46 protein-coding genes and 1 pseudogene (1 of these 47 cut by a window edge) are annotated in these 56,969 nt (G+C 75.4%); 23 read left to right on the top strand and 24 right to left on the bottom strand.

Features of this window, described 5'->3' with window-relative positions; translation table 11 throughout:
• Together ACIF6F_RS05615 and ACIF6F_RS05620 are read right to left on the bottom strand one after the other, a co-directional pair.
• Positions 1-660: the 5' portion of a class I SAM-dependent methyltransferase gene (locus ACIF6F_RS05615; protein ID WP_399941613.1), read on the bottom strand. 171 nt of this gene lie to the left of the window's left edge; the window shows 660 of its 831 coding nt (coding positions 1-660); it begins with the start codon at positions 658-660; its stop codon lies off the left edge, out of view.
• Positions 657-1,709: a PHP domain-containing protein gene (locus ACIF6F_RS05620; RefSeq protein ID WP_399941615.1), complete on the bottom strand. Its 1,053-nt coding sequence runs from the start codon at positions 1,707-1,709 to the stop codon at positions 657-659. Before ACIF6F_RS05620 ends, ACIF6F_RS05615 begins: the two co-directional genes overlap by 4 nt.
• 134 nt (positions 1,710-1,843) lie before the next feature.
• Between ACIF6F_RS05620 and ACIF6F_RS05625 the strand changes: the two genes are divergently transcribed.
• The 3 genes from ACIF6F_RS05625 (at position 1,844) to ACIF6F_RS05635 (ending at position 7,147) form a co-directional block, all read left to right on the top strand.
• Positions 1,844-2,278: an ester cyclase gene (locus ACIF6F_RS05625; RefSeq protein WP_399941618.1), complete on the top strand. Its 435-nt coding sequence runs from the start codon at positions 1,844-1,846 to the stop codon at positions 2,276-2,278.
• A gap of 90 nt (positions 2,279-2,368) precedes the next feature.
• The gene (locus ACIF6F_RS05630) at positions 2,369-3,628 is read left to right on the top strand and encodes a CapA family protein (RefSeq protein WP_399941621.1); all 1,260 of its coding nucleotides are present in this window, start codon (positions 2,369-2,371) and stop codon (positions 3,626-3,628) included.
• An 87-nt stretch (positions 3,629-3,715) separates the two neighbouring features.
• Complete coding sequence (locus ACIF6F_RS05635; protein WP_399941623.1) at positions 3,716-7,147, top strand: endo-alpha-N-acetylgalactosaminidase family protein; 3,432 nt, start codon at positions 3,716-3,718, stop codon at positions 7,145-7,147.
• On the opposite strand, the gene ACIF6F_RS05640 is transcribed toward ACIF6F_RS05635, so the two are convergent.
• On the bottom strand, positions 7,144-7,905 hold the full coding sequence (locus ACIF6F_RS05640) for a helix-turn-helix domain-containing protein (protein ID WP_399942181.1): 762 nt from the start codon (positions 7,903-7,905) through the stop codon (positions 7,144-7,146). The two genes, ACIF6F_RS05635 and ACIF6F_RS05640, sit on opposite strands and share 4 nt — an antisense overlap.
• Before the next feature lie 203 nt (positions 7,906-8,108).
• Here ACIF6F_RS05640 and ACIF6F_RS05645 point away from each other — a divergent pair, with 203 nt between their 5' ends.
• The 3 genes from ACIF6F_RS05645 to ACIF6F_RS05655 all read left to right on the top strand — a co-directional run bounded on the left by ACIF6F_RS05645 (position 8,109) and on the right by ACIF6F_RS05655 (position 10,752).
• The gene (locus ACIF6F_RS05645; RefSeq protein WP_399942184.1) at positions 8,109-9,317 is read left to right on the top strand and encodes a cytochrome P450; all 1,209 of its coding nucleotides are present in this window, start codon (positions 8,109-8,111) and stop codon (positions 9,315-9,317) included.
• Positions 9,318-9,389: 72 nt separating this feature from the next.
• A complete protein-coding gene (locus tag ACIF6F_RS05650; RefSeq protein ID WP_399941626.1) occupies positions 9,390-9,953 on the top strand; it encodes a hypothetical protein in 564 nt (187 codons plus the stop codon).
• A gap of 1 nt (position 9,954) precedes the next feature.
• The gene (locus ACIF6F_RS05655) at positions 9,955-10,752 is read left to right on the top strand and encodes a hypothetical protein (RefSeq protein WP_399941628.1); all 798 of its coding nucleotides are present in this window, start codon (positions 9,955-9,957) and stop codon (positions 10,750-10,752) included.
• 138 nt (positions 10,753-10,890) lie between these two features.
• Here the strand turns inward: ACIF6F_RS05655 and ACIF6F_RS05660 are convergent, their stop codons facing one another.
• Complete coding sequence (locus ACIF6F_RS05660) at positions 10,891-13,215, bottom strand: immune inhibitor A domain-containing protein (protein ID WP_399941631.1); 2,325 nt, start codon at positions 13,213-13,215, stop codon at positions 10,891-10,893.
• 186 nt (positions 13,216-13,401) lie between these two features.
• Between ACIF6F_RS05660 and ACIF6F_RS05665 the strand changes: the two genes are divergently transcribed.
• Entirely contained in the window at positions 13,402-13,557 is a 156-nt protein-coding gene (locus tag ACIF6F_RS05665) for a hydrophobic protein (RefSeq protein ID WP_399941634.1), read from the top strand.
• Between the two features lie 100 nt (positions 13,558-13,657).
• Here the strand turns inward: ACIF6F_RS05665 and ACIF6F_RS05670 are convergent, their stop codons facing one another.
• Positions 13,658-14,206, bottom strand: a complete 549-nt coding sequence (locus ACIF6F_RS05670) for a DUF6328 family protein (RefSeq protein WP_399941637.1) — start codon at positions 14,204-14,206, stop codon at positions 13,658-13,660.
• A gap of 110 nt (positions 14,207-14,316) precedes the next feature.
• On the opposite strand from ACIF6F_RS05670, the gene ACIF6F_RS05675 reads away from it, so the two are divergent.
• On the top strand, positions 14,317-16,122 hold the full coding sequence (locus ACIF6F_RS05675; RefSeq protein ID WP_399941640.1) for a glycoside hydrolase family 15 protein: 1,806 nt from the start codon (positions 14,317-14,319) through the stop codon (positions 16,120-16,122).
• A gap of 147 nt (positions 16,123-16,269) precedes the next feature.
• On the opposite strand, the gene ACIF6F_RS05680 is transcribed toward ACIF6F_RS05675, so the two are convergent.
• The 4 genes from ACIF6F_RS05680 to ACIF6F_RS05695 all read right to left on the bottom strand — a co-directional run bounded on the left by ACIF6F_RS05680 (position 16,270) and on the right by ACIF6F_RS05695 (position 23,012).
• On the bottom strand, positions 16,270-17,238 hold the full coding sequence (locus tag ACIF6F_RS05680; protein WP_399941643.1) for a SigB/SigF/SigG family RNA polymerase sigma factor: 969 nt from the start codon (positions 17,236-17,238) through the stop codon (positions 16,270-16,272).
• A gap of 125 nt (positions 17,239-17,363) precedes the next feature.
• A complete protein-coding gene (locus ACIF6F_RS05685; protein ID WP_399941646.1) occupies positions 17,364-18,938 on the bottom strand; it encodes a molybdopterin-dependent oxidoreductase in 1,575 nt (524 codons plus the stop codon).
• 132 nt (positions 18,939-19,070) lie between these two features.
• Positions 19,071-21,314, bottom strand: a complete 2,244-nt coding sequence (locus ACIF6F_RS05690) for an alpha-N-acetylglucosaminidase (RefSeq protein ID WP_399941648.1) — start codon at positions 21,312-21,314, stop codon at positions 19,071-19,073.
• Positions 21,315-21,329: 15 nt separating this feature from the next.
• Positions 21,330-23,012 (bottom strand): ricin-type beta-trefoil lectin domain protein, encoded by a 1,683-nt coding sequence (locus ACIF6F_RS05695; RefSeq protein ID WP_399941651.1) that lies wholly within the window; start codon positions 23,010-23,012, stop codon positions 21,330-21,332.
• Positions 23,013-23,486: 474 nt separating this feature from the next.
• Here ACIF6F_RS05695 and ACIF6F_RS05700 point away from each other — a divergent pair, with 474 nt between their 5' ends.
• The 3 genes from ACIF6F_RS05700 (at position 23,487) to ACIF6F_RS05710 (ending at position 25,851) form a co-directional block, all read left to right on the top strand.
• Positions 23,487-24,113: an ATP-binding protein gene (locus tag ACIF6F_RS05700; protein ID WP_399941653.1), complete on the top strand. Its 627-nt coding sequence runs from the start codon at positions 23,487-23,489 to the stop codon at positions 24,111-24,113.
• 107 nt (positions 24,114-24,220) lie between these two features.
• Positions 24,221-24,916 (top strand): TetR/AcrR family transcriptional regulator, encoded by a 696-nt coding sequence (locus ACIF6F_RS05705; RefSeq protein WP_399941656.1) that lies wholly within the window; start codon positions 24,221-24,223, stop codon positions 24,914-24,916.
• Positions 24,913-25,851 (top strand): serine/threonine dehydratase, encoded by a 939-nt coding sequence (locus ACIF6F_RS05710; RefSeq protein ID WP_399941658.1) that lies wholly within the window; start codon positions 24,913-24,915, stop codon positions 25,849-25,851. The genes ACIF6F_RS05705 and ACIF6F_RS05710 overlap by 4 nt, the downstream gene beginning before the upstream one ends.
• A gap of 190 nt (positions 25,852-26,041) precedes the next feature.
• Here the strand turns inward: ACIF6F_RS05710 and ACIF6F_RS05715 are convergent, their stop codons facing one another.
• From ACIF6F_RS05715 to ACIF6F_RS05745, 7 genes and pseudogenes are all read right to left on the bottom strand, one after another.
• Positions 26,042-26,470, bottom strand: a complete 429-nt coding sequence (locus ACIF6F_RS05715; protein WP_399941661.1) for a hypothetical protein — start codon at positions 26,468-26,470, stop codon at positions 26,042-26,044.
• Positions 26,463-27,128, bottom strand: coding sequence for a hypothetical protein (locus ACIF6F_RS05720; RefSeq protein ID WP_399941663.1), 666 nt, complete (start codon positions 27,126-27,128; stop codon positions 26,463-26,465). Before ACIF6F_RS05720 ends, ACIF6F_RS05715 begins: the two co-directional genes overlap by 8 nt.
• 44 nt (positions 27,129-27,172) lie before the next feature.
• Positions 27,173-27,634 carry a universal stress protein gene (locus tag ACIF6F_RS05725; protein WP_399941666.1) on the bottom strand — a complete coding sequence of 154 codons (462 nt, stop codon included), beginning with the start codon at positions 27,632-27,634 and terminating at the stop codon, positions 27,173-27,175.
• Between the two features lie 89 nt (positions 27,635-27,723).
• Entirely contained in the window at positions 27,724-29,910 is a 2,187-nt protein-coding gene (locus tag ACIF6F_RS05730; protein WP_399942186.1) for an ABC transporter substrate-binding protein, read from the bottom strand.
• A gap of 89 nt (positions 29,911-29,999) precedes the next feature.
• Positions 30,000-30,804 (bottom strand): annotated as a pseudogene (locus tag ACIF6F_RS05735) (serine/threonine-protein kinase); the annotation flags it as partial.
• A gap of 3 nt (positions 30,805-30,807) precedes the next feature.
• Positions 30,808-33,384: a bifunctional serine/threonine-protein kinase/ABC transporter substrate-binding protein gene (locus ACIF6F_RS05740; protein ID WP_399942189.1), complete on the bottom strand. Its 2,577-nt coding sequence runs from the start codon at positions 33,382-33,384 to the stop codon at positions 30,808-30,810.
• A complete protein-coding gene (locus tag ACIF6F_RS05745; protein ID WP_399941669.1) occupies positions 33,384-34,205 on the bottom strand; it encodes a hypothetical protein in 822 nt (273 codons plus the stop codon). Before ACIF6F_RS05745 ends, ACIF6F_RS05740 begins: the two co-directional genes overlap by 1 nt.
• A gap of 176 nt (positions 34,206-34,381) precedes the next feature.
• On the opposite strand from ACIF6F_RS05745, the gene ACIF6F_RS05750 reads away from it, so the two are divergent.
• Positions 34,382-34,738, top strand: coding sequence for a hypothetical protein (locus tag ACIF6F_RS05750; RefSeq protein WP_399941672.1), 357 nt, complete (start codon positions 34,382-34,384; stop codon positions 34,736-34,738).
• A gap of 172 nt (positions 34,739-34,910) precedes the next feature.
• Entirely contained in the window at positions 34,911-35,507 is a 597-nt protein-coding gene (locus tag ACIF6F_RS05755) for a hypothetical protein (protein ID WP_399941674.1), read from the top strand.
• Here ACIF6F_RS05755 and ACIF6F_RS05760 read toward each other — a convergent pair.
• Both ACIF6F_RS05760 and ACIF6F_RS05765 read right to left on the bottom strand, forming a co-directional pair.
• Complete coding sequence (locus ACIF6F_RS05760; protein ID WP_399942192.1) at positions 35,501-37,405, bottom strand: FG-GAP repeat domain-containing protein; 1,905 nt, start codon at positions 37,403-37,405, stop codon at positions 35,501-35,503. The two genes, ACIF6F_RS05755 and ACIF6F_RS05760, sit on opposite strands and share 7 nt — an antisense overlap.
• Positions 37,406-37,881: 476 nt before the next feature.
• A complete protein-coding gene (locus ACIF6F_RS05765; RefSeq protein WP_399941677.1) occupies positions 37,882-38,286 on the bottom strand; it encodes an FG-GAP repeat domain-containing protein in 405 nt (134 codons plus the stop codon).
• Between the two features lie 2,198 nt (positions 38,287-40,484).
• Between ACIF6F_RS05765 and ACIF6F_RS05770 the strand changes: the two genes are divergently transcribed.
• From ACIF6F_RS05770 to ACIF6F_RS05780, 3 genes are all read left to right on the top strand, one after another.
• Complete coding sequence (locus ACIF6F_RS05770) at positions 40,485-42,506, top strand: FAD-dependent oxidoreductase (RefSeq protein WP_399941680.1); 2,022 nt, start codon at positions 40,485-40,487, stop codon at positions 42,504-42,506.
• A gap of 149 nt (positions 42,507-42,655) precedes the next feature.
• Positions 42,656-43,069 (top strand): PaaI family thioesterase, encoded by a 414-nt coding sequence (locus ACIF6F_RS05775; RefSeq protein WP_399941683.1) that lies wholly within the window; start codon positions 42,656-42,658, stop codon positions 43,067-43,069.
• Positions 43,070-43,170: 101 nt separating this feature from the next.
• A complete protein-coding gene (locus ACIF6F_RS05780; protein ID WP_399941685.1) occupies positions 43,171-43,524 on the top strand; it encodes an ADP-ribosylation/crystallin J1 in 354 nt (117 codons plus the stop codon).
• 18 nt (positions 43,525-43,542) lie between these two features.
• On the opposite strand, the gene ACIF6F_RS05785 is transcribed toward ACIF6F_RS05780, so the two are convergent.
• Positions 43,543-45,174 (bottom strand): AMP-binding protein, encoded by a 1,632-nt coding sequence (locus ACIF6F_RS05785; protein WP_399941688.1) that lies wholly within the window; start codon positions 45,172-45,174, stop codon positions 43,543-43,545.
• Positions 45,175-45,361: 187 nt separating this feature from the next.
• Here ACIF6F_RS05785 and ACIF6F_RS05790 point away from each other — a divergent pair, with 187 nt between their 5' ends.
• Entirely contained in the window at positions 45,362-46,603 is a 1,242-nt protein-coding gene (locus ACIF6F_RS05790; RefSeq protein ID WP_399941691.1) for a styrene monooxygenase/indole monooxygenase family protein, read from the top strand.
• Positions 46,604-46,621: 18 nt separating this feature from the next.
• On the opposite strand, the gene ACIF6F_RS05795 is transcribed toward ACIF6F_RS05790, so the two are convergent.
• Both ACIF6F_RS05795 and ACIF6F_RS05800 read right to left on the bottom strand, forming a co-directional pair.
• Entirely contained in the window at positions 46,622-47,068 is a 447-nt protein-coding gene (locus ACIF6F_RS05795) for a hypothetical protein (RefSeq protein ID WP_399941694.1), read from the bottom strand.
• Positions 47,069-47,249: 181 nt separating this feature from the next.
• Positions 47,250-47,906 (bottom strand): DUF2278 family protein, encoded by a 657-nt coding sequence (locus tag ACIF6F_RS05800; protein ID WP_399941697.1) that lies wholly within the window; start codon positions 47,904-47,906, stop codon positions 47,250-47,252.
• Positions 47,907-48,056: 150 nt separating this feature from the next.
• Between ACIF6F_RS05800 and ACIF6F_RS05805 the strand changes: the two genes are divergently transcribed.
• Positions 48,057-48,680, top strand: coding sequence for a SidA/IucD/PvdA family monooxygenase (locus tag ACIF6F_RS05805; RefSeq protein ID WP_399941700.1), 624 nt, complete (start codon positions 48,057-48,059; stop codon positions 48,678-48,680).
• Here the strand turns inward: ACIF6F_RS05805 and thpR are convergent.
• Complete coding sequence (thpR, locus tag ACIF6F_RS05810; protein ID WP_399941703.1) at positions 48,638-49,225, bottom strand: RNA 2',3'-cyclic phosphodiesterase; 588 nt, start codon at positions 49,223-49,225, stop codon at positions 48,638-48,640. The genes ACIF6F_RS05805 and thpR overlap by 43 nt on opposite strands.
• A gap of 154 nt (positions 49,226-49,379) precedes the next feature.
• Here thpR and ACIF6F_RS05815 point away from each other — a divergent pair, with 154 nt between their 5' ends.
• Together ACIF6F_RS05815 and ACIF6F_RS05820 are read left to right on the top strand one after the other, a co-directional pair.
• Positions 49,380-50,549, top strand: coding sequence for a sulfite oxidase (locus ACIF6F_RS05815; protein WP_399941706.1), 1,170 nt, complete (start codon positions 49,380-49,382; stop codon positions 50,547-50,549).
• Between the two features lie 105 nt (positions 50,550-50,654).
• Complete coding sequence (locus ACIF6F_RS05820) at positions 50,655-51,716, top strand: NAD-dependent epimerase/dehydratase family protein (RefSeq protein WP_399941709.1); 1,062 nt, start codon at positions 50,655-50,657, stop codon at positions 51,714-51,716.
• 226 nt (positions 51,717-51,942) lie between these two features.
• Here the strand turns inward: ACIF6F_RS05820 and ACIF6F_RS05825 are convergent, their stop codons facing one another.
• Both ACIF6F_RS05825 and ACIF6F_RS05830 read right to left on the bottom strand, forming a co-directional pair.
• Positions 51,943-53,049: a sensor histidine kinase gene (locus tag ACIF6F_RS05825; protein ID WP_399941712.1), complete on the bottom strand. Its 1,107-nt coding sequence runs from the start codon at positions 53,047-53,049 to the stop codon at positions 51,943-51,945.
• On the bottom strand, positions 53,046-53,891 hold the full coding sequence (locus tag ACIF6F_RS05830) for a response regulator transcription factor (RefSeq protein ID WP_399941714.1): 846 nt from the start codon (positions 53,889-53,891) through the stop codon (positions 53,046-53,048). The genes ACIF6F_RS05825 and ACIF6F_RS05830 overlap by 4 nt, the downstream gene beginning before the upstream one ends.
• A 125-nt stretch (positions 53,892-54,016) precedes the next feature.
• Here ACIF6F_RS05830 and ACIF6F_RS05835 point away from each other — a divergent pair, with 125 nt between their 5' ends.
• The 3 genes from ACIF6F_RS05835 to ACIF6F_RS05845 are packed head-to-tail and all read left to right on the top strand — an operon-like array spanning position 54,017 to position 56,036.
• Positions 54,017-54,733: a glycosyltransferase family 2 protein gene (locus ACIF6F_RS05835; protein ID WP_399941717.1), complete on the top strand. Its 717-nt coding sequence runs from the start codon at positions 54,017-54,019 to the stop codon at positions 54,731-54,733.
• Positions 54,730-55,359, top strand: coding sequence for a DUF2064 domain-containing protein (locus tag ACIF6F_RS05840; RefSeq protein WP_399941720.1), 630 nt, complete (start codon positions 54,730-54,732; stop codon positions 55,357-55,359). The genes ACIF6F_RS05835 and ACIF6F_RS05840 overlap by 4 nt, the downstream gene beginning before the upstream one ends.
• Entirely contained in the window at positions 55,356-56,036 is a 681-nt protein-coding gene (locus tag ACIF6F_RS05845) for a class I SAM-dependent methyltransferase (RefSeq protein ID WP_399941723.1), read from the top strand. The genes ACIF6F_RS05840 and ACIF6F_RS05845 overlap by 4 nt, the downstream gene beginning before the upstream one ends.
• Positions 56,037-56,969: the final 933 nt, after the last annotated feature.

Raw genomic sequence — 56,969 nt, forward strand, 5'->3', positions numbered from 1 at the left:
CGGCGGCCAGGCATGGTTGCGCACCTCCTGCCAGGACCCGTCGCCGAGCCGCAGCCACAGCGGCATCCCGTCGCCCGGCCCGTACGCGGCGCCGGGCCGGCCGACCTGCAGCGAGGCGTACTCGATCCCCGCACACGCCGGGTCCGTCGACAGCAGCACCACCGGCGCGCCCCGCCGCAGCAGCCGCCGGATCTCCGTGAGCACCGCCAGCACCGCTTCCTCGGAGGGCAGCGAGGCCAGTACGTGGTTGCACATCACCGCGTCGGCGCACCCGTCCGGCAGCCCCGTGACCCGGCCGTCCTCGACCGGCAGGAACTCCGCCACGGCCGACGCCCCGGCCCGGGCCAGCGCCAGCATCTGCGCGGAGGTGTCCACGCCCACGACCCGGGCGCCCAGGGTGCGCGCGGCCAGATCGGCCACCCGGCCGGGACCGCAGCCGTAGTCGACGAGCAGCCGGTCACCGCCCACCCGCGGGGCCAGCGCCCGGAAGACGAAGGGGTACCCGAGCAGCCAGTCCGTGGCCGCCTCCACCGCGGCGAAGGCCCGGGCGCCCCGGGTGCCCGACCAGTCGATGCCCGCCCCCGACTCCGGCGGCGGCCCCTCCGCGCCCCGCCCGCCGCCCCGGCCCGCACCCTGCGCTCCCACCGGCACGTCGCTCACGGCTCCTCCCCGCGCGTCCACGCCAGCAGCCGGTCCGCCGGCCAGGTGTTGACCACCCGTTCCTCCGGCACCCCGCACTCCACGGCGCGCTCGCACCCGTAGATCTGCCAGTCCAGCTGACCGGGGGCGTGCGCGTCGGTGTCGATGGCGAACAGCACCCCCGCGTCCACGGCCCGGCGCAGCAGCCGCCGCGGCGGGTCCAGACGCTCCGGGCGGGAGTTGACCTCCACCGCCGTACCGGCCTCCGCACAGGCGGCGAAGACCTCGGCCGCGTCGAACTCCGACTCGGGCCGTCCCCGGCCCGTCACCAGCCGCCCGGTGCAGTGCCCCAGCACGTCCGCGTGCGGGTTCCGCACCGCCGCCACCATCCGCCGGGTCATCGCCCGCTTTTCCATCCGCAGCTTCGAGTGCACCGACACCACCACCACGTCCAGCCGTTCCAGCAGCTCCGGCTCCTGGTCGAGGGAGCCGTCGTCGAGGATGTCGCACTCGATGCCGGTCAGCAGCCGGAACGGCGCCCACTCCTCGTTCAGCCCGGCCACCACGTCCAGTTGCTCCCGCAGCCGCTCCGGCGACAGCCCGCGGGCCACCGTCAGGCGCGGCGAGTGGTCCGTCAGCACCGCCCACTCGTGCCCGAGCGCCGCGGCCGTACGCCCCATCTCCTCGATCGGGGAACCGCCGTCGGACCAGTCCGAGTGCAGGTGGCAGTCGCCGCGCAGGGCCCGGCGCAGTGTCAGCGCCCCCTCGCCGCCGTCGCCCAGCCCCCGCCCCGCGGCCTCGCCGGCCAGCCGCTCCTCGGTCTCCGCCTCCAGCTTCCGCAGGTACGCGGGAACCTCGCCGCCCAGCGCCTCGCGGACCACCCCGGCCGTCTTCGGACCGATGCCCTTCACCTGCTCCAGCGTGCCGTCCGCGGCCCGCCGCTCCGCCTCGCCCGCGGGCAGGGCGGCCACCTGGTCGGCGGCGGTGCGGAAGGCCCGTACCCGGTACGTCGGCGCCTGGGCGCGCTCCAGCAGGAACGCGATCCGCCGCAGCGCGGCCACCGGATCCATGGGCGCCTCCCCGGGGGCGTCGGCTCCAGGAACCCCCGCAGCTTCCAGGATCCCCCGCCGCCGCCCGACCCGCGCGGCGGACCGGACGGTGGGAAAATGAGGAGGTCACCCGTGGTGCTCGCAGGAGGTGGATCATGGGAGAGGCGCGGGAACTCATGGACCGGCTCACCGAGGCGTTCACGAAGACGCGGGACATCAAGGCCCTCGCCGAATGCTTCGCGGAGGACGCGGTCGCCGTCACCCCGGACATGGGGGAGCTGCGCGGCCGCGACGAGATCGTCGAGTACTTCCGGCAGATGATGGACGCCATGCCGGACGGGACCTTCGAGTACCTGTACACGCACGAGGTGGGCGACACCGCCGCCGACGAGGGCTTCTACCGCGGCCGGAACACCGGGCCGCTGGAACTGCCCTCCGGCGAGCTGCTGCCGGCCACCCACAAGGAGGTACGCATCCGGGGCGTCGACTTCGCCACGGCCGCCGACGGGAAGATCGTCAACTACCGGCTCTACTTCGACCAGTTGGAGTTCCTCGACCAGCTCGGCCTGCTCCCCGAGATGCCCGGCTGACCCGCCGGCCCGCCTCAACCCCCCGGCGTGCGGCGAACGTCCGTGCGACAGTGGTCCGCACGACGACGGGGGAGCGGAAGGGGCCGAGGGATGACCGAAGGGCCGGAGCGCGGGCGCGGCGGACGGCCGCGGCTGCTCGCGGGGGTGGTGGCCGGGCTCGCCCTGGCCGCCGGCGGCACGTTCCTCGCGAGCCAACTGCTCGGCGGGCACCCCGCCGCACCGGACCGCGCCGGCCAGCGGCTCGGCCCCGGCCGGCCCGCCCCGCGCACCCCCGCCGCCGTACCCGCTCCCGGCGCCGGGCACCGCCCCTTCACCCTCGTCGCCACCGGCGACGTCATCCCGTACCCCTCGATCATCCAGCGGGCACGGGCGGACGCCGGCGGGGACGGCCACGACTTCCGCGCGATACTCGCCGGCATCAAACCCGTGGTCTCCGCCGCCGACCTCGCCCTCTGCCACCACGAGATACCGTACGGAGAGCCCGGCGGCCCCTACACCGGCTACCCGCTCTTCAAGGCACCCCACCAGCTCGCCGACGCCCTCAGGGACACCGGGTACGACGGCTGCTCGACCGCCTCCAACCACACCCTGGACGCCGGGTACGCGGGCCTGGCCCGCACCCTCGACCACCTCGACCGGGCCGGCATCCGGCACACCGGCTCCGCCCGCACCGAGGCCGAGTCCCGCACCCCCGCCCTGCTCACTGCCGGCGGCGCGACCGTCGCCCACCTCTCGTACACGTACGGCACCAACGGCATCCCCCTCCCCGAGGGCCGGCCCTGGGCCGTGAACCTCCTCGACCGCGACCGGATCCTCGCCGACGCCCGCGCCGCCCGGCGGGCCGGCGCCGCCGTGGTCGTCCTCAGCGTCCACTGGGGCACCGAATGGCAGACCGCCCCCGACGCACAGCAGCGCGACCTCGCCCGCGCCCTGACCGCCGCCCGCACCGGCGGCCTCCCCGACGTCGACCTGATCCTCGGCACGCACAACCACGTGCCGCAGCCCTACGAGAAGGTCAACGGCACCTGGGTCGTCTACGGCATGGGCGACCAGGTCGCCAGCTTCGCCCCGCCGGAGATGAAGCGCGGCAACTGGTCCTCCGTACCCCGCTTCACCTTCACCCCCTCCACCGCCCACCCCGGCCGCTTCGACGTCACCAAGGCCGAATACCTCACCCAGTACTCCGACATGGAGCCGCCCTTCCGCGTGGAGTGCGCCTCCTGCGACCCCGCACCCGGCTCCCGCGCCGCACGCAAGCGCGCCGAGTACGCACGCGTCGACGCCGGCGTCACCGAGGCCGTCCTCTCCCGCGGCGCGGCCGGCCAGGGACTGACCCGCGCCACGAGGTAGCCGCCGGGGGACCCGTACCGCGGAAGTCCAACATCACCCCCCGGTTTGTCCATAGGCCCCCCGCCGCACCGTCCGCAAGCTGGACCGATGCGAACCCCCCTGCGCACCGCGGCGGCCGCCGCGGCGGGCGGCCTGGCGGCCGCCCTGCTCGCGGTCCTCCCCGCCCGGGCCGCCACCCCCGTGACGATCGGCTCCGCGGACCTCACCGTCCGCGTCGACGCCGACTTCCCCCGCGTCATCGGCTACACCCACCGCGCCACCGGCCGGACGCTCGACGGCAACCCCGACCCCCTCACCACCATCCAGGTCAACGGCACCGCCCACACCCCCGCCGTCACCTCGACCGTGTCCGCCGCCGCCGTCGACTACACGATGGCCTTCTCCGGCGTCACCATCCGCTCCCGCCTCCAGGTGACCGGCTCCGTCGTCGAGTTCAGGGTCACCGCCATCGAGGACACCGCCGCCCTGCGGGTCCGCACCTTCGCCATCCCCGAGCACACCCTGGTCAGCGTCCGCAGCGACCAGCCCGGGGCCGCCCTGGCCACCGCGCGGATGCACACCGCCACCACCGGCAGCGGCGACACCTTCACCTCCGTCACCGCGAACACGCCCGTCGACGCCGCCCCCACCACGGTCATGTACGGGCTGCTCAACACCTCGGGACTGGCCGCCGCCGTCGACTCCAACTCCCTCCACGACAAGCCCTCCGGCGGCACCGCCCGCGAGAACGGCCGGATCGCCAAGCGCGTCGTCGACCAGGGCACCCACCGGCGGGCCGGCCTCTGGAGCGGCGACTGGCTGTACCGCGCCGAGGGCGCCGCCGACACCGACACCGAGCCCCTCCCGTACGCCCGGGTCGCGATCACCGCGGACCGCAACGGCGACTCCGCCGTGGACTGGCAGGACGCGGCCGTCGCCCACCGCGACATCTGGACCCCGCCCACCGGCTGGCAGCACACCGCCGACCGCGTCGTCCAGCGCATCCCCTTCAACTTCGCCTCCCAGGCCACCCACCCCTTCGCCCAGACCCTGGACGAGACCAAGCGGGTCGGCCTCGCCACCGACGGCCTCGGCCAGTTCGTCCTGCTCAAGGGGTATGCCTCCGAGGGCCACGACTCCGCCCACATGGACTACAAGAACGTCGGCGCCAAGCTCGGCGGCGCCGCCGGACTGCGCGCGCTGACCACCGCCGGCCACGCCTGGAACGCGGACTTCGGCGTGCACGTCAACGCCACCGAGGAGTACCCGGTCTCCGCCACCTTCGACCCCGCCCGCCACTCCGGCGGACTCGGCTGGGACTGGCTCGACCAGTCCTACTACGTCGACACCCGCCGCGACGGCCAGTCCGGGCAGCGCCTCCAGCGGCTCGCCGACCTCAAGACGGCCGTGCCCGGCCTCGACTTCCTGTACGTGGACGTCTGGTACGGCGACGGCTACGTCTCCCGCAAGCTCCAGCGCGAGATCGGCGGCCTCGGCCTCCAGCTGGCCACCGAGTTCCCCCACACCCTGACCGAGCAGTCCCTCTGGCACCACTGGGCCGCCGACGTCAACTACGGCGGCACCGACCTCAAGGGCATCAACTCCACCATCGCCCGCTTCATCGGCAACCACGTCAAGGACGACTGGATCGCCGGCCACCCCCTCCTCGGCGGCGCCGAGGTCACCGCGTACGAGGGCTGGCAGGGCAAGAAGGACTTCACCGCCTTCCTGAACACCACCTTCGGCGTCAACCTCCCCACCAAGTACCTCCAGGGCTCCCCGATCACCGGCTGGTCGGGCGGCACGGTCACCCTCGCCGACGGCACCAGGGCCACCACCTCCGGCAACACCCGCCGGATCACCACCGGGGGCCGGCTCGTCCTCGACGGCGACACCTACCTGCTGCCGCGCGACGGCAAGCTCTACCACTGGAACGCCAAGGGCGGCAGCACCATCTGGACCCTGCCCGCCGGCTGGACCGCACCCAGGCTCTACCGGCTCACCGACACCGGCCGGCAGTACGTGTCCGACCTCGCCGTCAGCCAGGGCCGGATCACGATCAGCGCCGCCGCGAAGACCGCGTACGTCGTCTACGACGGGGCCGCCCCCGCACCGGCCCACCCCCAGTGGGGCGAGGGCACCCCGCTCAAGGACCCCGGCTTCCACGCAGGCGACCTCACCGCCTGGACCGTCACCGGCACCGGCGCCTCCGTGGCCCGCAACGCCCTCGGCCAGAACGAACTCGTCCTCGCCCCCGGCACCTCGCCCAAGGTGTCCCAGACCCTGACCGGCCTCGCCCCCGGCACCCACGCCGCCTCCGTCTGGGTCTCCACCCCCGCCGGCCGCACCACCACCCTCACCGTCACCCCGGCCGGCGGCACCCCCGCCGCCGTCACCGCCGACTCCTCCCCGCTGACGAACACCCTCGGCGGCAGCGAGAAGAACGGCACGAGGATGCAGCGCATGAAGGTGCTCTTCGACGTGCCGGCCGGCCAGTCCACCGCCACCCTCCAGCTCACCGCCACCGCCGCCACCGGCACCGCGTACCTGGACGACGTACGGGTGGTCCCCTCCGCCCGCACCCCGCTCGGCGGCCACACCCACGCCGAGGACTTCGAGAACGTCGACGCCGGCTGGGGGCCCTTCGTCTTCGGCGGCGCCGGCGGCTCCGCCACCGACCCCCGCACCCACATCGCCCAGCGCAACGCCCCCTACACGCAGGCCGGATGGAGCGGCAAGCTCGTCGACGACGTCATCAACGGGCAGAACTCCCTCAAGTCCCACGAGGAGCGCCAGGGCCTGGTCTACCGCACTCTCCCGCAGACCCTGCCGCTCACCGAGGGCCACACGTACCGGGTGAACTTCCTGTACGAGAACGGCTTCGCCGGCGACTACCAGTTCATCACCGGAGCCGGGAGCACCGAGACGGCCACGGCACTCGGCCAGGCCCGCACGCCGACCGCGTTCAGCACCACGTTCACCGCCGGTGCCGGCGCCTGGATCGGCGTACGGAAGGTCACCGGGGAGGGCTCCCACAACGAGGCCGACCTGATCCTCGACGACCTCACCGTGGACGACCTCGGCACCGGCGGGGGCGGCGAACGGCTCGTCCCGCAGGCACAGATGAGGGTCGCCGCCGTGGACAGCGAGGAGACCGCCGGCGAGAACGGCCGGGCGTCGAACGTGCTGGACGGCGACCCGGCCACCATCTGGCACACCCAGTGGTACCAGTCCACCGCACCGATGCCCCACGAGATCACCCTCGACCTGGGCGCCGCGTACGACGTCTCGGCCCTGCACTACCTGCCGCGGCAGACGCAGAGCAACGGGCGCATCGCCGACTACCAGGTCTTCACCTCCACGGACGGCGTCACCTGGGGCGCGGCGGCCGCCGGCGGCACCTTCTGGGACACCACCGCCCAGCAGACCGTGAACCTGGCGCCGCGCGCGGCCCGCTACGTCCGGCTGAAGGCCACCCGGGAGGTCGGCGGCAACCCGTGGACGTCGGTGGCCGAACTCAACGTGGGCTACAGGCCCTAGCGGCCCTGGCGCTGGTCCCGGAACCGGACCGGCGCCACGCCAACCCGGCGGCTGAACAGCCGGCTGAAGTAGGACGCGTCCTCGTACCCGACCCGCCGGGCGACCCCGGCGACCGGCAGGTCGGTACGGACCAGCAGTTCCTTGGCCCGGTCCAGCCGTATCCCCAGGAGGTACTCCTTGACACCCTCCCCGGTGATCCGCCGTACCGCGCCCCGCAGTTCGGCCAGCGGCATGCCCAGCCGGGCCGCGTGCTCGGCCACGGAGATCGGCAGCAGCGCGTCCCGGGCGAGCGCCTCCATCACGGCCTCGCCCTGCCGGGTCACCTCCAGCCGGGCGTACCGCAGGGCCACCAGCAGCCCGTGCACCGCGGCCGCGGCCTCCACGTGCAGCAGGGGCCCGTCCCGGCGGGCGGCCCGCACGATGCCGTCCACGATGTGCTGCACCTCGGCGGTCTCGCGGAGCGGTACCACGGGACACTGCGGTGTGACATAGCCCAGGTCCGCGTACGCCTCCACGCCGGGCCCCGTGAAGTCCACGAAGCACTCGTCCCACCCGGTCCCGGGGTCCGGCGCGTAGTGGTGCTCCACCCCCGGCACCAGCCACAGCAGCACCGGCGCCCGGACGGCCTGCGGCGGCCGCCCGCCATGACTGAACCACCCCCGCCCCCGCGTGACGACCACGGCGACGTGATGGTCCAGCCGCCGCGGCCCCACGGTCGGCAGCATCCCGCTCTGCAGCCCCACCCCCAGACACACCAGCCCGAGCCGCCGGTGCTACACCGTCGGCGAGAAGTAGCGCATCCACTGGCTGTCCGGCATGCCGCGTGATTGTGATCGACACCGAGGGCGCGGCTCAAGGGGGCGTGCGTGAACCGGCCTCGCTTAGCCTGTGCTCAGCCCCAGTTGAGCGACTGCCGGCCGAACCCGGAACCCGAGGAGCCCCGTTGAGCACTCCGCATCGCATGGACCCCGCCGGTGGCTGCCCGCACGCGGACAACGCGCGCCTGCTCGCCGAGGGGGCGGTCGCCTCCGTGCTGCTGCCCGGAGGCGTCGAGGGCATGGCCGTGCTCGGGCACGAGGCGCTCAGGGAATTCCTGGCCCACCCCGACGTCGCCAAGGACGCCCGGCACTTCGCCGCCCTCCAGGCCGGGGAGATACCCGACGGCTGGCCGCTGAAGACCTTCGCCACCGTCCAGGGCATGACCACCGCCGACGACGCCGACCACCGGCGCCTGCGCTCGCTGGTCGGCAGGGCCTTCACCGCCCGCCGCGTCGAGGAGCTGCGCCCCCGCGTCGAGGAGCTGGCCGGCCGGCTGCTCGACGGTCTCGACCGCGCCGCGGCCGACGGTGACGGCACCGCCGACCTGCGCCGCCACTTCGCCATGCCGCTGCCCATGGGCGTGATCGGCGACCTGCTCGGCGTCGACCCCGAACACCACGACCGGCTGCACCACCTCTCCGACCGGATCGTCTCGACCGACATCGCCCCCGCCGACGTCCTCGCCGCCAACCGGGAGCTGGTCGCCCTGCTCGGCGCCGTCGCCCAGGCCCGTACCGAGGCGCCCGGCGAGGACCTCACCAGCGCCCTGATCCTGGCCCGCGAGGAGGACGGGGACCGGCTCGGCGCCCACGAGCTGATCGGCACCCTGCTGCTGATCATCGCCGGGCACGAGACCACCCTGAACCTGATCACCAACGCCGTCCGCGCCCTCTGCACCCACCCCGACCAGCTCGCCCTCGTCCGGGAGGGCAAGGCCGACTGGGCCGACGTCGTCGAGGAGACCCTGCGCTGGGACAGCCCGGTCAGCTACTTCCCCTTCCGCTACCCGGTACGGGACCTCCCCGTCGGCGGCACCGTCATCCCGCGGGGCACCCCCGTCCTGGCCGGGTACTCGGCCGCCGGGCGCGACCGGTCCGCCCACGGCCCCGACGCCGACCGCTTCGACGTCACCCGCACCACCGGGACCCGGCACCTCTCCCTCGGCCACGGCCCGCACTACTGCCTGGGCGCACCCCTGGCCCGAATGGAGGCCGTGATCGCCCTGCGGGCGCTGTTCACCCGCTTCCCCGACCTCGGCCTCGCGGTCCCCGACGCGGAGCTGCCGCGCCACGCCAGCTTCGTCGGCAACAGCGTCCGGGCCCTGCCGGTGCGGCTGCGCCCGAGCACGTGACGCACCGGTTTGGCGGCCGGGCCGCTGGGCAGCAGCGCCTGCACAGCTGACCCGACGCCCCTGGAGGCACCGATGTCGACCGGCTCACTCATCGCCATCATCGTCGCCTGCGCCGTCGTCCTGGTCATCGTGCTGGTGGCGCTGTGGATGTTCTCCCGCCGTCGCCGGCTCCAGCGGGACTTCGGCCCGGAGTACGACCGCGCCGTCGCGGAGCAGGGCGGCAGAATGGCCGCCGAGAAGGAGCTGCGCGGGCGCGAGAGGCGTCATGACGACCTGGAGCTGCGCGAACTCCCCACCGAGGTGCGGCGCCGGTACGCCGACGAGTGGAGCGGCGTGCAGCAGCGTTTCGTCGACCACCCCGAGAGCGCGGTGGCCCAGGCCGACACGCTGGTCACCCGGCTCATGAACGAACGCGGCTACCCCACCGACGGCTACCGGCAGCAGCTCCAGGACCTCTCGGTCGAACACGGCAACACCCTGGAGCACTACCGGCGCGCCCACGAGGTGAACGAACGCAACGGAGACGGCCGCGTCACCACCGAGGAACTGCGCGGCGCGATGGTCCACTACCGGGCCCTCTTCGACGACCTGCTGGACAGCGGCACCGCGGGCGGCGGTGCACGGCGAGGTGAATGACATGGCACACGACGAGACGCGGCAGACCCCGGCCACCGAGGACCTCCTGGGCCCGGAGCGGGACGCAGGACAGGAGGCCGGCCGGGGCGATCGGCGGCCCCTCTACCCGGGCGAGGCCACCGGGGACACCGGACTGCCGGGTGGGCCCGGCAACCGGAGCCTCGCCGAGCGGCAGGAGAACGACCTGGCGGACCCCGGCGACTCGGCACTCGACGACGCCGACCGCGCCGGCGACGACCAACTGGCCCGCGCCGACCGGGCGGGCGACCCGGAACTCGCCGGCGCCGACCGGGCGGGCGACGCGGAACTGGCCGGCGCCGAGCGCGCCGGTGAGCCGGGCGAGCCCGGTGACCTCGGTGACCCCGGTGACCCCGGTACGGACCCCGGTACGGCGTCCTCCGGCGGCGGACCCGCGCGCACGACGGGACGCAGCAAGGGCGAGAGCGACGCGGTCGCCGAAGCCGGCACCGGCTCCGCGGCCCGGGTGTCCGGGGACGGCGTGTCGGGCCGGGGCGACGGGGAGCCCGACGGCGAGCCGCTCGTCGAGGCCGGGCAGGCCGGTGAGTGGCGCGCGGAGTGGAGCAGGATCCAGGGCGGCTTCGTCGACGACCCCCGTGCCTCCGTGCAGGAGGCGGACGGCCTCGTCGCGACCGTGATGCAGAGCCTCGCCGGCACCTTCGCCGACCGCAAGCAGCAGCTGGAGGGGCAGTGGCAGGCCGGCGGCGAGGTGGCCACCGAGGACCTCAGGCTGGCCCTGCGGCAGTACCGGTCCTTCTTCGACCGGCTGCTGCGCACCTGACCGTTCGGTCGCGCGTGACGGTCGTACGGCCCGCGCAACCCGGGCGTGAACCCCGGAAGCCCCGCCCGGCCCCCTCCTCGGGGCCGGGCGGGGTCCGTCCGTCCCGTCAGGAGGACGGACGGGCCGCGGGGGGCCGGATCAGGGGGACGGGCTGACCTGGACCGTGGTCCGGAAGCCGTTCTGAGCCTCCTTGAGGACCGTGATGCGGGTGCCGGTGTCCGGGACCTTCACGCCGACCTGCGGCAGATCCGGGCTCCAGTACACGCCCGCCCGGTCGTCGAAGACCGGCACGCCCGCACGCTCCGGGACGATCACCGGAACGCCGTTGCGGTGCAGCACCAGCTCCGCGCTCGGGCGCAGCGAGAACGGCGCGTCGAAGGTCTGCGCCCGCGCGTTCAGCGGGGTGCCGTCCGTGTACCGCAGCGCGTCAGGCCGGGCGTCGACCGGCAGGATCAGGCCCGAACCCGGGTGCGCCTTCGTGGTGTTGTCGCTGTAGGCGGTGTCCCACAGCCAGATCAGCACGCCCGGCTGGTACGGGTAGAACTCCACCGTGTCCTTGCGGACCGGGTCGGAGCCCCAGCCGAAGTTGTACGGGCCGGTCTTCAGGTACGCGCCGTAGCCGGTGTACCGGCGGTTCTCCACGACGTACGCGCGGGGGTGCTCGGCGATGCCCGTACGGCCCTGCGTCCGCGACCACTTGACCGCGGTCCAGCCGTTCGCGCCCTGCTCGGCGCCGTCGCGCAGCAGCTCGCGGCCGGCCGAGGTGATGGTCACGGCGTCGAGGGCGACGCCCTTGCCGTGGGTGTTGCTGTCGGAGGTGACCCGCAGCCGCAGCTGGACGGAGGTTCCTGCGAACCGGTCCAGCGGCACGGACAGTTCGGCCCAGCCGCCGGAGGTGCCGGAGATCCCGCGGGCCGGTACGGGCGCGCCGCCGACCGTGCCGGGCAGCGCGGCCCAGGTGCCGCCGCCGTCCGTGGAGGCCTCGACGGTCAGGAAGTCGAAGTCCTGCTCGATGTCGTACCAGACGCGGGCGTCGAGCCGGGCGCCCTCGGCGGGGACGGTGAGACCCCGGGTGAGGGTGTTGTCCATGAAGTCGCCCGTGCCGCTCCACCAGGCGCTGCCGCCCTCGACCGGGTCGGTCAGGTCGGTCCTGGTCACCGACGGCGGGAGGTGCACCAGCAGGGCCTGCGGGTCCTCGGTGTTGTAGCCCGACACGCCGAGCACGGCGCGCGTCCGGCGGCCCGCGTCGGCCTCCGTGTAGTCCAGCCAGCCCAGCTGGAGCTTGCTCCAGGCGTCCAGGTCGCCCGGCACGTCGCCGGTGGTGTTGCGCCCGCGCCCGAGGTAGGAGCCCGCGGACATCAGCGACCAGTAGTTGACGCTGTTGTCGCCGTCGGAGCTGTACAGGTCCGGCAGGCCCAGGTCGTGGCCGAACTCGTGGGCGAACAGGCCCACTCCGCTGTTCTCGCCGCCGGTGAGGTAGTCGCCCGCCCAGAGCCCCGAGTCGCCGACCGGCGTGCCGCCGGCCTTGTTGCCCTCGGGCCCGGCCTGGCCGGCCTGGTTCCAGTACGCGAACCAGCGGTGCGCCCACACGGCGTCCTTGCCCTGCCGGCCGCCGCCCCAGGTCTGGTCCTTGCCCGCGTGGACGACGACCAGGTGGTCGAGGTAGCCGTCGGGCTCGTCGAAGTTCCCGTCCCGGTCGGCGTCGTAGCGGTCCCAGACGTCGTACGGGGCCAGTTCGGCCTTGATCTCGGCAGGGGTGCGGCCCTTGGCCCGCTCGGAGTGGTACCAGGCGTTGGTGGCGTCCCGGATCATGTCCCAGTTGGTGCGGCACTGGCCGGGCTCGGAGCAGTTGTCGGTGCCGTAGCGGGCCTCGTTCCACGGCAGCCGGACCCAGTCGGTGACGTGGCCGTCCATGTCGTAGCGGCCGGAGGACTGGAGGCGGTAGTAGTTGCGCAGGCTCACCGCTCCCGGCTCGGCCGAGAAGAACTGCCGCTGGTAGTAGGCCCGGTCGAAGTCCTTGCGCCACACGGTGTGGTTGTCGGCCTTCACCGGCTTCTCGATGGTGTTGTGCCGGGGGCCGGGCTCGCCGCCGAACCGCGGCTTGCCCTCGAACTCGGTGGTGCTGTCCACCTGGTCGCCGAACTCGGCCAGGATCACGAAGACCTTGTCCTTCCGCTGCTGCGCCAGTTCGACGTACCGCTTGCCGACCTTGACCGTCTGGGGGAGGCGCCCGTCGGAGCCGGCCTTCAGGGACCCGGCCGCCACCCGCTCCAGCGCCTGGCGGCGCAGGGCCTGCCGCTGGAGTTCCAGCGGGGCGGGCGGCGGGGCGTCGGCGCGGCCCGGGCCCTCGGCCGGGGGAGTGCCGGTGGCCGGGAGCGGGGCGGCCGGCGGCGGGGCGGCCAGCGCGGGAGCGGCGAGCAGCGCCAGGGATATCGCCGCCCCTGCCGCGATCAGTCTGCGCAACGTAGGGGGTCCTTTCGGGAGTTGGTCCCGGAGACGGGGAACGGGCCGGCCGGGGCCGACCCGAGCGCAGGTAATATTTCACATGTGACAGGTCATGCATAGATGTGAAATTGCACAGTCCGCGGACGCATGTGTTCCGCACTCCAGGGCACCCGCGGAGGGACACGCAGCCTTGAGGAGGTCGTGATGATCCCGCTTCTGCTCGTTCTCCTGGTGATCCTGCTGCTGTTCGGCGGCGGCTTCGCGCTCGACGTCCTGTGGTGGATCGCCATCGCCCTGCTGATCGTCTGGCTGCTCGGCTTCGCCATGCGGAGCGGAAACGGCCGCTGGTACCGGTGGTGACGACGGGCCCGGCGCGTCCGGCGCGGCGGTGACGGGGGGCACCGCCGCGCCGCCGCGCTGCTGTGCCGGACCGGACCTGCCGACCGGACCCGGACCGGACCTACCGTTCGTCCCCGCGGCCCCTGTCCCCGTCCCCGCGCCGCCGCGCGGTGCGCTCCCCGTCCTTGCGGGCCAGCAGCAACCCGGGCATCACCAGCCAGCAGATGAAGAACCAGGCCGTGACGACGCCCGTGATCACCCAGGCGATCCAGTGCGAGGTCGCCACGTGCAGGAGCAGCAGCACCGACAGGTTCACCGTCAGCGCCAGCAGCACGATCCCCACCGACACCAGCCGCCCCGCGTCGCGCACCAGGTGCGGCTTGAGGTTCCGGCCGGCCAGCATCCGGTGGTAGGCCACCGGCGCGATCATCGTCCCCGTGGCCAGCGCGCCCAGGGCGACCGTGACCACGTACAACGTCTTGTCGAAGGCCCCCAGTTCGGCGTACCGCGGCGTGAACACCACGCTCAGCAGGAAGCCGAACAGGATCTGGGCGCCCGTCTGCGCCACCCGGACCTCCTGGAGCGTCTCGTTCCACCGCCGGTCCGCCCGCTCGTCCGGGGTCTCGTCACGCTCCGGCCCGCCGTCCTTGCCGGGCTGTTCCTCCGCCATGGCTCACCTCCGGACCGACACCGCCCGTACCCTCCCGCGCCTGTCCGCGGACGGCCCAGGTAAACGCCCGCACACCGGTTCCGCGCCTCCCGACCGGGTAGCCGCACACCATGAGTCCGTCCCCGTACGGCCACACGCTGCGCCCCCTGCGCGACTACGCCCTGCTCGCCGACGGCGAGCGCGGCGCCCTGACCACCCCCTGCGGCGACATCGTCTGGATGTGCGCGCCCCGCTGGCACAGCGGGGCCGTCTTCTCCGAGCTGACCGGCGGCAGCGGCCACTTCGGGGTGTCTCCGGAGGGGGTGCGGTCACTGCCGTGCGGCTGGTACGACGAGGGCACGCTGATCCGCACCACCCGCTGGACCGGTGCCGGCGGCGTCGTCGAGTGCCGTGACGCGCTCGCCGCGCCGGGCGACCCGCACCGGGCGGTCCTGCTGCGCCGCATCCGCGCCGTGGACGGCCCGGCCGTGGTCCGAGTCGAGCTCTCGGTCCGGGCCCGCTTCGGTGCCCACCCCATGACCGGCCTGCACCGGGACCGCGGCCACTGGGTGGGCCGCAGCGGCCTCCTGAGCTTCCGGCTCCGGGGGGTGCCCGAGAACGCGGACGCCACCCGGCCGGGGGTCCCGGACTCCGTCACCGCCCTGATCGCCCTGGACCCGGGCGGCACCCGCGACCTGGTGCTGGAGATCGCCGACGCGCGCGGCGGCAGCGTGCTCAGCGGACGGGGGGACGAGGCCGCGCGGCTGTGGCGGGAGACGGAGCGCTTCTGGGCCGCCGCCGTGCCCGACTGCGCCGACCTCACGGCGCGCAGCGACGCCCGGCACGCGTACGCCGTGCTCACCGGCCTGACCGCGCGCACCGGCGCGATGGTGGCCGCCGCGGCCAACCCGTTGCCCGAGCACGCCGCCGCCGGAGGCGGCCACGACCACCGCTACGCGTGGGTCCGCGACCAGTGCATCGCCGGCACCGCCGTGGCCGCCCACGGCCCGCACCGCCTCCTCGACGACGCCGTCCGCGTCGTCACCGCCCGCGTCCTCGAGTACGGCCCCGACCTCCACGCGGCCTACCGGGTCGACGGCCGCCCCGTGCCCCGCGAGCACGAACTGCCGCTCGCCGAGGGCTTCGGCACCGGCCCCCGCCCCGCCGGTGTCGTGACCGGCGGCCGGCCGGACGGCAGGTTCCAGCTGGACACCTTCGGCGAGGTCCTCGAACTCCTGGCCGCCGCGGCCCGCCGCGACCGCCTCGACGGCGACGGGGAGCGCGCCGCCGAGGTCGCCGTCAGCGCCCTGGAGGCCAACTGGCAGCGGCCCGACGGGGGCCTGTGGGACCTGCACCCCGCCTGGTGGACCCACTCCAGGCTGGCCGCCGTCAGCGGCCTCCGGGCCGCGGCCCGGGACATCGCGCCCCGCAACGTGGCCTTCGCCTGGTCCGAACTGGCCGACACGATCCTGCACGAAACGGAACGCACCTGCCTGCACTGGTCGGGCCGCTGGCAGCGCAGCCGCCAGGACCCGGGCGTCGACGCCGCCCTGCTGCGGCCGCTCGCCCGCGGCGGCCTGTCGCCCGCCGAGCCGGCCCTCTCGGTGACCCGGCAGGCGGTCCAGCACGACCTGGCCCGCGACGGCTTCGTCCACCGCTTCCGGACCGACGGCGCGGGGCCCGGACGGGCCGAGGGCGCCTCCCTGGCCTGCGGGTTCCTGATGGCCACCGCCTGCCTGGCCGAGCACCGGCCCGCCGCGGCCGCCCGCTGGTTCGAGCGCACCCGCTCCGCGTACGGCCCGCCGGGGCTGTTCGCCCAGGAGTACGACGTCGAGCTGCGCGAACTGCGCGGCAACCTGCCGGGCGCCCTGGTCCACGCCCTGCTCCTGGACAGCACGGTGCGGCTGACGGCCGCGGACCAGGACGTGGCGGGCTGAGCCACGGCGCGGCCGGAGCACCGTGTGGTCTGGGGCACCGCTCTGGCACCGCTCTGGCACCGCGGCGGGCACCGCGTGGCCTGGGGCACTGCGACGGCCGCCCGCACGCGGGCGGCCGTCGCACAGGGTCCTCTGGCCGCAGGGTCCTCAGTCCGCCGGCCGGCGGACCCCCCGCCGGAGCGGCGGCGCCTCGGGCAGCAGGCCGGCCCGCAGGGTTCGCAGGATCCGGCTCAGCAGCCGGGACACCTGCATCTGGGACACGCCCACGCGCTCGCCGATCTCGGACTGGGTGAGCTCCTCGACGTACCGCAGGGACAGGATCAGCCGGTCCCGCTCGGACAGCTCGCCGACCAGCGGCTTGAGCGCCTCCAGCAGCTCGATCCGCTCGAACCGCGGGTCGTCGCCGCCGAGGGCGCGGGTGAGCTGGTTTCCGTTCTCGGCGTCGTCGAAGGCGATGTCGAGGGACCGGGCGGTGAAGCCGTTCGAGGCGCCCTGTCCCTCCACCACCTCCTGCTCGGTGATCCCGAGCGCCCCGGCCAGGTCGGTCACGGTCGGCTCGCGGTCCAGCTCCTGGACCAGGTCGTCACCCGTCTTCGCGAGGTCCAGGCGCAGCTCCTGGAGGCGGCGGGGGACCCGTACGGACCAACTGGTGTCCCGGAAGAACCGCTTGATCTCGCCGATGATCGTCGGCATGGCGAACGAGGCGAACTCCACGCCCCGGTCCGGGTCGAAGCGGTTGATGGCCTTGATCAGGCCGATGGTGCCCACCTGAATGATGTCGTCCAGCGGCTCGCGGGCGTTGCGGAAGCGCTGCGCGGCGTGCTTGACGAGGCTGAGGTTCAGCTCCACCAGGGTGTTGCGGAGCCGGGAGTACTCGGCCGTGCCCTCCTCAGCCCCCCGCATGCGGGCGAAGAGCTGCGCGGACAGGGCGCGCGCCTCGGCGCAGCCGACGGTCCGCAGGTCGGGCATCTCCGGCAGCGGGGGAGGCTCCGGCGGACCCGCGGCCGCGGTGCGCCGGGCGGTCCCGTCGAGCGGGGCGGTCCCGGTACGTGGCGCGCTCCCGGGGTGCGCGGCGGTCCCGGTGGGCGTCCTGGTCCTGGTCGTGGTCCTGGTCATGGGAATCCTTCGATTCTCGACAAGGCACCGCGCCTACCCCGGATCGGCCGGGTGATGCCCCCACCCGCCCGTTCCGGTCCCGCCGCCGCCCCCGCCGCCGCCCGTTCCCCCGCTCCGTCCGCTGCTCAGTCCGCCCCCGCCACCTCCACCCGCACCCGGTGCCAACCGGTCGCCCCGTCCGGCAGCACGCCCTGCTCCTCGCCGGTCTGCACGGCGCCGGTGCCGTCCACGGCCCGCACCTCCAGCACGTGCCGGCCCGGTGTGGCGGGCCACCGCCACACCCACTGCCGCCAGGTGTCCACGGTGTCCTCGGCGGCCAGCACCGCCTGCTGCCAGGGGCCGCCGTCCACCCGCACCTGTACGGCCGAGACGCCCCGGTGCTGGGCCCACGCCACCCCGGCCACCGCCACGGTTCCGGCGCGCAGCGCGGCGTTCCCGCGGGGCACGTCGATCCGGGACTGGGTCTTCACCGGCGCCTGCGCGGCCCAGGCACGTCGCACCCAGTAGGCGTCGTACGCGGCGAAGGTGGTGAGCCGCAGCTCCGCCAGCCACTTGCAGGCCGACACGTACCCGTAGAGACCGGGTACGACCATCCGCACCGGGAACCCGTGGGCGAAGGGCAGCGGTTCGCCGTTCATGCCGATCGCCAGCAGCGCGTCCCGGCCGTCCAGCACCGTCTCCACCGGCGTCCCGATGGTCATGCCGTCCACCGAGCGGGCCACCAGCTGGTCCGCCGGGCCGCCCCGCGAAGGCGCGCGCACCCCGGCCTCCCGCAGCACGTCCGCCAGCCGCACGCCGAGCCAGCGGGCGTTGCCCACCAGGTCGCCGCCCACCTCGTTGGACACGCACGCCAGGGTGATGTCCCGCTCGACCAGCTCCCGGGCGAGCAGGTCGGCGTACCGCAGGGTGAGCGGACGCGTCACCCCCTCGCCGTGGATCCGCAGCGTCCAGCGGTCCGCTCCGAGCCGGGGCACCACCAGTGCCGTGTCGATCCGGTAGAAGGAGGCGTTCGGGGTGAGGAAGGGGCCGAGCCCCGGCACCGGCAGTCCGACACCCGGCGGCAGCGGCCGCGCGGGGGAGGCCGGCGCCGGCAGCTCCAGGGCGGCGCGGTCCGCGGCGGCGTCCGCGGCACCCGAGGCACCGGACAGGCGCCCCGCGAGGTAGGCGACCGCCGAACCGCCGGCGGACGCCAGGACCACCGTCAGGAACCGGCGGCGGTCGTACCCGCGCCCGCCCGGCGGGCCGGGCCGGCGCACCGCGCCCGTCAGCAGGTACAGCACCGCGGCCGCGACGACCCCGGCCACGGCGGAGGGCAGCGCGTCCCGCGGCGAGGCGTCGGGCCGGCCGGCCGCCGCGACCGCGCCCACCAGCCCGAAGGCCAGGGCCAGCACGGCACCGTAGAGCGGCCGGGCGCGGACCCCGACCACGCCCGCCCCGGCGGCGAACAGCGCGAGCAGGAGCAGGATGCCCAGCCGCAGCACCAGCTTGTCCGAGGTGCCGAAGACCTGGATGGCCCACTCCCTGACCGGCGGGGGCACCAGGTCGACCACCGCACCCCCGACCGCCGTCACCGGGCCCGACTGCGGGCGCACCCACGCCGAGACCAGCTCGGCCGCGGCCAGTGCCGAGACCCCGGCGACCAGGCCGGCGGCCGCGCCCAGCAGACCGGCCGACCGGGGCAGTCCGCCGGATCGCGGCACCCGCGGTGAGGGGCCCGGGCCGGGTGACGGGTCAGGGCCGGGCGAGGGGCCCGGGCCGGGTGACCGCGGAGGACCGGCCCGGCCGCGTCCGCCACCCGCCCCGGCGCCCCCGGTTCCGTGTTCCGTCACGGGTCAGGTCAGCGCTTCCGCGATCGCGGTGGCCAGGGCGTGCGCGTCACCGCTCGGCTCGGTGGGGTGCGCGGTGGTCTTGCGCGCCCACGCGTCCTCGAAGGCGAACCAGTCGATGGCCTCGGGTGCTTCTCCGGACACCAGTGCCTCCTCCAGCGACGTGAAGTACGCCTTCCAGCGGGCCGCGTAGAACTCCTCCAGCATGCCCGCCCACTCGCGGTTGGCGTAGTCGTGCAGGAGGCCCACTTCACTGGTCGCGTGGGGGCCCCAGGTGGTGAGCAGGGAGCGGACGTCGTACTCGTACCGGTCCTTCTCGGCCTGGTCCGTCCCCCACGAGCGGGCCGCCGCCAGCCGGGGGCCCAGCAGGAAGTTGCGGTCCGAGCCGGTCACCGCGGCCAGCATCCGCTCGTGCTCCTGCCACTGGCCGACCAGTTCGCGGAACCGGGCCGGGTTCTTCCCCTCGTACGCCGCCTTGATCTGCGGCAGCAGCACGCGGGACCGGTTGGCCAGCGCCTGCCGCGCCACGTCCACCAGGTCGTAGTGGTACGCGGAGGAGCCGCGCAGCCTCGGGTCCACCGCCAGCAGCGCCTTGAGCGCGGTCTCCACCGAGGCGGCCGGGTAGCGCATGGCCCGCGGGCTGCTCCAGCAGGAACTGCTCACCGTCAGGCTCGGCCGGGCGGTGAACAGGCTGTCCTGGGGCTCCGACCAGAAGCCGGAGGCCATGTCGTACGGGCCCTTGCGCAGCGCCTCCCAGGCGGCCGCGGCCTGCGCGTCCTCCCCGCCGTAGCGGCGCCGGGCGTAGTCCGCGAACCACCGCTCGTGGTCCAGCGGCCCGGGCTCCCAGGCCAGGTCGGTGAAGAGGTCGTACGCCGCGGGGTCGGTGCCGGTGGCCTCCGGAAGGTAGGCGATGCCGCTCAGCCGGCTCCCGGCCTTCTCCCGCCACTCCCGGAAACGGGTCAGCCAGACGCCGGTGTTGGCGCCGATGGTGGTGTGCCCGCCGAAGTTGGGGATGGTGCCGAGCGCGTAGGGGGTGTTCGCCCAGCGGGTCTCGCGGTCCAGTTTGTTGTAGCGGTCGGACAGCCCGTCGATGATCAGCAGCCGGGACGTGTCGACCCCGGCCAGCAGGTCCTTGGTGGGGTCGTCCTGCCAGCCCAGCACCGCCCAGAGGGCGCCCGGGTGTGCGGCGTGCAGGGCGGCCTGCACGGCCGCGGCGCCGGCCTTGACGTCGACGCCGCCGACGGAGCCGCCCTCGTGGAGGGGGCTCATCCGGTACATCGTGGAGTCGCCGAACGCGGCGCGCTGCTCGGTGTAGTAGTCGGTGGCCAGTTCGGCGAAGACCGGGCCGGCCGGGTCGAGCCAGTCCGGCCGGTCGAAGCCGGACCAGTCGCCCTGCGGGACCACCTTGGCACCGGGGTTGCGGGCGGCGAAGCCGGGCGGGACCGTCCCGAAGTAGCCCGGCAGCACCGGGGTCATGCCCAGGGAGCGGAGCCGGTCGGTGATCCGGCGGCCGAGTTCGGCCCGTTCGGTCAGCAGCCGCTCGGTGACCGGGCCGCCGAAGGCGCTCAGGTTCTGCAGCAGCCACCAGCCCTGGTGCGCAGGGCCCGGGATCCAGGCGCGCAGCTCCTCGGCGGTGTACCCGTACCGCTGGAGCGCCTTGTAGTACGGGTACTCGGCGCCGACCTGCACGAACACCTCGTTGATGCCGTGCAGGGCGAGCAGGTCGATCTGGCGCTCGTGGTCGGCGAAGGTCCGGTACGCGCCCGAGTACCCGTCGTCGGTGTCGTTGAGGGCGTAGCGGTGGGGCACCAGGGCGGTCCGGGTGACGGCGGCCGGGACGGCCGGCAGCCGCTTCGGGAGCCGGCCGAGGCTGTCGCCGGGCCAGCCGATGTCCACCTTGGCGACGTGCTGGAGGTACCAGCCGACGCCGGTGAGCATGGTGGCCGGGCTGGTGGCCCGGACCGTGATGCGGCCGGCCTTCCCGGACACGGTGAAGCCGTCCTTCCCGTCGGCGCTGCGGGCGGCCGGGAACAGGGTGATCTGGCCCGCGTGTTCGGGGAGCAGCCGCAGCAGGGCCTCCTCGGCCGCGGTGTCGTCGAAGAAGGCGGCGCGGGCCCGGGCGGTGGTCGCCGGGGCGTCCGGGGCGGCCGGGGCGGCGGGCCGTGCGGCGGGGGCGCCCGTGGCGGGTGCCGCGGCGCTGCCGAGCAGGCAGAGCAGGGCCGCGGCCAGGGTGGTGCGCGTCAGCCTCATGGGGCTTCCTCCGGGTCAGACGGGCAGGGCCCAGGCCTGGTTGACGAGGTGGTGGCCGCAGGGGCGCAGGCGCAGGGGGCCGGTCTCCGTGCCGGTGGGCGCGTCCAGGCAGGCGCCGGAGGCGCCGTCCGTGAGGGTGCCGTCGGGGCGTGCCTGCCACCGCTGGCCCGGGGTGGAGCCGGGGGAGCAGGCCGCCAGGGCCACGGTGGTGCCGTCGGCGGCCGTCAGGCACCGGGCGCCGAGGCGCAGGGTGCCGTCGGGGTGCAGGGCCCAGCGCTGGTCGCTGCCGCCCGTACAGGGGGCGAGGGCGACGGTGCCGGCGCCCGTGGTGTGGTCGCCGTCGGCACAGGCCATGGCGTTGCCGGTGATCTGGCCGGTCGGGACGGCCTGGTCGCAGCCGCGGGGGGTGAGCCGCCAGACGGCGGTGCCGTGGGCGGGCACGGTGGCGGTCAGCCGGGTGCGGGCGGTGGAGGTGGTGCCGGTCCACAGGTCCCGGGCGGTGACCCGGCAGGACGGCAGGCCGATGTCGGCGAGGTTCACCGTGACCGGGCGGGCCGACTCGGTGCGGTTGAGGACGGCCACGGCACGGTCGCCGCCCGCCAGCGGACGGGCGAGCACGTCCGTGGCGCCGTCGGTGGAGACGATGCCGGCCTGGCGCCCCAGCGGGTCCTGGTCCAGGTCGATCAGGTCCTCGTTGCCCAGCGCGGCCAGGCCGGCCGGGGTCAGCTCGGAGACCTCGGAGGAGAGGATGAACGGCGCCGCCATCATGGCCCACAGGGCGACCTGGCTGCGGCCCTCCTCGTCGGTGAGGCCGGGGGCGCCCGCGATCAGGAAGTCGGGGTCGTTCCAGTTGCCGGGCTCGGCGTAGCGGGCCAGCCAGCGGTTGTAGCCGTAGTTGCCGAGCACGGACTTCCAGCGCGAGGTGGCCGGCGCGCTCGGCTTGTACACCTGGATGTCGCGGCCCTCGCGCCACAGCTGCCCGGTGCCGCCGACCCAGCCGAGCACCGAGAACCAGGCGGGACTGCCCCATTCCCCGTTCTGGAAGTACGCGGGCGCCGAGGCCGACAGGACCATCGGCCGCCCGGTGGCGCGGATGGCCTCGGCCACCGCCTCGTACGCCTCCCGGTACGCGGCCTCCTTGGTCTGGCCGGGGGCCACCCACACGTTGCAGCCGTCCATCTTGATGTAGTCCACCTTCCAGGAGGCGAACTGCGCCATGTCCTGGGTGAAGTGGTCGGCGCCGCCGCCCGCGGGCCGGCCGGAGCCGGGGTAGCGCTCGCAGGTGAGGGAGCCGGTGTCCTCGTAGATGCCGAACTTCAGCCCCTTGGCGTGCAGGTACTCGCCCAGCCAGGCCATGCCGTGGGGGAACCTGACCGGGTCGGCCACCAGCTCGCCGGCCGGGCCCCGGGACTTCTCCATCCAGCAGTCGTCCACGGTGACCGTGTCGTAGCCCTTGTCCGCCAGGCCCGAGGCGACCAGGGCGTCGGCGTTCGCGACGACCTTCGCCTCGTCGATGTCGCACATGTAGTGCGCCCAGTTGTTCCAGCCCATGGGCGGTTTCCCGGCCATCGTGGTCACGGGTGCTGGGGCGTCCGCCGGGGCGGGGGCGTCCGCCGTGGCCGAGGTGGCGCCGAGGGGAAGGCTGAGCAGGGCCGCGGCGGTGAGGCCGCCGGACAGCGCGCGCAGGCGGTGCGGCACGGGTGACTCCTTGGAGTGAGGGCGTGCTGACGTTCCGTCGTGTCCTCAGTCCAGCGGCGCAGGTAATGAAGTGTCAACTTTCATCCTGAAATACAACCCTATGAGCTGGGGAAAGGGTCCCAACGGGTGGATGCGGCGGGGCGCCGCACGGCGGCACGGCGCCGGCCGGCGCACAGGCCTGTCGGCCCGTCACGCGGTGGCGGGACGTTCGCCGGGCCCCACGACGTCGGCAGGGCGCTGCCCGGGGCCCCGGACCCGGCCCGCCCGGCCGGCCCGCCCCCACTTCGCCCGTTCGGCCTGCTTCTCCCGAACTGCCGGGCATGCGTCGAGGTCCTGCCCGGTGGGCGTGCGGAGCCGGGACGGAAACCGCGGCACGGGCGTTCCGCGCACTGGTCACGACGCGGGATGTCAAGCCCGAAACCTCGCTCCGACACCCGTTGTCAGTCCCTGATCAGGGTCTCGCATACTCCTCGGATGGACACACCAAGGGCTTCCTGGGTCAACACCACTCACGACTGGGCCGGCACCGTCGACCTCGACCATCTCGACCACATCCGCAGGAACTCCGCCGCCTTCGCCCCCGGCGGCATCCTGCATCTGATCCTGGAAGTCGTCGCCTATGTGGCGGACGAGGCCGAGGCCGGCCACGGCGGTCTCTGCCGAATCACCCTCCACTCGGATGGCTCGGTGGCCGTCGCCGACAACGGACGGGGCACCGACACCCGCCTCGATGAGCTCGGGCGCGCCGTGAAGAAGCCGGTCATGGCCACGAAGGACCTCCGGTTCTTCGACAGCCCTGATGCGCCGTCCCTCCCCGACACACACCTTCGACGGGGCATGTCCGTTGTCGCTGCACTCAGCACGTGGCTCATCCATACCAACCGCCGTCTCAACGGTTCCTGGACCCAGCGGTACGAACACGGCGTGCCCGCTGCCGACCTGCGACCGATCGCCGACGACCTCACGACCGGGACCACCGTGCACTTCCTGCCAGACGAGCGGTTGCGTACCGCCGGCAACACCTCCTTGGACGACCTGGCACGGCTGACCCGGTCGTGGCCACACCTCTCCATCGAAATGGACGACCGTCGAGGCACGTAGCGGTCACCTCGCCGAGCCGGCACCCCGGGCCGGTCCCGTAGGAGGCGTGCACGCGGACCGTGGCGTCCTCCCGGGTGTGAGATACGCCGTATGTTACGGTGTATCTCATGCCGCGTCGTTCCGATGCCCTCGACCGGGCCACCCCGGGGGCCATCGCCGAAGCCGCCCTGCGGATCCTCGACGAGGACGGCCCGGCCGCACTGAGCTTCCGCTCCCTCGCGGACCGGCTCGACGTCTCGCACGCCACCGTGCAACGCCGCTGCACGGACCTCGCCGGCCTCCTCGACCTGTGCACCGACCACCTGGCCGCCCGTCTCCCCGACGTGCCGCCGGGCACCCCCTGGGCCGAGGCCGCGGAGCTGCGGTTCACCGGCCTGTACGCACTCCTCACCGCCCACCCCGGACTCCTGGTCCTCCGCGGCGCCCGGCCCTGGCTCGGCCGCAACCTCCTCGCCCGGCTCGTCGAGCCGGCCATCGCCGACAGCCTCGCCGCCGGCATGACCGCGCCGGAGGCGATGACCGCGTACCGCCGGATGTACCTGCTGACCCTCGGCAGCGCGGCCTTCGTCGACCACCGCGACCCCCGGGCCGCCACCGAGGCCTCCCGCGCGGCCCTGGCCGCCCTCGACCCCGCCGACTTCCCCGCCCTGTCCGGTCACGCGGCCGAGATGCTGCCCGCCCTGACCGACCACGAGGTGTACTACGGCGCCCTGCGCCAGCTCATCGCCGCGGCCCGCCCCACGGGCACGGCCCCCGCCACCCCCGCCACCCCCGCCGCCCCCGACAAGGAGGACCGCCGATGACCGCCCTGTCGTACGCCGAGATCCGCTCCGCCGCCGACCGCATCGCGGGCCACGTGCGGCCCGTGGCCCTGGCCCCCGCCGGCCCGGACCTCTGGTTCGCCCTCGAACACCTCCAGCACACCGGCTCGTTCAAGGCCCGGGGCGCCCACAACTTCATCTCCGCCCACCGCGAGGCCGGCACCCTCCCCGCGGCGGGCGTCACCATCGCCTCCGGCGGCAACGCGGGCCTCGCCTGCGCCTGGGCGGCCCGCGGGGCCAGCGTACCCGCCACGGTCTTCCTCCCGAAGACCGCGCCCCGCGTGAAGGTCGACAAGCTGCGCTCTTACGGCGCCGACGTCAGGCTGGAGGGCGACGAGTACGGCGAAGCCGCCATCGCCTGCCAGGAGTTCGCCGCCCTGAGCGGCGCGCTGGTCAGCCACGCGTACGACAACCCGCTGGTCGCCGCCGGTGCGGGCACCCTCCTCGACGAGATCCGGCGGGCGCTGCCGGGGCTCGGCACCGTCGTGGTCTCCGCGGGCGGCGGCGGCCTCTTCGCCGGCATCGCGACGGCCGCCCGGGAGCACGGCGTACGCGTCGTGGTCGTCGAACCCGAGAACTGCCGCGCCCTGAACGCCGCCCTGGAAGCCGGCCGCCCGGTCGACGTACCGGTGGCCTCGGTGGCCGCCGACGCCCTGGGCGCCCGGCGGGTGTCCCTGGACGCCCTCCACGCGGCCCGGCACCCGCACGTCGACTCGGTACTGGTGCCCGACGAGGCCATCATCCGGGCCCGCCACCGGCTCTGGGAGGACCACCGCCTGGCCGTGGAACACGCCGCGGCCACCGCGTACGCCGCCCTCCCCACCCTCCCCCCGACCCCGGCCCCCACGGCAGTGGTCCTCTGCGGCGCCAACACGGACCCCTCGGACCTGACCGTCCCTCACACCGCCGGAACGTGACCAGGTCTGGAGTCATGGGGCCGTCCTGGGCGGTCCACCGCGTCCCCGTCGCCCCTTCTTCCCCGTCCGAGGCCCGCCGGACACGTTCGCCGGCGGATGCGACGTGGACGGTGGTTCGGCCGGATCCGGCGGACAGCCCGCCGTGGCGCGGACGGGCGGGCGTTGGGCCATCGGATCCCGGCGCGGGGCCTCAGGGGCGGACGGCAGCGGCCGGGACGCCGGCGGTCCGCAGGGCGCGGGCCAGGCGTTCCATCTCCGGGCCGGTGCCTGTGTGGGCGCCGGTCAGGACGTGGTGCAAGGCGGCCTTGGCGGCCGGCAGGTCGAGGCCCAGTTCGGCGCGCAGGACGCGCATGACGGTGACGCGTGCCGCCGGCAGGGCGACCCGCAGCCTCGCCGGTCCGTGCTCGGCGAGCAGCTGCTCCCGCCGCTCGTCCGGCACCTCGCCGCCGCACACCGCCACGGCACACCCGCAGGCGGCACACCGCGACTCGACGTCCCACCGCAACCGGCCGTCCACCAGCGCCTGCACGCCCTGGCACTCCAGCTCCGCACCGCACCCCCCGCACGCGCCGGGATAGCCGACCGACTCGAAGACCGGCGGCTCCGTGGCCTCAGGCATCGTCGTCCACGCCCCCGCGGAGCCCCCAGTCGTCGAGGCCGGAGTAGACCAGTGCTGCACGGCCGCGGGGGGAGGCCATCGCCGTGGCCTCCCCGGAGTACACGGACACCAGCGAGTCGGGCCCCCGCCACCAGGTGTCCGCCAGGCCCCGGACCTCCCGCACCGGCTCGTACCTGCTCAGGTCGATGCCGTCGACGTCGTCGCCGACGAGCCGGGTGATCTGCTTCGCCCCCAGGGACGCGTGGTGCGCCAGGGCGAGCGACTCGACCCAGCCCTCCACGGTCGCGTGGAGGGGCGCCCACTCGTACCCCTGGATGCCGAACTCGCCGGACGGGCCGACCAGGAACGCGTAGGGGACCGCGGTCCGTTGCGCGCCGGCCTCGAACCACCACCCGGCCGGGTCCTGCTCCGGCGAGTCCGGATCGAGGTGGCGGGGACCGCCGTCGTACTGCGGGGCGGGCGGCAGCAACAGGCCGCCCCACCGCGCCTGGAAGGCCGCCATCAGGTCGATCACCGCCGCCGGGACGTCCCGTTCGAGCCACCACTGCCGGTGGTCCTCGACCGGGCGGACGGCGACCCTCACGCCGTGCGTGCCGACGAAGGCGCGGGCGCGCCGGGTCAGGCCGTCGGGTATGCGGTCGACGCGTCGGGTGCTCACCCGGAGGACGGTACCCGGCGCGTGTGCCGGAGTCGCGGCCGGTGTCAGCCGGTCGTGCCCGGGCGGACCACGACCGCCGTGCAGCGGGCGTACTGGACCACCTGCTGGCTCACCGAGCCCAGGACCGCCGCCTTGAAGCCGCCGTAGCCGCGCGTGCCGACGGCGATCAGCGACGCCTTCTCCGAGGCCTCCACCAGCACCTGTGCCGGGGGGCCCTGGACCACGCGCTTGGTGACCGGCACCCCGGGGTCGGGGCCGAGCGCGTCCCCGACCGCCTCCAGCAGCATCCGGCGGGCGGCCTCCTCCGCGGTGAGCAGTTCGGTGTCCTCGTCGTCGGTGGCCGGGATGCCCAGGTCGAACGGGTTCCGCGACCACTCCCAGGCCATCACCGCGTCCACCCGCCCGCCGACCGCCTTCGCCTGGCGCGCGGCCCAGCGCAGCGCCTCCTTCGAGTGGCTCGACCCGTCCACACCGACGACGATCAGGGGCTCGTCGAACTCCGCCATCAGGTTCCTCCCGGTACGTCTGATATGCGATGCCTGCTCCCTGTATACACGGAGCCGGCCCCGCGCCCGGCCGCCCCCGTGTCGCGCCGTCAGGCCCGGACCCGGTCGTACGCCCCGAGGAAGCGGTACGTGCCGCCCTCCGCCCGGTACAGGTAGGAGCCCCGGCGGTACGGCAGGGCCCGGGTGGCCGGGTCGAACTCCAGCCGCTCGGCGACGCCCTGGTGGGACGCGCGGAGCAGCCGCCCGGCGAGCTCCTCGCGCACTCCGGCGGACGTCCGCGCCCCGACGCCGGCCAGCGCGGCCGCCAGCAGGCCCACCGCGTCGTACGCCTCCACCGCCCAGCGCCCCGGCGGCACCCCGTACGCGGCCCGGTGCGCCCGTACGAAGGCCCGCGCCCCCGGCAGCGCCAGCGGATCCGCGAAGTGCGCACCGAACACCCACCCGGTCCCGGCCGCCCCGGCCCCGCGCAGGAAGGCCGGGCCCATTGCGTACTGCGGGGCCGCCCGAGGACCCCGGAAGCCCTCCCGGGCCAGCGCCCTCGCCAGCAGGGCCGCGCGGGCCGGAGAGGTGCCCGCGTACACCACGCCGGCCGCACCGCCCGCCACCACCGAGCGGGCCGTGCGGGTGAAGTCGGTTTCCCCCAGGGTGATCTGATGGGTGATCACCACGTCGCGTGCCGGCTCCTCCGCGTCGAGGGCCCGGGCCACCTCCCGGGCCGGAGTACCGCCCGCCGCGTCGCGCACCACGGCGGTCAGGGACGTCGGCCGGGCGCCGGCCAGGTAGTGGGCCAGCGGAACCGCCAGCATCCCGCCGGGCGGCCGCGTCGCGAACACCGACCGGGTGCCCGCCGCGGCCCGCCCGTCCGCCGACACCAGCAGCGCCGGCAGCCGGACCCGGTCGTACAGCACCGCCACCTCCTCCGCGGCCGCGTCCCAGCTCGGGCCGAGCACCGCCAGCACCGAGGGGTCGGCCGCGAACGCGGCCGCCGCCCGTGCGGCCCGCGCCCGCTCGCCCGCGTCGTCCACGGCCCGCAGCAGCAGGCGGAAGGCCGCGTCCGGACGGGAGTTGTGCGCCTCCACCGCCAGCTCGGCCCCGCGCCGCTGGGCCAGCCCGGCCTCTGCGCCCGGCCCGCTCAGGTCGGCGTGGAAACCGATCGTCCGGGTCGGCGGCACCGCACGGCCCCCGCCGCCGGACCCGGTACCGCCGGACCGGGCGCCGCCGGACCGGGTGGCCAGCCACACCCCCGTCCCCGCGGCCGCCAGCGCGAACGCCCCGCCGGCCGCCAGCAGCCGCCGCCGGGCCGGCCGGCCCCACGCCGGCCGGCCGGCGGCCGTCGGCTCCGGGACCGGCAGCGCCAGCGCCCCCGCCGCCCGTTCCGCGATCAGCTGCGGCAGCGGCGCGGGCAGCCAGCCGGCCCCGGCCGTGGCCCCGGCCCCGGTCCAGGCCCCGGTCCAGGCCTGGGCGCCGGCCTCGGCCTCGCTCCCGGCCTCGCTCCCGGTCCCGGTCCCGGCCTCGCTCCCGGCCTCGGTCCCGGCGTGGGTCCCGGCTTCGGTCCCGGTCCCGGCCTCGGTCCCGGCCCTGGCCCCGGTTCCGGACTGGGCGCCGGCCCCGGCGACCGCTGGGCGCGCGGTGTCCGCGGGGCGGGCGGTGTCCGCGGGGGCCGTGGCGTCCGCTGGGCGTGCTCCGTGCGTCGAGTGCGGACCGTTCCCTTGGCGCTTCCCGTCCACCGCGGGCTCCCCGTCCACCGGGGGCTCCCCGTCCACCGGGCGTGCCCGGGCCGTCGGGCGTGCCCGGTCCGCCGTCTGGGGGCCGCTTTCCGGGCGCGCCCGGTCCGTCGAGGGCCCCCCGTTCTCCGGGCGTGTGCCGTGTGCTGGGTGGTCCCCGTCTTCGGGGGGTGTGCCGTGTGCTGGGCGGGCTTCGTCCTTCGGGTGCGTGCCTTGCGCCGGGAGGGCTCCCGCCTCAGGGCGCGTGCCTTGTCCCGGCTGGTTCCCCTCTTCCGGGGGTGTGCCGTGCGTTGGGTCGGCTTCGCCCTTCGGGCGCGTGCCTCGTCCCGGGTGGTTCCCGTCTTCCGGGCGCCTGCCGTGCGCCGGGTGGGCCCGGCTCTCCGGGCGCGTGCCGTCCGCCGGGTGCGTCGCGCTCTCCGGGTGCGCCCCGCTCTCCTGGGGCGCGCCATCCGGCGGCCGGACTCCGTCCGTGGGGTGCACTCCGTCCGGCAGGCGGACCCTGTCTGTGGGGTGCACTCCGTCCGGCGGGCGGACGCCGTCCGTGGGGTGCACTCCGTCCGTGGGGCGGCCCCCCTCCGCCGGGCGGACCCCGATCGCCGGGCGCTCCGCGCCCCCGTTCCCGCCGACCTCCCCGTCCTCCTCCCCGCCCAGGGCCCGGCACAGCTCGCGCGCCGACGGCCGGAGTGCCGGGTCCTTGGCCAGGCAGGTCCGCACCAGCGGCACCAACGCGGCTGGCACGCCCGCCAGTTCGGGCTCCTCGTGTACCGTCCGGAACACCACCGCCGCCGGGTTCCCACCGCCGAACGGCCCCCGACCCGTCGAGGCGAAGACCAGCAGGCACCCGAGCGCGAACACATCGCCCGGCGGCCCCACTTCGGCCGGACCGCCCGCCCGCGCCTGTTCGGGGGAGAGGTACCCGGGCGTGCCGACCACCGCCCCCGCGGCCGTCAGGGCGGTCGCGTCCACACCCCTGGCGATCCCGAAGTCGATCAGGCGCGGCCCGTCCGGGGCCAGCAGCACGTTGCCCGGCTTCACGTCCCGGTGCACCAGCCCCGCCGCGTGCACCTCCGCCAGCGCCGCCGCGAGCCGGGCACCGAGCACCCGTACGGTGGCCGGGGGCAGCGGCCCGTATGCCGCGACCGCCTCCGCGAGGGACGGACCCGGCACGTACACCGTGGCGAGCCAGGGCTCACGCGCCTCCGGATCGGCCGCCACCACCGGCACGAGCCAGCGCCCCCGCAGCCCCCGCGCCACGGCCACCTCGCGCCGGAAGCGCCGCCGGAACTCCGGGTCCGCCGCGTGCCCGGCGGCGATCACCTTCAGCGCCACGAGTGCCCCGCCGGGCGACCGGGCCAGGTACACCGTGCCCATGCCCCCGGCGCCGAGCCGCCCGAGCAGCCGGTGCCCGCCCACCGACGACGGATCCCCCGCCCGCAGCGGCCGCATGCTCTAGGCCCGCCCCGGTCCGCGGGGCGCGGAGCGCTCCGCCGCGCCCGCTGCCCGCCGCTCCGGCCCGTCCGGCGACGGCCGTTCGGCCCTGCCCGGCTCGGGCTGCCGCGCTCCGCGAGGGGCTCGCCGCTCCGGCCCGTCCGGCGACGGCCGTCCGGCCCCGCCCGGTGCCGCCCCCGCCCCGCCCGGTGCCGGCCGTCCCCGGGGCCGGGCCGGCGCGGGCCCCGCGTACCGCACCCGGCCGCCCTCGATGCGGTGCAGGAACGAGACGGTCCCCCTGATCCGGCCGGCCCCGTCGAAGGCGTACTCCTTGAGCAGCCCGCGGTACGTGCCCTTCGCGAGGCCGGCCAGCAGTTCGGCCCGGCCCGGCCGGTCGCCGCCCGCCGCGAGGCGGGCCAGCCGGTCGGCCACCATCAGCGTCACGTCGTAGGCCTCGGCCGTCCAGGGCGCGGGCGCCGACCCGTACCGGCGGCGGTGCGCGGTCGTCACCGGCGCCGCCTCGGGCGCCTCGGGCCCGGTGTACGGGGCGAAGAACTGCCAGCCCTCCGCGTCCGGGCCGGCCAGCCGGAGGAACTCGGGCCCCATGGAGGGGTAGTCGGCGATCCGCGGCCCGGCGAAGCCGGCGGCGCGCAGCAGCCGCGCCACCCGGGCGGCCCCCAACGGGGCGCCCGTGTACAGGAAGCCGTCGAGGTTCCGGCCGAGCAGGTCGCCGACGACCGGCGCGTAGTCCGTCTCGCCGCGCGGGATCACCCGCGGGTGGGCCGTGGCCTCCGGCACGTAGTGGCCGACGGACAGGTCGGCGAGGAAGGCGGTCTCCCAGGCGGGGGAGTCGCCGGAGCGGTCGCAGAGCACGCCGAGCCGCCGGACCGTGCCCCCGGCCACGAACTGCAGGTTCACCGCCTCCGCGTGGGCGGCGGCGACCGGGCAGGTCTGGAGCAGCGCGCGCCGGTCGGCGAGCCCGAAGCCGGAGCCCGCCGCGGAGACGGTGACCAGGGGGAGGGAGGCCGCGCCGTAGCGGTCCAGGGAGGTGTAAGCGGAGGCGTCGCCGGTCGGCCCGATCACCGCGAGTACGTCGCGGTCGCCGGCCAGTGCGGCGGCGGCGCCCGGCGCCCGTGCGCCCTCGCCCCGGTCGTCGGCGACCGTCACCGACAGCGTGAACGGGCGCCTCCGGCGGGAGTTGAAGGCCTCCACCGCCAGCCGGACCCCCCGCTCCTGGGCCCGACCGACGGCGGCACCCGGGCCCGAGAGGTCCGCGTGCACCCCGATCGTCCAGCGCCGCGGCGCCGGGCCGGCGGGCCGGCGGCCGGGACGCAGGCCCAGCCAGGCGGCCGTGCCGCCGCCCGCCGCGAGCGCCGCCCCGGCACCGGCCAGCAGGAACCGGCGGCGCCCGGGCCAACCGGCCCGCCCCTCCGCCACCGTGGCCTCGATGCCCGGCAGCGCGAGGAACTCGGCGGCCCGCGCCGCGACCGCGGCGACGACGGGATCGGGCAGCCAGCCGCCACCCGCGGACGCGGCCGTACCGCCACCCGCGCCACCCGTGCCCCGCGTCCCGCCCGGCGCTCCCGTACGGCCGCCCGTGCCCGTAACCCCCGTCACGCCCGTCGCCCCCGTCGCCGCTCCCGTTCCAGCACCGGCCCCAGCCCCAGCCCCAGCCCCAGCCCCAGACCCGGCCCCAGCCCCGGCCCCAGCCCCAGCCCCAGCCCCAGACCCGGGCCCCGCCCCAGCCCCGGCCCCAGCCCCGGACCCGGGCCCCGTCCCCACCCCGCCGTCGCCCTCGGCCAGCGCGGCGGCCAACGCGTCCGGTGTGGGCCGGTCGTACGGGTCCTTCGCCAGGCAGACGCGCAGCAGCCCCGCCAGCTCCGCGTCCCCCAACTCCGCCCACGGCACGTCCGGTTCGTCGTGCACGGTGCGGTACAGCAGCGCTTCCACCGGGCCCGCGCCGAACGGCGTCCGGCCGGTCGCCGCGTAGACCAGCAGACAGCCCAGCGCGAACACGTCGCTCGCCGCGGTCGCCCGCCGCCCCTGCGCCTGCTCCGGCGAGAGGAACCCCGGACTGCCGACCACCATGTCCGTCGAGGTCAGCGCGGTGGTGTCGGCGGCCCGCGCGATCCCGAAGTCGATCAGCCGGGGCCCGCCGGCCGCCAGCAGCACGTTGGCGGGCTTCACGTCCCGGTGCACCAGGCCCGCCTGGTGCACGGCGGCCAGCGCGCGGGCCAGCGCGAGCCCCAGCACGCGCACCGCCCCGACCGGCAGCGGCCCGTACCCGCCGACCGCCTCCGCCAGCGACAGGCCGGGCACGAACTCCGTTGCCAGCCAAGGCGATTCCGCCTCCGGCTCGGCGTCCGCGAGCGCCACCACGTACGGGCTCTGCACGCGCCGGGCGGCCCTCACCTCCCGCCGGAAGCGGGCCCGGAAGTCCGCCTCCTCCGCGTACTCCGCGCGGATCGCCTTCACCGCGGCGAGCCCGCCGCCGTCCGCGCGGCCCAGGTAGACCACCCCCATGCCGCCCGCGCCCAGCCGGCCCAGCAGCCGGTAACCGCCGATGCGCGAGGGGTCCGTCGGCAGCAGCGGTTCCATCACGAGGCCCTCCCGATCGCCTGCTGGGCCCGGCGCATCATCCACGTCTGCCCCTCCGCCACCAGGCCGACCAGCGCCGCGCGCGTCACGCCCTGCGCGCCGCGGACCGACACGGCCACGGTCACCGGCCCGTACTTCCCCTCGGCCCAGATGTACGGGTACGGGCCGCCGGTCCGGTCGTGGAAGTCGCCGGTCTCCGAAAAGGCCTCCTGCGCCCAGTCGTTGTTCTGCTCGGACAGGTGCAGCGCGGAGGTGAACAGGGAGTCGAGCCGCTCGCCGTCCCGCAGCTCCTGGGCGGGGCAGCGCATGACCTCCTCCATGGCCCGGGCGATCTCCCAGGACGAGTCCCGCGGGGTCCGGTGCACGGTGACCGTGGCCGTCAGCCGGGTCCCGGAGCGGCCCGGCCCGGCCGGGACGCGGTAGTAGCGGGTGACGCTCGCCAGCACGTCCGGCGGCACCGGCCGGATCCGCCACACGCAGCTTCCGTCCAGCACCGGCCAGGCCGCGGGGTCGCTCTCGTACGGGCTGTCGCGGCGGACCTCCCGCCCGAACAGCCCCGGATCCGCGACGATCCGCCCGGCCAGCGCCCGCGCCTGCGCTGCCGTACGCGGGACCCGGGCCGCGTCCAGCGGCGGCCCGGCCCCGTGGCCGCCTGCGGCGGGGGAAGGGAGCGGCCGGGGGGTGAACGTTCCGGCGGGCCGTCCCTGCGCGCCGCTCCCGCCGCCGTCCGAGCAGGCGCCGAGCAGTGCCCCGACCGCTCCCACCGCGCCCGCGGCGGCCGCCGCGGCCCGCACCCGCCGGGTCCTCGCGCCGTACCCCATCTGAGCCCCCCTTCATGCGCTGCAAACGACGGAACGCGTACGGCGAAGCAGGTTCGAAGCAGGAACGACGAACGTCGCACCGACTGGCGACTTTGGAATACAGCACGCGGCTTTGCCTTCTGCGAACGTCGTAATCGTCCGAGAACGTACGAAGGAATGACCGGAAGGAACAGGACGTGGCGCAGCGCAAGGGCTGTCTCATCGGGTGCGGAGTGGCCGGCGTGCTCGGCATCGGGCTGCTGGCGGTGCTCGCCTTCGGGGCGGTCAAGCTGTTCGGCGCCGTACAGGAGAACATGATCGACCCGAAGGTGTACGAAGCCGCCCGGGTCGGCGACGCGGAGAGCACCGTACGCGGCACGCTCCCCTCCGGCGAGAGCTTCGTGACCTCCGCGCTGAAGGAGGACGGCCCGGCCGTGCCGGCGGGTGCGCAGTGCTCCTGGTACGTCTCGGACCAGGGCAGCGGCGACGAGGTGTACCGCTTCTGCTTCAAGGACGGGAAGCTCGCGGAGAAGGTCACGTACCGGATGAAGTGACGTTTCACCGCCGGAGGGGGCGGGACGGCGTGTGTTGCGGGACCGGCCGACACGCCTGCCGGCGGGGCCCGGCTCCCCGGCGCCCCCTCCGTACGCTGGGGCCCGCAACCGGGCTCGGGCGAGGAGGCCCGGGCCCGCGTGGGGCACGACCTGGTTCCGGGTCACCGGGACCGTGCCGGACCAGTGGGCCGGCCGTACCGTCGAGGCCGTCCTCGACCTGGGCTTCGACCGCGCGATGCCCGGCTTCCAGTGCGAGGGGCTGGTGCACGCGTCCGACGGCGGCGAGGTCAAGGGCCTCAGCGCGCTCAACGACCGGGTGCGGGTCACCGACCGGGCCGCGGACGGCGAGCGGGTCGAGTGGTACGTCGAGGCCGCCGCCAACCCCGTGCTCACCGCCCACGCCCCGACCGCCGAGGGCGACGTCCAAACCAGCAGCGACCGGCCCCTGTACCGGCGGGGCCGGATGGACCTCGCGGTCTTCGAGGCCGGGGTCTGGGAGCTCGTACAGGACCTGGACGTGCTGTCGGGACTGCTGGCCGGACTGCCCGCGGACCAGACCCGGCGCCACGACGTGCTGCGCGCGGCCGAACGGGCCCTGGACGCCCTCGACCTCGCCGACGTGCCGGGTACGGCGGACGCGGCCCGCGCCGAGCTCGCCGGCGTCCTCGCCGCCCCCGCGCACGCCTCCGCCCACCGGCAAGCGGCACCGGCCGGCCCTCTTCGAGCGGGTGCGGCGGCGGGTCCGAGGACCGGCAGGGGCGGTCAGTAGACCTCGGTGTACGGCCTGTCGGTGAAGAACCCGGACAGCGGGACCCGGCGTGCGAACGGGGCCGTGGCGTTGCCCGTCCCCTCGTAGAACCAGCTCTTGCCCGCCTTGTCGCGGGCGTAGAGGTCCGGCTTCCGGTCCCCGTCCGCGTCGCCCCAGCCGACCAGGTCCTGGTAGGTGTTCCAGCCGCTGCCGATCCTGGTGCGGGCGCCGAACGTCCCGTCCCCGCGTCCGCGGTGGAGCCAGAGCACCCCGTCCTTGTCCCGGGCGACGAGGTCGCCCGCGGCGCCGCCGGCGATGTTGCCCGTGGAGGTCAGCTCGTTGTAGCCGCCCCAGCCGCCGCTGATCCGCTGCCGCGACTTGTACGGCACGGTGGCAGAACCGGTCGCCCGGTAGAGCCAGAGCACACCGCTCCGGTCGCGGGCGACGAGGTCGGCCCGGCCGTCGCCGGTCACGTCGCCGCCCGCGGTCATCCGGTCGTACGTGTTCCAGCCGCCACCGACCTTGATCCGGGTCGCGAACTTCCCGTCGCCCTTGCCGGTGTAGAGCCACAGCACACCGGCGCCGTCCCGGGCCAGCAGGTCCGCGCGGGAGGTGCCGCCGACGTTGCCCGCGGGCACGAGGGCGGAGTACTTCTCCCAGAACTCGCCGAAGTAGTCCTCGTGATTGCCGACGGTCTCCACCGCGCCGTCGTGGTGGGTGTTGCTGCCGATGAGCTGGCCGACGTTCGTGAGGCCGAGCAGGTCGGGCGAACCGTCGTCGGTGTAGTCGTGCGGTGCCGGGGCGCGGCGGACGGTGAAGCCGCCCTTGGCTTCCAGCGTGGGGCCGATCCCGTTGCGGGGCTTCGCGGTGAGGGTCCATTCGTACGCCCCGTTGGGGGCGTGGCGCCTGCCTGCGGCGATGCCCACGGTCCCGTCCCAGTCGTACGTCAGCCAGCCGTCCTCGGAGATCTCCCCCTCCTCCGCCGGGTCGATGCCCGCGAACTCGCCGCTGGCCTTGTGGCGCAGCACGAGCTCCACGTGCACGTTGCGGCGGGACAGCTGCCACCGCAGGCCGGTGGTCTTGCGGGCCGTGGGGTCGATGACGGCCGGGACCTCCGAGTCGAGCAGCGTCACCTTGGTCGGCTGACCGGTGCCGGCGACGAGCTTGGCGCGCGGAACGCCGTCCGTCCCCTTGGAGATCCGGTACAGGCCCTCCCCGTAGGTGAGGGTGCCGCCCATGGCGAGGAGGGTTCCGTCCGGCCCGGGAACGACGCTCGTCGCGTGGGCCAGCAGCCGCTTGGGCGTACCGCCGGCCAAGGGCGTGGCGTAAAGGCCGTAGTCCTTGTCCTCCTCGCCCCACTCGACGTTCGTCCGGTTCCCGGAGACCGCCCAGCCGTCGAGGAGCCCCAGCACCCACCCGTCGGAACCGCCAGTGGGCTTCGTGGTCACCGTGCCGGAGCCCCGGGGGGCGGTCCGCAGGACGTGGCCTCGTACTCCGTTCGCCCAGCCCACCCAGGCGATGTGCGTCCCGGAGAGGGCGACGTCGCCCCATGAGTCCCAGACGCGGTAGGTGTTCGTGATCCGTGCGCCGGCGACGTCCACCACGGCCTGGTGGAGGACCGGGGCGTCCGTGGTGCCCGTCTTGTACTGCAGGACGAACGCTCCTTCGGCGTACGCCTCGATGGAGAGACTCCGGGCCCCCTCGGGCAGTCCCGTCACGACGCGGTCCGTCATGCCCTGCCGCGGGTCACTGAGCAGGTGGACCACGAAGCCGTGCTCGGCCTCCCAGCCCTGGGTGATCACGGTGGTGCCGAGCCCGCCGAGGGGGATCTGGCCGAGCGGCCTCAGGTCGAGGGCAGTGGTGGTGCCCGTCTCCATGTGGTGCAGCACCGTGGGCGCGCCGGTCTCGGCGGGCGGCATGACCACGGTGTCCGACAGCCCGCCCTGCTCGTGGAGGCCACCCAGCCAGCGATGGAACGGGGTGGTGATGCCGTCCGAGTACCGGGTCCACGCCAGCTGCCGGTCGTCGCCGCCCTCGGTGAGGAACCCGCTTCGCCCGGCGCTGACGATCCGCAGGTCGGAGGCGATCCTCGGCACCCCCGCGGTCACCTCCGCCCCCGCGGCGGCGTACGGCGCGGACGGGGCCGCCGTCGCCGGCACGACGGCGGGCGCGCCGGTGGCGGCGAGGCCGGTCATGACGGCGACGGCGAGCAGGCGTCGGGACGTGCGGTGGTGCATGCGGGACCCCCAGGTCGGGTACGGGCGGACCCGACGCGCTTCGGATCCCCGCCGCACACCTGTCCGCCGACACGTGATCGACCGCGGACTGTACCAGCCGTAACCCGCCCGTGAGCAGGCGGTTTTCCCGAACGAACCCTTTCGGCCGGCCCGGAGCGTCAGTGGAAGCTGCGGTACGTCCTGCCGGTGAGGAACCCCGGGTCTTCGGGGGAGAGCGAGAACGGGAAGGTCGCGTTGCCCGTCCCGTACTGGACCGCGTCCTTGCCGTCCTTGCGGCGGACGTAGAGGTCCGGCTTCCCGTCCCGGTTCGCGTCCCCCCAGCCCACGATGTCCCGGTACAGGTTCCAGTTCTCGCCGGCCTTGGTCCGGGCGGCGAAGGTGCCGTCGCCCCGGCCCCGGTAGAGCCACAGGACGCCGCCTTGTCGCGGGCCAGCAGGTCGCGCGCCCCGCCGCCGGCCACGTTCCCCGGCGCGACCAGCTTGTCGTAGATCCCCCAGCCGGGACCGACGCGCGTGCGCGCCCGGTACGGTGCGGAGGCCTTGCCCGTACCCCGGTGGAGCCACAGCACGCCGGCCTTGTCGCGGGCCAGCAGGTCGGCGCGTCCGTCCCCCGTGAGGTCGCCGCTCGCGGCGAGTTCGGCGTACGTGTTCCAGCCGCTGCCCACCCTGAGCCGGTCCGCGAACTTTCCGTCGCCCTTGCCGGGGTGCACCCAGAGCACGCCCGCCGTGTCGCGGGTCAGCAGGTCCGGGTGCACGCTGCCGACCACGTCGCCGCCGAGGGCCAGGGCGTTGTAGCGGTCCCAGCCCGTGCCGAGGGAGCTCGCGCCGCCGGCCGGTTCCACCCCGGTGTAGCCGTGCTGCACGGAGTTCTGTCGGTACAGCCGGCCGGTCGGGGTCAGGCCGAGGAGGTCGGGCGTGCCGTCGTCGGTGAGGTCGTGCGGGGCCGGGGCGCGGCGGACGGTGACGGTCCCGCCGACCTTGAGGTCCGGTCCGATGCCGTCCAGCGGGGCGACGGTGAGGGTCCAGGTGTACGCGCCGTTGGGTGCCCGTCGGTACGAGCGTCCGTCCGGGGCGCGTACGAGCCCCGGCCAGCGGAACTCCAGCCGCGTGCGGCTCGGGTCGTAGGGGGTGTCCTGCTCGTAGCCGACCCGGGTGAGCTCCTCGTCGCCCTCCGTCGTCAGGCCCGTCGCCCGGTGCCGGAGCACCAGCGTCATCCTCGACTCGTGGGGGGAGACCTGCCAGCGCATCCGCAGGACCGCGTCGCCGTCGAGGCGGACGGCCGAGGGGACGTCCTGGCCGTACAGGGTCACCTTGGTCGGCTCACCGGTGCCGGCGAGGAGCGTCGCCGCCGGCTTCCCGTCGGCGCCCTTGGCGATCCGGTACAGCCCCTCGCCCCGGGCCAGGGTGCCGCCCATGGCCAGCAGCGTGCCGGCCGGGCCGGGGACGACCGAGGAGGCGTGGTCGAGCAGCCGCACGCGCGGGCCGCCGGCCAGCGGCTCGGCGTACAGGGCGTAGTCGGTGGGACGCCTGCCGAGCCCGAGCTGGGCGTGCACGCCGCTCACGAGCCAGTCGTCCAGCAGGTCGGCCTTCAGCCCGTCCCGCTCGGTGTCCGAGGTGAGGCGTACGGCCACGTCGGCGGATCCGAGTTCGGCCACGCGCACGACGCTGCGGTAGGTGCCGGTCTCGGGCTTCCACTGCATCCCGGACCAGACGATGTGGCGGGCGGAGAGCGACGGGGTGCCCCAGCTCGCGGAGGCGTAGGTGCGCAGCACCTTGCCGGCCTTGGCGTCGACCAGGGCGTCCCGCTTGGGGTCGCTCAGCTCCGGGCCGGTCTGGTAGGTCAGGACGAACGTGCCGGGGCCGAGCGCGGTCACGCGGGGCCGGTAGGCCAGGGAGGGCATTCCGGTGACGGTCCGGTCCGTCACGCGGGTGCCGTCGAGGTCGAGCAGGTGGAGTTCCACCGTGCCGGGCTTCCCCTTGTGCGCGATCACGCTGGAGCCCGTCGCGCCGAGGTAGCCGAGCCCGCGTGCCGTGAGCCCGACCGTGCTCTGGGTCCCCTTGTCCATCCGGCGGAGGGTGACGCGGTCCGCGAGCGGGGCGAAGTCCGTGTCGGTCACGGCGATGGTGTCGGAGAGGCCGCCGTGCCGGGCGCGGGCCTCCGAGTGGAAGCCCGAGGCGTCGCCCACCTTCTTCGTCACGCCGTCCGCGTAGCGCGTCCAGTCGAGCCGGTGGCCCAGGGCGGGGTCCCAGGTGAGGAACCCGGTCGGCCCGGCGGCGATGACCTCCCGCCCCGCCGGGATCCTGGGGACCGCTGCCACGGCCGTGTCCGGGGCGGCCGGTCCGGCTGCGGGTCCGGCGGCCGTTCCGGCGCCCGGCCCTGCGGCCGCGGCCGCGGCCGCCGTGGCGGGGAGTGCGGCCGGACCGGCCGTGGCGGCCAGGGCCACGGTCGCGGCGACGGCCAGCAGGCGCGGGGTGTGGCGTGTGGTGTGTCGCGGGGTGTGTCGGTGCATGAGGAAGCGGCCCCCCTGGGCGAATCGGTTCGGCGGGGTGCGCACGGCCCCCCGGCCGCACACCCGCTCGCTCTCGCTTGATGATCAAGGACCCTACCAGCGGACCCCCGGGCCCTCCGGGCCCCGACCTTGCGGCCCTCCGGGGCCCGCGCGGTCGCCATGACCCGCACCACACCTCTTATGCACCTAGTTGCAAAACCGGTTACCGGTCGGTACAACAGGCTCAAGGACACCGCGCGAGGAGGCGCCCCCATGACCCCGTACCCGCACCTGCTGAGCCCCCTGGACCTCGGGTTCACCACCCTGCCGAACCGGGTGATCATGGGCTCGATGCACACCGGCCTGGAGGAGGCCGAGCGCGGCTTCGAGCGCCTCGCCGCCTTCTACGCCGAGCGCGCCCGCGGCGGCGTCGGCCTGATCGTCACCGGCGGCATCGCCCCCAACGACCGCGGCCGTCCCTTCGAGGGCGGGTCCCGCCTCACCACCGAGGCCGAGGCCGAGGAGCACCGCGCGATCACCGAGGCGGTGCACGCCGAGGGCGGCCGGATCGCCATGCAGATCCTGCACTTCGGCCGCTACGCCTACCACGCGGACCTGGTCGCCCCCAGCGCCCTCCAGGCCCCCATCAGCCCCTTCGTGCCGCACGCCCTCACCGACGACGAGGTCGAGGAGACCGTCGAGGACTTCGTGCGCGCCGCCCGCCTCGCGAAGCTCGCCGGCTACGACGGCGTCGAGATCATGGGCTCCGAGGGCTACCTGATCAACGAGTTCACCGCCGAGCACACCAACCGGCGCGAGGACCGCTGGGGCGGCTCGTACGAGAACCGCGTCCGCTTCCCGCTGGAGATCGTCCGCCGCACCCGCGAGGCCGTCGGCCCGGACTTCATCCTGATCTACCGCCTCTCGATGCTCGACCTGGTCCCCGTCGGCTCCACCCTCGACGAGGTCGTCTTCCTCGCCAAGGAGATCGAGGCCGCAGGCGCCACCATCATCAACACCGGCATCGGCTGGCACGAGGCGCGCATCCCCACCATCGCCACGTCCGTCCCCCGCGGCGCGTACACCTGGGTCACCCAGCGCCTGATGGGGGCGGTGAGCATCCCGCTGGTCACCAGCAACCGCATCAACACCCCCGAGAAGGCCGAGGAGATCCTCGCCGAGGGCCGCGCCGACCTGGTCTCCCTGGCCCGCCCCTTCCTGGCCGACGCCGAGTTCGTCGCCAAGGCCGGAGCCGGCCGTCCCGAGACGATCAACACCTGCATCGGCTGCAACCAGGCCTGCCTCGACCACACCTTCAGCGGCAGGATCACCTCCTGCCTGGTCAACCCCCGCGCCTGCCACGAGACCGAGCTGGTCCTCGCCCCCACCCGCCTGAAGAAGCGTGTCGCCGTCGTCGGCGCCGGCCCGGCCGGCCTCGCCTGCGCCGTCTCCGCCGCCGAGCGCGGCCACTCCGTCACCCTGTACGAGGCCTCCGGCCACATCGGCGGACAGCTCGACATCGCCCGCCGCATCCCGGGCAAGGAGGAGTTCGAGGAGACCATCCGCTACTTCGGCACCCAGCTGGCCGCCCGCGGCATCGAGGTCCGGCTGAACACCCTCGCCGACGCGGCCGGCCTGGCCGCCGAGGGGTACGACGACGTGGTCGTCGCCACCGGCGTCACCCCCCGCACCCCCGAGATCGAGGGCGTGGACCACCCCAAGGTCCTCAGCTACCTCGACGTCCTGCGCGACGGCGCCCCGGTCGGCGAGCGCGTCGCGATCGTCGGTGCCGGCGGCATCGGCTTCGACGTCGCCGAGTACCTCACCGACAGCGGCGAGGGCGCCAGCCAGGATCCGGCCGTCTACTTCCGGCACTGGGGCGTCGACACGACGTACGGCGCCCGCGGCGGACTCGGCACCCCCGAGCGGCCCGCCACCCCCCGCACCGTTCACCTCCTCCAGCGCAAGACCACCAAGGTCGGTGCCGGCCTGGGCACCACCACCGGCTGGATCCACCGCACCGAGCTCAAGCACCGAGGGGTCACCACCGTCGCCGGCGCCACGTACGAGCGGATCGACGACGAGGGCCTGCACATCACGGTCGACGGCACCGCGCACACCGTGCCCGCCGACACGGTCGTGCTCTGCACCGGCCAGGAGCCGCGCCGCGACCTGTACGACGAGCTGACCGCGGCCGGCGTCCGCGCCCACCTCATCGGCGGCGCCGACGTGGCCGCCGAACTGGACGCCAAGCGCGCCGTCAAGCAGGGCACCGAACTGGCCGCCGCCCTCTGACGTCCCGGCTGCCGTGGCCGCACCCGGCGGGCGGCCACAGGCACCCGGCGCATCGGAACCGCTCCCTGACCCGTCCCGAGACGTCCGGGCGCGCTTCCACAGCCTGCCGGGTGTTGTGGGCGGGCCGGGTGCGCGGTCAGAATCGGGGGGTGACGCTGACTGCGGCCGAGGCCGACAAGATCCTTGCCGACAACTTCGCTCCCTGGGTGCTCGCGCTCGGGCTCACCGTGGCCGAGACCGGCGAGCGGCACGCCGTGCTGCGGCTGCCCTGGTCCGACCAGTTGGCCCGGGACGGTGGCGGGTTGTCCGGGCAGGCCATGATGGCCGCCGCCGACACCGCCACGGTGATCGCCATCTCGGCCGCCCGCGGTGCGTACGGTCCGATGACCACCGTCCAGCAGTCGACCAGCTTCCAGCGCCCGGTCGTCGGCGCGGACCTGCTGGTGCGGGTGGACGTCACCAAGCTCGGCAAGCGGATGGCCTTCGCCGACATCACCATGACCGCCGAGGGCACCGAGGAACCCGCCGCCCGCGCCTCCACGGTCTACGCCCTGCTCGGCTGACGGCGGAAAAGCACGTGCCGGGCGCGGGGGCGCGCGGCTAACGTTCCGTCACCGCGCCGCCCGCCCCGGGCGGCCACCGTGACCGAAAGCGAAGAAGAGCCATGACCGGCCGCCGAGCGACGACGACCCTGTGGCGCCCCACCGGCCCCCACGAGCTGGCGCTCGTCGCGGAGCTCGGCTGGCGGGCCTGGCCGCCCCGGCTGCCGGACCAGCCGATCTTCTACCCCGTGCTCAACGAGGACTACGCGGTCAGGATCGCCCGCGACTGGAACGTCCCGCACAGCGGGGCCGGGTTCGTCACCCGCTTCGAGGTGGACACCGAGTTCCTCGCCCGCTATCCCGTGCGGCAGGCCGGCGGGCGGACGATCCTGGAGCTCTGGGTGCCGGCCGAGGAGCTGGACGAGTTCAACGCCCACATCGTCGGGCGGATCCAGGTCGTCCGCGAGTTCCGCTGATCCGCGTTCGGCTCTGTTTCAGGGGGACTTGAGGTTCAGGATCGCGGCCGCCGCCTCGCGCATCTCCACCTTGCGGACCTTCCCGGTGACCGTCATCGGGAAGGCGTCCACCACGTGGACGTACCGCGGGATCTTGAAGTGTGCGAGCCGCCCCGTGCAGTACGCGCGGACCGCCTCCGCCGTGAGCGGCTCGGCGCCCTCCCGCATCCGCACCCACGCCATCAGCTCCTCGCCGTACTTCTCGTCCGGCACGCCGATCACCTGGACGTCGAGGACGTCGGGGTGGCCGTGGAGGAACTCCTCGATCTCGCGCGGGTAGAGGTTCTCCCCGCCCCTGATCACCATGTCCTTGATCCGCCCGGTGATGGCGAGGTACCCCTCCCCGTCCATCACGGCCAGGTCCCCGGTGTGCATCCAGCGGGCAGCGTCCACCGCCTCGGCGGTCTTCTCCGGCTCGCCCCAGTAGCCGAGCATCACCGAGTACCCGCGGGTGCACAGCTCGCCCGGCATGCCGCGCGGCACCGTCAGGCCGGTGTCCGGGTCGACGACCTTCACCTCCAGGTGAGGCCCCACCCGGCCCACCGTGGACACCCGGCGCTCGACCGGGTCGTCCACCCGGGTCTGCGTCGAGACCGGGGAGGTCTCCGTCATGCCATAGCAAATGGACACCTCCGCCATGCCCATCCGCCCGATGACCTCCTTCATCACCTCGGTGGGGCAGGGCGAGCCCGCCATGATCCCGGTGCGCAGGCTGGACAGGTCGTACGAGTCGAAGCCAGGGTCCGCCAGTTCGGCGATGAACATGGTGGGCACGCCGTACAGCGAGGTGCAGGACTCGGCGGCCACCGCGGCGAGCGTGGCCGCCGGGTCGAAGGCCGGGGCCGGGATGACCATCGCGGCGCCGTGGCTGGTGCACGCCAGGTTGCCCATCACCATGCCGAAGCAGTGGTAGAAGGGCACCGGGATGCAGACCCGGTCCTGCTCCGTGTACCCCAGCAACTCGCCGACGAAGAAGCCGTTGTTGAGGATGTTGTGGTGCGACAGGGTGGCGCCCTTGGGGAAGCCGGTGGTGCCCGAGGTGTACTGGATGTTGATCGGGTCGTCCGGGCTCAGCGCCGCCTGCGCGGCGGCCAGCACGGCCGGCTCCGCGCGCCGCCCCTCGGCCAGCAGGCCGTCCCACCGCTCGGAGCCCAGCAGCAGTACGTGTTCCAGGGCCGGGCAGCGGGGCGACACCTCCTCGATCATCCCCGCGTAGTCGGAGGTCCTGAACCGGTCGGCCGCGGCCAGCAGCCGGACCCCGGACTGGTTGAGCACGTACTCCAGCTCGTGCGCCCGGTACGCCGGGTTGACGGTCACCAGCACCGCGCCGATCTTGGCGGTGGCGTACTGCACCAGGGTCCACTCGGCCCGGTTGGGCGCCCAGATGCCGACCCGGTCGCCCTTGGTGATGCCCAGCCCCAGCAGGCCCAGGGCCAGGGCGTCGACGTCGGCGGCCAGTTCCGCGTACGTCCACCGGCGCCCGGTGTCCCGCTCGACCAGGGCGTCCCGGTCGGGGAACGCCCGTACCGCCCGGTCGAAGTCGTCCCCGATCGTGCGGCCCAGCAGCGGGACCCGCGAGGGCCCGGACGCGTAACTCGGGGCGATCGGCACGGCGTGCCTCCTGGGAGGGGACGGGACCGGACGGAACTGCCGGACGGCGCTCCATGATCCCTGCCGGGCGCGGGCCGGGGCCAGACCCCGGACGGGTCGGATCGAGACAGCCTGCGGTGACGCCCGGCGGCGGGCGCCGCGCCCTGCGTAGCGTGGCCGCCACGGGAGTCTCGCGGAGGAGGGCGCGGTGCGCAGGATCGCGATCGTCGGGGCGGGCCAGGCGGGGCTGCACCTCGCACTCGGCTTGCAACGGCACGGCTACGACGTGACGTTGACGGCCGCACGGACGGCCGGCCAGGTCAGGGAGGGCCACCCGCTGTCCACCCAGGCCATGTTCGGCCCGGCCCGGAGCCTGGAGCGCGCCCTGGGCCTCGACCTCTGGGCGGAGCGCACCCCGCTCGTACGGGACATGACCTTCGCCCTGGCCGGCCCGGACGGCGCCCGGCTCACCGGATTCGGGACGCGGCTCGACGAAGGCCAGCAGTCGGTGGACCAGCGCGTGAAGCTGCCGGCCTGGCTGGAACTCTTCGAGGAGCGGGGCGGCCGGACCGAGTACCGCACCGTGGACCGCGACGGGCTGGCCCGGCTGGCGGCCGGCCACGACCTGACGCTGGTGGCCGCCGGGCGGGGCGGCCTCTCCGCCCTGTTCCCGGCCGACGCCGCCCACTCGCCGTACGAGAAGCCGCAGCGCACCCTGGCCTGCGCCTATCTAAACGGCGTGGGCACCCCGCCCGGGCCGGGCGGGGAGCACGCCCGGATCACGGCGGTGACCGGCGGCGGCGAACTCTTCCTCCAGCCGGCCCTCACCCTCTCCGGCCCCTGCACGATCCTGCTGTGGGAGGCCGTGCCCGGCGGGCCGCTGGACGTGTTCGCCGACCGGCCCGGCCCCGCGGCCTTCCTGGAGCGGTCCCTCGGCCTGCTGCGCCGGCACGTCCCCTGGGAGCACGAGTGGTGCCGCGGTGCCGAACCCACCGACGCCCGCGCCACCCTGTACGGCGCGCTCACCCCCCGGGTGCGCCACCCGGTCGCGCTGCCGGCACCCCGCCGGCCCGTCCTCGGCATGGCCGACACCCTCGTGCTGAACGACCCGGTCACCGGCCAGGGCGCGAACAACGCCGCCCGCTGCGCCGCCACGTACCTCCGCGAGATCCTCGCTCACGGGGAACGCGCCTTCGACGAGGCGTGGATGCGGCGCACCCACGCCCTGTTCTGGGAACACGCCCGGTACAGCGTCGCGTTCACGAACCTGATGCTCCAGGCCCCGCCCCCGCCGCACGTCCAGCGGGTGCTGGGGGCCGCCGCGGCCGTTCCGTCCGTGGCGGACCGGTTCGCGGCGGCCTACGCCGATCCGGCCGGGCTCGAAGACTGGCTCCTCGACCCGCGCCGGACCGACGCGTGGCTCGGCTCACAGGCCGCGCGGCCTTCCTGATCCTCCGTCAACCCACCGTCAGCCCACGGTTTCCTCGGGCTGGTAGACGGCGAGCGCCCAGATCACGAAGATGTTGATGCCGATCATGATGATCGACCAGAGCGGCTGGTACGGCAGGAAGAGGAACTGCAGCACCATGCTCAGCGAGGCCAGGCCGATGCCTATCAGGCGGCCCCAGCCGGCGCCGCTGAGCACGCCCCAGCCGGCGACGAGCGCGAGCACGCCCATGATGAGCAGGATCCAGCCCCAACCGGTGAGGTTGATCTTGTAGATGTAGTCGCCGAAGCGGGCGTAGATGTCGTCCTCGGCGATCGCGGCGATGCCCTGGAGCACCGCCAGTGCACCGTTGATCAGGAGCAGGATGCCGGCGAAGGTCACCCCGCCGGACACCCAGGACGAGTTGACCGGCGGGCCGCCCGGTGTGCCGTACCCGGGGGTACCTGAAGGTCGTGATGACTCTGTCATGGCCGTATGCCTCCGTTCGCACCCCGCGGTCGCGCCGCGGGCCTGCGATCACTCTTCACCCGGACGGCGGCACCCACCACGCGAACAGCGCCATTCGGGTGAAAGTGGACATCGATCGGGGTGGGCCCGGAGGGGGCGGCCCGGAGGCGTGGCCCCAGGGCTGTGGCCGGGAGGCGGCGGCCTAGAGGGGGTGGCCGGTCTTGCCGGTCTGGTCCGCCTGGGTGGAGAACTTGTTCAGGAAGACGTCGTACCGGCCGTCGGGGCGGCGGGTCAGGGTGGCCCCGTCCTGCCAGATGCCGTTCTCCGCCCACCACTGGCTGCCGGCGGGGTCGCCCTGGTTCTGGTGGATGTTGTGCATGCCCAGGCCGGCGCTGAAGGGCTCCCCGAAGACCAGGACGGGCCGCCCGACGGCGAGGATCGGCTCCAGGGCGAGGGCGGCGTCGAGGTTGGACCCCGAGGTCCACGGCAGGGCGGGCCCGACCAGTGGTGCGAGCAGCTTCCGCAGCCAGCCGGGCAGCGTCGCCCACCAGGCCGGCCGGCCCTTCAGGGCCGGGTGCCGGATGTAGTCCAGCGCCCCGGAGGCGGGGGTGCGGGCCAGCTCGTGGTAGCCCGGTGCCAGGGCGGCCGCCGGTCCGAGCGCCGCCGCGTCCACGGTGAAGACCTTCCACTGCACGCCGGTGGCCGAGTCGTGGCTGTCCACGTCGACGGCGCACCGGTACCGCCCGTCGGGGGCGTCCACCCGCAGGTTGACGTGGAACCAGGCGCCCTCGTCGTCGGGGGTGTCCCGGAAGTGCTGGTGCAGGGTGCCGGACAGCACGCCGTAGCGCTGGAAGGGCATGGGTTCAGTGAACACCGGGCCGGCCACCCCGGCCATCGGCGTTCACCCGGAGGAGCGGAGCGCGGCCGCGCAAGGGGCCTGAACGCGCAACCCGGCGGCGCGCGGGGGTGCGCGACGTCTCGGCCTGATTACGAGGCGGCGGGCTTCCACATGCGGTACTTCCACTCCCTCCCCGAGGAGACGCGGGACCGGCTGGCCCGCGAGCAGTGGCAGTTCCACAAGGGCATCTCCACCGGCACCCTCGACGAGATCCACGAACTGCTCTACCGGCGGCAGCTGGAGCCGGGGCTCGCCGACATGGAACTGCGCCCCGGCACCACCGTCGAGTCGGCCGTGGTCGACGCCGCGGGGCGGGCGGTGCTGAGCTGCCGCCACCGCGACACCGGCCGGGCCTTCGCGCACACCACCGACCTCGTCGTCGCCGCCACCGGCTACCGCGACCGCACGCCGGCCTTCCTCGGGCCCGTCGCGGGCCTGGTCGCGCGGGACGGCCGCGGCCGCCCCCGGGTGCGCCTCGACCACTCGCTCGAACTCGGCGGGGGAGTCACCGGCCGGATCTTCGTGGCCAACGCCGGTACCCACTCCCACGGCGTCTCGTCACCGAACTTCGACATCGGCGCCGTCCGCAACGCCGCGATCCTCAATGCCGTCACCGGCCGCGAGACCTACCGCCTCCCGCGCCGCAGCGCGTTCACCAGCTTCGCGCCGCCGCGTCACCGGCAGCCGCCCGGTCACCCGGCCCCGCCGAACCCCCAGGACTCGATGTCGCGGTAGCGGATCGGCCCCGGGCCGCGCCCGAAGTTGCTGCCCACCAGGTGCAGCCGGGCGGCCGCCCACCCGCGGCCGCGGAACCCGGCCAGCCCGCCGGCCGCCTCCACCACCGAGGCCCCGTCGCCCCGGCGGGCCCGCGCCAGCGTCAGGTGCGGGCGCAGCGGCCGGTCGGGGAAGTCGATCCCGCACTCCTTCACCAGCGCCCGCACGTCCGTGGCGAGCAGGTGCAGCTCGTCGAGGTCCCCCTCGATCCCGCTCCACAGCACCCGTTCGTCGAAGTGCCCGCCGCCGCTCAGCGCCAGCCGCACCGGCCCGCGGGCCGCCGCCAGCTCCGCCAGCGGGGGCCGCAGCCCCGGCACGCTCCCGGCGGGCAGCTCGCCGAGGAACGCCAGGGTGATGTGCCAGTCCTCGATGCGGTTCCAGCGCATGTCCGGGTACGCCGCGTACGCCGGCCCCAGCGCCCGGGCCAGCTCGTCCTTCGCGTCGTCGGGCGGGGCGAGGGCGATGAATATCCGTACGGTGCTCGCGTCCCGGGTCGTCTCGTTCACCCCCCTTTCGTACCGCGCCGCGCCCGCCCCGGTCACACCGGCCCCGCTTCCGGGCGGCGGACCGGCGCCGCGCTCGGGCCGGACCGGCGCCGCCGGGCCGGACCGGGGCCGGCTGCGGTGGTGGACCGGCGCGCGGCGGGCGCAGACTTGGCACATGGCAGAGGGCCTCGGCGAGGTCAGCGGACCGGCCCGGCTGGCCGGCCCGGAGGAAGGGATCGGGCGCGACGAGCTCGCGCTGGCGGCCCGCAACCACGGCCTGCCCCTGGAGGCGCTGCGCCACCCCGTCACGCCGCCCGGCCTGCACTACGTCCTCACCCACTACGACATCCCCTGGGCGGACGGCGAGGAGTGGACCCTCACGGTCGGCGGCCGGGTGCGCCGGCGCCTGGAACTGGACCCGGCCGCCCTGCGCGCCCGCCCGTCCGTGACGCTGCGGGTGACCCTGGAGTGCGCGGGCAACGGCCGCGCCCTGCTCTCGCCCCGCCCCGTCAGCCAGCCGTGGCTGACCGAGGCCGTCGGCACCGCCGAGTGGACGGGCGTCCCGCTCCGGGAGCTCCTCGCCGAGGCGGGCGTCGGGCGGGACGCCGTGGACGTCGTCTTCACCGGCGCCGACCACGGCGTCGAGCGCGGCGTGGAGCAGGACTACGAGCGGGCGCTGCCGGTGCGCACCGCCCTGGGCGACGAGGACGGCGTACTCGTCGCCCACACGATGAACGGCACCCCGCTGCCGCCCCAGCACGGGTACCCGCTGAGGCTCGTCGTGCCCGGCTGGTACGGCATGGCGCACGTGAAGTGGCTGCGCCGGATCACCGTCCTCGACGCCCCCTTCACGGGCTTCCAGCAGACCGTCGCCTACCGCCTGCGGCAGGAGCCGGGCGAGGCGGGAGAACCGGTCACCCGGATCGCTCCCCGCGCCCTGCTCGTACCGCCCGGCTTCCCCGACTTCATGTCGCGGACCCGTGTGCTGCGGCCGGGTCCGGTGCTTCTGGAGGGCCGCGCCTGGTCGGGGCGCGCCCCGGTCACGTCCGTCGAGGTGAGCACGGACGACGGCACGACGTGGCGGCCCGCGGAGCTGGAGCCGGCGCCGGCCGACGCCCGGCACCGCTGGGCCTGGCGCCGGTGGACGTTCCCCTGGTCCGCCGCGCCGGGCCGGTACGTGCTGTGCGCCCGGGCCGCGGACGCGCTGGGCAACCGGCAGCCCGTGCGGCCCCCGTGGAACCGCGGCGGCTTCGCGAACAACCAGGTCCAGCGCCAGCCGGTGCTGTGCCTGGCCGGCACCGGTCAGGACCGACGGGGCATGCCGGGACCGGGCCGACCGGACTGACCGAACCGACCGGACTGGCCAACCGGGCCGACCGGGCATGACGGAAGTCTTACGGGGCGGTGTGGGACGGCGCGGCCCGGCGCCCCGCTGCGTAGCGTGCCGGGCATGCGTGTACTAGTGACGGGAGGCGCCGGGTTCATCGGCGCTCACGTGGTCGACGACCTGCGGAGCCGGGGGCACGAACCGGTGGTGTTCGACGTCCTGCTGCCGGCCGCCCACCCCGAAGAGCCGGTGCTCCCCGACGCGGAGTTCCTGCGCGGCGACGTCCGGGACGCCGACGCGGTCCGCCGGGCCCTGCGCGGGGTGGACGCCGTGTGCCACCAGGCGGCCATGGTCGGGCTGGGCAGGGACTTCTCCGACGCGGCGGACTACGTGGCCTGCAACGACCTGGGGACGGCCGTGCTGCTGGCGGCCATGGCCGGGGCCGGGGTCCGGAGGTTCGTACAGGCCGGGTCGATGGTGGTGTACGGCGAGGGCCGGTACGCCTGCCCGGCCCACGGCGTCGTACGGCCGGGACCGCGGGCCGTGGCGGACCTGGAGGCCGGCCGCTTCGAGCCCCGGTGCCCCCTCTGCGGCGCCGCACTGGCGCCGGGCCTGGTGGCCGAGGACGCCCCGGCCGACCCGCGCAACGTCTACGCGACCACGAAGCTGGCCCAGGAACACCTGGCCGCCTCCTGGGCCCGCGCGACCGGGGGCTCGGCGGTCTCGCTCCGCTACCACAACGTGTACGGGCCGGGGATGCCGCGGGACACCCCGTACGCCGGGGTGGCCTCCTTCTTCCGGTCCGCCCTGGCCCGCGGCGAGGCGCCCCGGGTCTTCGAGGACGGGGGCCAGCGCCGGGACTTCGTCCACGTACGGGACGTGGCCTCGGCCAACACGGCCGCGCTGGCGCACCTCGCGGACCCTGCGGAGGGGCGGCACGCGGCGTACAACATCGGCAGCGGCGAGCCGCACACCGTCGGCGAGATGGCCGCGGCGCTGGCCCGCGCCCACGGCGGGCCCGAACCGGTGGTGACGGGGGAGTTCCGGCTCGGGGACGTCCGCCACGTCACGGCCGACTCGTCGCTGGCACGGCACGAACTGGGCTGGCGGCCGCGGGTCGGCTTCGATGAGGGCATGACGGAGTTCGCGGGCGCCGCTCAGCGCGCCGCGGCGGGCGGCCGGTAGCCGGCCCGGCGCGGAGCGAGGGGCGAGGGGCCGCCCAGCTGCGCGAGGGCTCCGCGGCCGGGCGAAGGGCCCCGAGGTCGGGCCGGCGGCGCGCGGTGTGGCCGGGCCTGCGCGGTCCGGCGAGGGTGCGCGGTCTGGCCGGGGCCGCGCGGTCCGGCGAGGCCTGGGCCGTCCGGCCGGGAGTGCACGGTGCGGCCCAGACCGCGCGGCGGCCGGCGGTGCGTGGTCAGGCCAGGGGCAGCGTCACCTCGAAACGGCAGCCGCCCGGCACGTTGCGCACCTCGGCGCGGCCGGAGTGGGCCTCCACGATGCCCCGTACGATCGCCAGCCCGAGCCCCGCGCCGGACGGCGGCGTACGCGCGGGGCTGCCCCGCCACCCGGTGTCGAACACCCGGGGCAGGTCCTCGTCCGGGATGCCGCCGCAGGCGTCGGTGACGGACAGCACGGCCCCGTCCGCGCCCCGGCCGACCGCCACGGCGACCGTGCCGTCGGCCGGGGTGTGGCGGATGGCGTTGACCAGCAGGTTCGCCAGCACCCGCGTCATCTCCTTGCCGTCCACGTCCACCGGCACGTGCGCGATCTCCTCGCCCACCAGCCGCACCCCGCGCTCCCGGGCGAGCGGGTCGGCGCCCAGCAGGGCGTCGGCCGCCAGGTCCCGCAGCGAGACCCGGCTGGGGGCCAGCTCCAGCGCCCCGGCGTGGATGCGGGACAGCTCGAACAGGTCGCCCACCATGGCGTCGAGGCGTTCCACCTCGGTGCGGATCCGGCGGTGGTAGCGGGCGGCGTCGTCCACCACGCCGTCCTCCAGGGCCTCCGCCATGGCGCGCAGCCCGGCCAGCGGGGTGCGCAGGTCGTGCGAGATCCAGGCGACCAGCTCGCGGCGGGAGGACTCCAGCGCGCGCTCCCGCTCCCGGGAGGCGGTCAGCCTGGCGCTGGTGGCGGCCAGTTCCGCGGCCAGCGCGGAGAGTTCGGCGGTGGCGGGCGCGGGCGGCGCGGCGAAGCTGCCGTCGTCCCCGAAGTCGCGTGCGGCGAGCGCCAGATCGCGGCTGCGGGCGACGACCCACCGTCCCATCAGCAGGGCCGTGGCGAGCGAGACGAGGGCCGCCATCGCGACGACCAGGGTCACCACCGTCAGGTCGTGCGGGGACAGGAACATGGCCCGGGCGACGGCGAGGGTCCCGGCGAGCATGGCCGTCACCGCCACCACGGCGACCACGGCCAGCGACACGGTGACCGACCGCCGCCGCAGCAGGCGCAGGGCCAGCGCCCCGGCGGCCCCGGCGCACACGGCGCCGCCGAGCGCGAAGAGCGCGATGAGCAGGAAGTCCGTCACGACCTGCCCCCCTGCGGCGCGGCGGGCGGCACCGGAGCGGAGGCCGGGGCCGGGGCGGGGACAGCGTCCGGCGTGGCAGGGGCCGTGTCCGGATGCGCGGGATCGGACACGGCCTCGAAGCGGTAGCCGACGCCCCACACCGTATGGATCAGCCGCGGTACGGCCGGGTCCTCCTCGATCTTGGCGCGCAGCCGCCGTACGTGGACCGTGACCGTGGACAGGTCCCCGAAGTCCCAGCCCCACACGTCCCGCATCAGAGCCTCGCGCGAGTGGGCCCGCCCGGGGTGCGACAGGAAGTGTGCCAGCAGGTCGAACTCCCGGAGCGTGAGGGCAAGTTCGGCGCCGTCCCGGGTCGCCCTGCGGGTCACCGGGTCGAGCGTGATCCCGGCCGCCCGCAGCGGCGCGGGCGCCCGGACGACGGCGGACTCCGCGCCGGGCCGGCTGCGGCGCAGCACGGACTCCACCCTCAGGACCAGCTCCCGCGGGCTGAACGGCTTGGTGACGTAGTCGTCGGCGCCCAGTTCGAGCCCCGCGATCCGGTCCTCCTCCGTGCCCCGCGCGGTCAGCATGATCACCGGGACGGGGCGGTCGGCGCGCAGCCGCCGGCACACCTCCAGCCCGTCGATGCCCGGCAGCATCAGGTCCAGGACGACCAGTTCAGGCGGGTCGGCGGCGGCCAGGGCGAGGGCGCCGGGCCCGTCGGCGGCGTGCCCGACCGTGTGGCCGGCCCTGCGGAGGTATCCGGTGACGACCTCGGCGACGGTCGGGTCGTCGTCGACGACGAGGATCCGGGCGGGCTCCGCGGGGCCCGGCCGTCCCACGGGGGGTGCTGGCGTGCTCATGCGCCCCAGTGTCGTACGGCGGGCCCCCGGCCGTCCCCCCTGCCCGGCCCGCCCGGTGCTGCCGTCCGTGTTTCGTAAGGAGTCGATCGCCCCGTTCTGGCGCCCGGCTTCCTACGGTGACAGGCGTGACCGATGACCCCCTGAACCCTCCCGTGGACGTCGTCCTGCCCTGCCTGAACGAGGCCGGGGCGCTGCCCTGGGTCCTCGCCCGCATCCCCGCCGGCTGGCGCGCCCTCGTGGTGGACAATGGCTCCACCGACGGATCGGCGGAGATCGCCCGATCCCTGGGCGCCACCGTCGTGCCCGAGGCCCGGCGCGGCTTCGGCGCCGCCTGCCACGCCGGACTCCTCGCCGCCGAGGCCGAGTTCGTCTGCTTCTGCGACTGCGACGCCTCCCTGGATCCCGGGCTGCTGACCGGCTTCGTACGGGCCGTCGCCGCGGGGGAGGCCGACCTGCTGCTGGGCCGCCGCCGCCCGCGGGGCCGCGGTGCCTGGCCCGCGCACGCCCGGGCGGGCAACCTGGCCCTGTCCCGGATGCTGAGGCGCCGTACAGGCCTGCGGCTGCACGACCTCGGGCCGCTGCGGGCCGCGCGGCGGGAGGCGCTGCTCGCCCTGGACCTCACCGACCGGCGCAGCGGCTACCCGCTCCAGATGGTGGTCCGGGCCGCCGACGCCGGCTGGCGGGTGCGGGAGGAGGACGTCCCGTACCTGCCGCGGACCGGCCGCTCCAAGGTCACCGGCACCTGGCGGGGCACCTGGCAGGCGGTGCGCGACATGCGCGCGGTCCTCGCCGAACCGCCCCGGCCCACCCCCGCGGCCCTCCCCGCCGGGGGTGCCCGGTGACCGCCCTGCTCGTGATCGCCAAGGAGCCGGTGGCCGGCCGGGTGAAGACCCGGCTGACGCCGCCGTTCACCCCTGCCGAGGCGGCCGGCCTGGCCCGGGCGGCCCTCGCGGACACCCTGGACGCCGTGGCCGCGGCGCCGGCCGACCGCCGGATCCTGGTCCTGGACGGCAGCCCCGGCGACTGGCTGCCGGCCGGCTTCGAGGTCGTGCCGCAGCGCGGCCGCGGCCTCGACGAGCGGCTCGCCGCCGCCTTCGCCGACTGCGCCGGCCCCGCCCTGCTGATCGGCATGGACACCCCCCAGGTCACCCCGGAACTCCTGGGGCCCGCCCTGGACTTCGGCTCGTACGACGCCTGGTACGGTCCCGCGGCGGACGGGGGCTTCTGGGCCCTCGGGCTCGCCGCCCCCGACCCGGCCCTGCTGGTCGGCGTACCGATGTCGGTCCCCGAGACCGGCGCCGTCCAGTACGGGCGCCTGCGCGCGGCGGGCCTGCGGATCGGCAGCCTCCCCACCCTCCGGGACGTGGACACGGCACCGGACGCCCACGAGGTGTCGGCGGCGGCCCCCGGGACCAGGTTCGCCACCCTGCACACCAGCCTCACCACCCCCTCGGACCGGCCCCGGTGACGGCCCCCGGCGCGACCACGCGCCCCGCGCGGTCCGGGGCCGGCCCGGCCCCCTGGCGGGACGACCCGTACACCCGCGCCCTGCGGGCCGGGCGCGGGCCGCTCTTCCTGCGCCGCGCGGACGGCTGGCTGCTGCCGCTGGAGGTGGAGCGGTGGCTCGCCGACGCGGACACCGCCGACGACAGCGTGCTCTCCCGGTGCCGGGGCGCGGTGCTCGACATCGGCTGCGGCCCCGGGCGCCTGGTCGCGGCCCTCGCCGGCCGCGGCCACCGGGTCCTCGGCGTGGACGTGAGCCCGGCCGCCGTGACCCGGACCGTCCGGCGCGGCGGAACGGCCCTGTGCCGCTCGGTGTTCGGCCCGCTGCCCGGCGAGGGCCGCTGGACGACCGTCCTGCTGATCGACGGCAACGTCGGCATCGGCGGAGACCCCCACGCGCTGCTAACCCGGGTGGCCGCCCTCCTGGCCCCCGGCGGACGGCTGATCGCCGAAGCCGCGCCGGTGGAGGTGGACGAACGGTGCGAGGTCCGCCTCGACGACTTCCGGGGCACCCCGGGGGTCCCGTTCCCCTGGGCCCGCGTGGGCCCGGACGCCCTCGGCCACCACGCCGCCACCGCGGGCTGGACGCCCACCGGCACCTGGTCGGCCGCGGGCCGCACCTTCACGGAACTGCGCCGGTAGGCGGCGGGAGCGAGCGGGCCGCACTGCCCGGCCGCCGCCCGGCGGGACCCACGGCCAGCACACCACGGGATCCAGGCTCCAGGCCGCGGGCAGCTCGCGCCCGCGGAAGACGCAGCCGACGTCGTGCTCCCGGCAGCCGGGGGATGGCCGGGAGCACCATGTCGCGGGTGACGGCGGAGGGGTTGCGTGCCCGGCACTCGGCACCGCCGGAGCACGACCTCGTGAGTGAAGCCGGCGGGTCGCCCGAGTCCCCCGGTCCGGAGCGCGGGCGACCGCCGGCTGTTCCGGGCCCGGCACCGGCCGGGGCGGCGGCCTGCCGGCCGGCAACCGGCGTCCGGGCAGTACCGGGTGGACCGGTTGCCGGCTTCGCTCACGGCCCATCAGCCTCCCCCGTGGGCGAAGGCGATCTCGCCGGCACTCAGGACCACACCTCCGCCGGCACAGGCCACGTGCTCGCTCCGCCGGGGCTCCGACCGCGGCACACCCCTCCAGACCGGCCACGAAGGTGATCGGCTCGGGCGGCTCCGCCGCCGATCGCCCCCGACCCCAGCCACGGGCATCACCGCCGAGCCGGTCCCACGACCGCCGTCACCCGGCCACACCGCAGCCTTCGACTCGACCGGCCCGACCTACTCGACTGGCCGGACGCATCGGCAACCTGTATCGGCAACCGCGCTCCGGCGCCCGTGTCGGCCACCCCTTCCGGCACGCGGGCCGGGGCTCGGGACCGGCTGCTCCCAGCGGACGTCGAGCGCCCGCCCGCACCCTGGCACCTTGTCCGCTCCGCCCGCGCCCACCCGGCTGGGCCCGTCCTCCGCGCCGTCGGTCTCCCGGGCCGCGTCGCCCGGCGTCTTACCCGGCCGGGTCTCGTTGTCGGAGCCGGCGGTCCCCCGCCACGCACCGCCCCCGGTGCCGGCACGACTCCCGCCGGCG

Source organism: Streptomyces sp. NPDC086023 (assembly GCF_044540325.1).
Taxonomy (GTDB): Bacteria; Actinomycetota; Actinomycetes; order Streptomycetales; family Streptomycetaceae; genus Streptomyces.

Bases quoted from the DNA above. Each gene is read 5' to 3' on its own strand.
- ACIF6F_RS05620 (WP_399941615.1), bottom strand. From the start codon at position 1,709: ATGGATCCGGTGGCCGCGCTGCGGCGGATCGCGTTCCTGCTGGAGCGC.
- ACIF6F_RS05625 (WP_399941618.1), top strand. From the start codon at position 1,844: ATGGGAGAGGCGCGGGAACTCATGGACCGGCTCACCGAGGCGTTCACG.
- ACIF6F_RS05630 (WP_399941621.1), top strand. From the start codon at position 2,369: ATGACCGAAGGGCCGGAGCGCGGGCGCGGCGGACGGCCGCGGCTGCTC.
- ACIF6F_RS05635 (WP_399941623.1), top strand. From the start codon at position 3,716: ATGCGAACCCCCCTGCGCACCGCGGCGGCCGCCGCGGCGGGCGGCCTG.
- ACIF6F_RS05645 (WP_399942184.1), top strand. From the start codon at position 8,109: ATGGACCCCGCCGGTGGCTGCCCGCACGCGGACAACGCGCGCCTGCTC.
- ACIF6F_RS05650 (WP_399941626.1), top strand. From the start codon at position 9,390: ATGTCGACCGGCTCACTCATCGCCATCATCGTCGCCTGCGCCGTCGTC.
- ACIF6F_RS05655 (WP_399941628.1), top strand. From the start codon at position 9,955: ATGGCACACGACGAGACGCGGCAGACCCCGGCCACCGAGGACCTCCTG.
- ACIF6F_RS05665 (WP_399941634.1), top strand. From the start codon at position 13,402: ATGATCCCGCTTCTGCTCGTTCTCCTGGTGATCCTGCTGCTGTTCGGC.
- ACIF6F_RS05670 (WP_399941637.1), bottom strand. From the start codon at position 14,206: ATGGCGGAGGAACAGCCCGGCAAGGACGGCGGGCCGGAGCGTGACGAG.
- ACIF6F_RS05675 (WP_399941640.1), top strand. From the start codon at position 14,317: ATGAGTCCGTCCCCGTACGGCCACACGCTGCGCCCCCTGCGCGACTAC.
- ACIF6F_RS05680 (WP_399941643.1), bottom strand. From the start codon at position 17,238: ATGACCAGGACCACGACCAGGACCAGGACGCCCACCGGGACCGCCGCG.
- ACIF6F_RS05690 (WP_399941648.1), bottom strand. From the start codon at position 21,314: ATGAGGCTGACGCGCACCACCCTGGCCGCGGCCCTGCTCTGCCTGCTC.
- ACIF6F_RS05700 (WP_399941653.1), top strand. From the start codon at position 23,487: ATGGACACACCAAGGGCTTCCTGGGTCAACACCACTCACGACTGGGCC.
- ACIF6F_RS05705 (WP_399941656.1), top strand. From the start codon at position 24,221: ATGCCGCGTCGTTCCGATGCCCTCGACCGGGCCACCCCGGGGGCCATC.
- ACIF6F_RS05710 (WP_399941658.1), top strand. From the start codon at position 24,913: ATGACCGCCCTGTCGTACGCCGAGATCCGCTCCGCCGCCGACCGCATC.
- ACIF6F_RS05715 (WP_399941661.1), bottom strand. From the start codon at position 26,470: ATGCCTGAGGCCACGGAGCCGCCGGTCTTCGAGTCGGTCGGCTATCCC.
- ACIF6F_RS05725 (WP_399941666.1), bottom strand. From the start codon at position 27,634: ATGGCGGAGTTCGACGAGCCCCTGATCGTCGTCGGTGTGGACGGGTCG.
- ACIF6F_RS05740 (WP_399942189.1), bottom strand. From the start codon at position 33,384: ATGGAACCGCTGCTGCCGACGGACCCCTCGCGCATCGGCGGTTACCGG.
- ACIF6F_RS05745 (WP_399941669.1), bottom strand. From the start codon at position 34,205: ATGGGGTACGGCGCGAGGACCCGGCGGGTGCGGGCCGCGGCGGCCGCC.
- ACIF6F_RS05760 (WP_399942192.1), bottom strand. From the start codon at position 37,405: ATGCCGCCCGCCGAGACCGGCGCGCCCACGGTGCTGCACCACATGGAG.
- ACIF6F_RS05770 (WP_399941680.1), top strand. From the start codon at position 40,485: ATGACCCCGTACCCGCACCTGCTGAGCCCCCTGGACCTCGGGTTCACC.
- ACIF6F_RS05780 (WP_399941685.1), top strand. From the start codon at position 43,171: ATGACCGGCCGCCGAGCGACGACGACCCTGTGGCGCCCCACCGGCCCC.
- ACIF6F_RS05795 (WP_399941694.1), bottom strand. From the start codon at position 47,068: ATGACAGAGTCATCACGACCTTCAGGTACCCCCGGGTACGGCACACCG.
- ACIF6F_RS05800 (WP_399941697.1), bottom strand. From the start codon at position 47,906: ATGCCCTTCCAGCGCTACGGCGTGCTGTCCGGCACCCTGCACCAGCAC.
- ACIF6F_RS05805 (WP_399941700.1), top strand. From the start codon at position 48,057: ATGCGGTACTTCCACTCCCTCCCCGAGGAGACGCGGGACCGGCTGGCC.
- ACIF6F_RS05815 (WP_399941706.1), top strand. From the start codon at position 49,380: ATGGCAGAGGGCCTCGGCGAGGTCAGCGGACCGGCCCGGCTGGCCGGC.
- ACIF6F_RS05820 (WP_399941709.1), top strand. From the start codon at position 50,655: ATGCGTGTACTAGTGACGGGAGGCGCCGGGTTCATCGGCGCTCACGTG.
- ACIF6F_RS05830 (WP_399941714.1), bottom strand. From the start codon at position 53,891: ATGAGCACGCCAGCACCCCCCGTGGGACGGCCGGGCCCCGCGGAGCCC.